Origin of the sequence: Paracoccus sp. J39, assembly GCF_000518925.1 — a bacterium.
Classification (GTDB): domain Bacteria; phylum Pseudomonadota; class Alphaproteobacteria; order Rhodobacterales; family Rhodobacteraceae; genus Paracoccus.
In genome coordinates this window covers 53546-109829 of sequence record NZ_JAEN01000015.1, presented here as the reverse complement: position 1 = coordinate 109829, position 56284 = coordinate 53546, and the positions used below count along the sequence as shown (strand labels likewise).

Genomic DNA, 56284 nt, shown 5'->3' with positions numbered 1-56284 from the left:
CGGGTCAGGGCCAATACCCGCATCGAGGCCGGGCAGGAGGTGCGCGTGCCGCCTTTGCCCGAGGGCGCCGCCCCCGCGCCGGCGGCGAAGCCGCGCGTCAAGCTGTCGGATGCCGAGATGATCCAGTCCTGCGTGTTGTGGCGGGACGAGCACGTCATCGCACTGAACAAGCCGCCGGGCCTGCCCTCGCAGGGCGGCTCGGGGCAGGGCGACCGGCATGTGGACGGGCTGACCGAGGCGCTGATGTTCGGCTACAAGGACCGGCCGAAGCTGGTGCACCGGCTGGACAAGGACACGTCGGGGGTGCTGCTGCTGGCGCGCACCGACCGCATCGCCCGCGCGCTGTCCGAGGCGTTCCGGCACCGGCTGACCCGCAAGATCTACTGGGCCGCCGTGGCGGGCGTGCCGCATCCGCGCATGGGCTCGATCAAATACGGGCTGGTGAAGGCGCCGGGCCGCGGCCGGGGCGGCGAGGGCGAGAAGATGATGGCCGTGCATCCCTCGGATGTCGCGGCGACCGAGGGCGCCAAGCGCGCCCATACCGATTACGCGGTGCTGGACGCGCTGGGCGGCCGGGTCGCCTGGGTGGCCATGGTGCCCGTCACCGGCCGCACCCACCAGCTGCGTGCCCATATGGCCGAGATCGGCCATCCCATCGTCGGCGACGGCAAATATGGCGGCTCGGGGCAGGAGAACCTGGGCGACGGCTGGGGCGCCCAGCTGGGCGGAGAGATCAGCCGCAAGCTGCATCTGCACGCCCGCATGATCCGCTTCGAGCATCCGATCACCAAGAAGCTGATCACCGTCACCGCGCCCTTGCCCGAGCATATGGCGCGCACCTGGAAGACTTTGGGCTGGGCCGAGCAGGACGTGCCCGAAGACCCCTTTGCCGATCCCGCATAGGCCGCCATGAGACTGGTCATCTTCGACATCGACGGCACGCTGGTGGACAGCCAGCAGGAAATCACCCAGGCGATGAATCACGGCATGAGCGCCGCCGGCCTGCCCGAGATGGAGCCCGCGCGCATCCTGTCCATCGTCGGCCTGTCGCTGCCGGTCGCGGTCGAGCGGCTGCTGCCCGGCGCAGGCCCCGATCTGCACGAGCGCGTGGTGGCCGGCTATCGCGAATCCTTCATCGCCGCGCGCGCGGCCGGGGCGCTGCCGCCGCTTTATCCCGGCGCGCTGGACTGCCTTGATGCGCTGGCCTCGCTGGACCGTGTGGCGCTGGGCATCGCCACCGGCAAGCCGGCGCGGGGGCTGGCGGCGATTCTGGATGCGCATGGGCTGACCGCGCGTTTCGTCACCCGGCAATCGGCCGACGGCCATCCCTCGAAGCCGCATCCGGCGATGCTGGAAAGCGCGCTGTCGGAAACCGGCGTGGGCGCCGGGCGGGCGGTGATGGTCGGCGATTCCACCTTCGACATGGAAATGGCGCGGGCGGCTGGCATGGCCGGTTTCGGCGTCGGCTGGGGCTTCTGCCCGGCCGAGGCCCTGCAGGCGGCCGGGGCGCGGCTGGTCGCGCCGGATTATCCCGCGCTGACCCGGGCATTGCTGGAGTGGGCCGATGAGTGAATGGAAGGCGCGGCGCTTCTGGGCCTCGGTCGCGATCCACAAGGAAGAGGGCGCCTGGGCCGTGCTGCTGGACGAGCGCCCCTTGCGCACCCCGGGCAAGCAGCCGCTGCGCCTGCCGACCGAGGCGCTGGCGCTGGCCGTCGCCGGGGAATGGCAGGCGGTGCACGAGGTGATCGACCCCAACCGCATGCCGCTGACCCGCGCCGCCAATTCGGCCATCGAGAAGGTCGTGCCGCAGTTCCACGAGGTTGCGGCGATGCTGGGCGATTACGGCGGCACCGACCTTCTGTCCTATCGCGCCGAGGCGCCCGAGGCGCTGGTGCGCGCCCAGGCCGCGGGCTGGGACCCGCTGATCGACTGGGCGGCGACCGAGCTCAGGGCGCCCCTGCGCATCACCCATGGCGTGATCCCGGTGCCGCAGGACCCGGCGGTGCTGCTGAAACTTCAGGCAGAAGTCGCGGCGCTGGACCCGTTCGGGCTGACGGCACTGCACGATCTCGTGACCCTGCCCGGCTCGCTGATCCTGGGGCTGGCGGTGATCCGCGGCCGGATCGATGCCGAGACGGCCCATGCCCTGTCCCGGATCGACGAGGAATTTCAGGCACAACGCTGGGGCCGCGACGCCGAGGCCGACGAGGCCGCCGCCGCCCGCCTGGCCGCCATGCGCGATTCTGAGCGGTTCTGGCGTCTCAGCCGCGGCTGAAACGGTTCGTTTGGGTTCTTTCTTGACGCATCGCCCTCCATCGGCACAATGCCGCTTATGGGGGCATAAACGCTCCTTGCTCAAACGGGCTCGCCAACGGGCCTCGCATCGGCTCATTCCTGGGCGAGACCGGGAACAACAGTGGGGAAATCAATGAAGAAATCAGTATTCTTCGGCTCGGTAACGGCGGTCGCCCTGGCGGCCTCGGGTGCTCTGGCCGCGGAAGGCGACACGCTGAGGGAGGTCAAGGCCCGCGACGTGCTGAACTGCGGCGTGAACACCGGCCTGATCGGCTTTGCCGCCCCGGACGCGAACGGCAACTGGTCCGGCTTCGACGTCGCCTTCTGCAAGGCCATGGCCGCCGCGGTGCTGGGCGACGCGACCAAGGTGAAATACGTGCCGACGACCGGGCAGACCCGCTTCACCGCGCTCTCCTCGGGCGAGGTGGACCTGCTGGCCCGCAACTCGACCTGGACCTTCCAGCGCGACACCGACCTCAAGCTCGACTTCATCGGCGTGAACTATTACGACGGCCAGGGCTTCATGGTCCGCAAGGACCTGGGCGTTTCCTCGGCCAAGGAGCTGAACGGCGCCACGATCTGCATCCAGACCGGCACCACGACCGAGCTGAACCTGGCCGACTATTTCAAGGCCAACAACATGGAATACCGGCCGGTCAACATCGACAGCAACGCCGAGGGCGAACAGCAATACATGGCCGGCGCCTGCGACGCCTATACCACTGACGCCTCGGGCCTGGCCGCGACCCGCGCCAGCTTCGCGGACCCGGAAAACCACATCATCCTGCCCGAGATCATCTCGAAGGAGCCGCTGGGCCCGGCGGTGCGCCACGGCGACAACAACTGGGGCGACATCGCGCGCTGGACGCTTTACGCGCTGATCGCGGCCGAGGAATACGGCGTCACCTCGGCCAATATCGACGAGCTGGCGAAATCCTCGCAGAATCCCGAGGTGCAGCGCCTGCTGGGCACCACCGACGAGCTGGGCAAGATGATCGGGCTGGACGCCGAATGGGCGAAGCGCGCCATCAAGGCCGGCGGAAACTATGGCGAGATCTTCGCCGCCACCATCGGCGAACAGACCCCCATCGGCCTGGCGCGCGGCCTGAACGCGCAATGGACCCAGGGCGGCCTGATGTATGCGATGCCGTTCCGGTAAGCGCATCCGACAAGGGCGGGCGGGGGCGCATCCCCCGCCCGCACATGACAAGCCGGCAAGCCAGAGGCCAAAGGCCCGAATTCAGCCGGATACAGGGGGTTAATACATGGTCACCTACACGGGGGCGGACACTCCGCCGTTCCGGTTGTCGATGCTGATCTATGATCGGCGCTATCGCTCGCTGACCCTGCAAGCCATCGTCTTCATCCTGGTGATGCTGGCGGCGAGCTGGCTGATCGACAACACGCTGCGCAACCTGTCCGCCATGGGCAAGACGCTCAGCTTCGATTTCCTTTTCCGCCGCGCGGGATATGACATTCCCCAGCAGCTGATCCCGTACAATTCCGACGATACCCATCTGCGCGCCACCGTGATCGGGCTGCTGAACACGCTGCTGGTCTCGATCCTGGGCTGCATCGCGGCGACGATCCTGGGCGTGATCGTGGGTGTGCTGCGCCTGTCCTCGAACTGGCTGATCGCGCGGCTGATGACGATCTATGTCGAGGTCTTCCGCAACATTCCCCTGCTTCTGTGGATCCTGGTCTGCCTTGCGATCTTTACCGAGGTCATGCCGCCGCCCAACGCCTATCGGGGCGAGAACCCGGCCGCGGACATGATCCTGTTCGACATGATCGCGCCGACCAACCGCTATACCGCCATCCCCTCGATCGGCATGACCAACCCGCCCGGCACCCTGTCGCTGGGGCGCGAGGGGATCAGCTGGGCCTTCATCGCCTTTGCCGTGGTCATCGCCGCCGCCTGGACCGGCTGGCGCGTGCTGCGGCGCTGGGCGCAGCGGGTGCAGGACCGGACCGGCAAGCGGCCGCGGACCTGGTGGATCAGCCTGGCGATGTTCGCCGTGCCGGTGCTGTTCCTGACCTGGTATTTCGGCCTGCACCTGATCCCGCCGGTGCTGCGCGGCTTCAACTTCGCCGACGGCATCAACCTCGACAACGCCTTCGTGGTGCTGTGGCTGGCGCTGACGCTCTATACCGGCGCCTTCATCGCCGAGATCGTGCGCGCCGGCATCCTGGCGGTCAGCAAGGGCCAGACCGAGGCGGCCTTTGCCCTGGGCCTGCGGCCGCGCCGCACCATGTCGCTGGTGGTTCTGCCGCAGGCGCTGCGGGTGATCGTGCCGCCGCTGATCTCGCAATACCTGAACCTGACCAAGAACAGCTCGCTGGCCATCGCCGTCGGCTACATGGACCTGCGCGGCACGCTGGGCGGCACCACGCTGAACCAGACCGGGCGCGAGATGGAATGCATGGTGCTGATGATGGGCATCTATCTGGCGCTCAGCCTGATCATCTCGGCCGGGATGAACATCTTCAACGCCCGCGTCAAGCTGAAGGAGCGGTGAGATGAGCGAGACGCATTCCGAAACCGTCGCCTATGTGCGCGAGACCATGCTGCCGCCCGAGCCGCCGCCGCTGGCCGAATCCGGCGCGATCAAATGGCTGCGCGAGAACCTGTTCTCGGGGCCGCTGAACATCGCGCTGACCTTTGTCGGGCTGGGCATCGTCTGGCTGGTGGTCGGCACCGTCGGCCCCTGGCTCTCGCATTCGGTCTGGAACGCCGGCAGCATGGCCGAATGCCGGCAGATCATCGCCGAGACCTGGGGGCAGGGCGCCTCGGGCGCCTGCTTCGCGCTGATCAAGCATCGCTGGAACCAGTTCCTGTTCGGCTTCTACCCGCAGGCGCTTTACTGGCGCCCGGTGCTGGCCTTCGGCCTGCTGTTCCTGGCGCTGGCGCCGGTGCTGTTTGCCGACAGCGCCCGGGCGCGGCGCGTGGTGCTGGGCCTGTCGGTGGTGCTGACCTTCGTCATCGCCGCGCTGCTGGGCGCCGGCACCGGGGCGCTGCTGGGAATGGCGGCGCTGATGCTGCTCTGGTCGGCGCTGATCGAGACCCGGCCGCAATGGTCGCTGCTGGCCAGCCTGGTCTATCCCTTCATCGCCGTCTGGCTGCTCTGGGGCGGATCGCTGTGGAGCGAGGCGATGGTGCTGGCCGGCTTCGGCATCGGCTTCGCGGTCTGGCGTCTGCTGGCCTCGCGTTTCGGCCTGCTGGCCTTTGCGCTGGGGGTGGTGGCGGCCGCGGCCTGGTGGCTGCTGCTGGCCGGGCCGCTGGCTTCGGCGCTGGCGGGGATGCTGCCGCTGCGGCTGCGCCCGGTCTCCTCGGACCAGTTCGGCGGCTTTGTGCTGTCGATCACCATCGGCGTCGCCGGCATCGCGCTGTCCCTGCCGCTGGGGGTGATCCTGGCCTTGGCGCGGCGCTCGGACCTGCCGGTGATCAAGATGCTGGCGGTGATGTTCATCGAGTTCATCCGCGGCGTGCCGCTGATCACGCTCTTGTTCGTGGCCTCGCTGCTTCTGAACTATTTCCTGCCGCCGGGCACGAATTTCGACATCATCCTGCGGGTCATCATCATGGTGACGCTGTTCGCCGCCGCCTATATGGCCGAGGTGATCCGCGGCGGGCTGGCCGCCCTGCCCAAGGGCCAATACGAGGCCGCCGACGCGCTGGGACTGGACTACTGGAAGGCGCAGCGGCTGATCATCCTGCCGCAGGCGCTGAAGATCTCGATCCCCGGCATCGTCTCGACCTTCATCGGCATGTTCAAGGACACGACGCTGGTCGTCTTCGTCGGGCTCTTCGACCCGCTGAAGGCCATGGCCGACACCATCCGCGCAAGCTTCGAATGGAAAGGCGCCTATTGGGAGCCCTACATCTTCGTCGGCGCGATCTTCTTCATCCTCTGCTTCGGCATGTCGCGCTATTCCATGTATCTGGAACGCCGGCTGAAGCGCGACCACCGCTGAGGAGACCTGCATGACCACCGGAACCGCACCCGCCCCCGCCCTGAGCGACGAGACCGCGATCGAGATCGTCAAGCTCAACAAATGGTATGGCACCTTCCACGTGCTGCGCGACATCGACCTGGTGGTCAGCCGGGGCGAGCGCATCGTCATCGCCGGGCCCTCGGGCTCGGGCAAGTCCACGCTGATCCGCTGCATCAACCGGCTGGAGGAGCACCAGTCCGGCAAGATCATCGTGGACGGGACCGAGCTGACCAACGACCTGAAGAACATCGACAAGGTGCGCTCCGAGGTCGGCATGGTGTTCCAGCATTTCAACCTGTTCCCGCATCTGACCATCCTCGAGAACTGCACGCTGGCGCCGATCTGGGTGCGCAAGATCCCCAAGCGCGAGGCCGAGGAGACGGCCATGCATTTCCTGACCAAGGTCAAGATCCCCGAGCAGGCCCATAAATATCCCGGCCAGCTGTCGGGCGGCCAGCAGCAGCGCGTCGCCATCGCCCGGGCGCTGTGCATGCGGCCGCGGATCATGCTGTTCGACGAGCCGACCTCGGCGCTGGATCCCGAGATGATCAAGGAGGTGCTGGACACCATGATCGAGCTGGCCGAGGACGGCATGACCATGCTGTGCGTCACCCATGAGATGGGCTTCGCCCAGGCGGTGGCGCATCGGGTGATCTTCATGGACCAGGGCCAGATCGTCGAGCAGAACACCCCGAAGGAGTTCTTCAACAACCCCCGCTCCGAACGCACCAAGCTGTTCCTGTCCCAGATCCTGGGGCACTGACCGGCGGCGGCGCCGCAGGGGGACTTCGCGTCCCCCGTCCGCCGCGGGCGCGGCGGACTCCCTCTGCGGGATATTTGCCCAAGAAAGAACCCGGGCGTGTTCCGGCGGTTGCCGGGCGGGGCGGGGCCGGTCTATCTTGCCGGCGACCGCTTTGGAGACTTCGTGATGAACCAGACCATTTTCCTGATGCTGGGCTTGCTGGGCCTTGTCGGTATCGGCTCGCTGGTATCCGGCAATGACGACGACCATCCGCCGGAAGGGCCCGCCGACGATCCCCGGCTGCATGGCGATGCGCTGATCGAGGGCGACGAGGAGGACAATGTCCTGACCGGCACCGACGGCGATGACGGCATCCTGGGCTATGACGGCGACGACCTGATCGATGGCGGTTCGGGCAACGACCTGATCGGCGCGGGCTATGGCGACGATACGGTCCTGGCGGGCAGCGGCGACGACGAGATCTATCTGGGCAGCGGGGACGACCTTTACGGCGCGCTGGACCTGGGCGCCGACGAGGGCAGCGATACCATCGACGGCGGGCTGGGCAATGACACGATCATCACCAATCTGGGCCATCACTCGATCACCGGCGGCGAGGGCGACGACCGGATCGAGGATCACGGCGGTTCGGTCTATATCGACGGCGAGGAGGGCGACGACCTGATCCTGTCGCCCGATGCCTCGGACCCCGAGCGGCCGGATACGCTGCTGGGCGGCGAGGGCAACGACACGATCCATGCCGGGGCGGGCGACATCGTCGATGGCGGCGACGGCGCGGATCTGATCATGCTGCGCAGCGATGCGGGCGGCGCGGCGGATATCGCCTATGGCGGTGCGGACAACATCACCATCACCCTGGCCGAGGATTATGCCGGCGACGAGGAATACGAGCTGGTGCAGGACGGCGACGATGTGCGCGTGGTGCTGAACGGCGAGGACATCGCCATCCTGCGCGACACGCTGGCCCGCGACGTGCGCGCGATCAGCCTGGTGCGCGAGACCGCCGCGACCTGATCCCCGGGGGAGGGAACGCGAAGGGGCGCGCGGGCTGTCCCGCGCGCCCCTTGGGTTTCCGCTGGTCGCGGCTCAGACCGCCGTCTTCAGCGATTCCTCCAGATAGAGTTCGCGCAGGCGGGTCGCCACCGGGCCGGGCGTGCCCTGGCCCAGCTTCACGCCGTCGATCTCGACCACCGGCAGCACGAAGGCCGAGGCCGAGGTGAAGAAGGCCTCGTCCGCGGCCTGCGCCTCTTCGATGGTGAAGGGGCGTTCCTCGATCTGCATCTGCGCCTCGGCGGCATAGCGCAGCAGCGAGGCGCGGGTGATGCCGTGCAGGATGTCGTTCGACAGCGGGCGGGTGACGATCTTGCCGTCCTTGACGATATAGGTGTTGTTCGAGGTGCCCTCGGTCACGAAGCCGTCCTCGACCAGCCAGGCGTCGTCGGCGCCCCTGGCCTTGGCCTCCATCTTGGCCATCGAGGGATAGAGCAGCTGCACCGTCTTGATGTCGCGCCGGTGCCAGCGCAGGTCGGGGATCGAGATCACCCGGAGGCCGGTTCTCGCCTGCGGATTGGCGGCGAGGCCGGGCTTGGACTGGGTGAACATCACAACGGTCTGCGGCGTGTCCTCGGGCGGATAGGCGAAGTCGCGGTCGCCGGGATTGCCGCGCGTCACCTGCAGATAGACCATGCCCTCGGTCACGTCGTTCAGCGTCACCAGCTGGCGATGCGCGTGAAGCCATTCCTCGTCCGTCAGCGGGTTGCCCATGCCCAGCTCGGCCAGCGAGCGGGTCAGGCGCTTCATGTGGCCGGCGAAATCCAGCAGCTTGCCGTCCAGCACGCTGGTCACCTCGTAGACGCCGTCGCCCATCACGAAGCCGCGGTCGAAGATCGATACCCTGGCCTCGGTTTCCGGCAGGTAGTCGCCATTCAGATAGACGGTGCGGGTCATGTCGTTTCTCCTGTCCCAGAGGCTTGCAACGCGGTCCTGCGCCGAAAGCGGCAGGGCGTCAAGATGCGGGCGTTTTCGCAGGCGCAAAATCAGCTTGATGCAGATGCAGCAACTATCTATCAGTTTTGCAGCAACGTTTGAAACATCCTTACCCGAAAGGCACGCCATGTCCTTCCGCACGCAACCCGCCCCGCCCGCCCGCCTGAACCGCTGCCAGCTTTTCGGACCCGGCTCGCGCGAGGCGCTGTTTGCCAAGATGGCCGGCTCGGCCGCCGATGTCATCAACCTGGATCTGGAGGATTCGGTGGCGCCGGACGACAAGGAGCAGGCGCGGCGCAACATCATCCAGGCCATCGGCGACATCGACTGGGGAACCAAGACGCTGTCGGTCCGCATCAACGGGCTGGACACGCCCTGGTGGTATCGCGACGTGGTGGACCTGCTGGAGCAGGCCGGCGAGCGGCTGGACCTGATCATGATCCCCAAGGTCGGCAATGCCGCCGACATCTATGCCGTGGACGCGCTGGTGACCGCCATCGAGGCCGCCAAGGGCCGGCAGAAGCGCATCGGGCTGGAGGTGATCATCGAATCCGCCGCCGGCATCGCCCATGTCGAGGAGATCGCCGCCGCGAGCCCGCGGCTGCAGGCGATGAGCCTGGGCGCGGCGGATTTCGCCGCCAGCATGGGCATGGCCACCACCGGCATCGGCGGCACCCAGGAAAACTACTACATGCTGCATGAGGGCGCGAAATACTGGTCGGACCCCTGGCATTGGGCGCAGACCGCCATCGTCGCCGCCTGCCGCACCCATGGCGTGCTGCCGGTCGACGGCCCCTTCGGCGATTTCAGCGACGACGAGGGTTTCCGGGCGCAGGCCCGTCGCTCGGCCACGCTGGGCATGGTGGGCAAATGGGCGATCCATCCCAAGCAGGTGGCGCTGGCGAACGAGGTGTTCTCGCCCAGCGAAAAGGCGGTGACCGAGGCGCGCGAGATCCTGGCGGCGATGGAAGAGGCCAAACGGACCGGCGCCGGCGCGACCGTATACAAAGGTAGACTGGTTGACATAGCGTCCATCCGTCAGGCACAAGTGATCGTGCGTCAGGCGGAATTGATCAACGCCTGATCAGAAGGATACCTGGGCGGCTACGCGGGGAGGCTGGCCGCCATGACAGGGGAGGAGCAACAGGCCCTGCGGCTGCGCGGGGCCTGTTGTCGTTACGGCCGGGCCTGCCGGACCGCTGCCATGAAGGTCATGGAAATTCAGCAAGTTGCAAGCCCTGCCGTCGGGCGTGGCTTTGGCTTTTCCCCGGATTGCGATTTTCGGCGCCGCAGGTGTCCGGGCGTGCGGGGCCTTCGGTCCGCGGATCGGGCGTGCGGTTGCGCGGCGCCCAGTCGGGAATCGGCGATTCGGGCATCGCTGGCAAGGGGCCGCCGCCCAGGCCGCCCCGGCCGGGTCTTGCCGCTGGCGGGCGGGATTTTCGGCCCATGGCCGGGCCCTGGCCGTGATCTGTGCGTGTCATCTTCGGGTCTGCGTTCAACAAGCCCGCAGCACCTATGGTTCGGGCGAAGAAAGTGCAACCCCGCTGACCTGTTCGTGAGCCTGCCATTCTGGCGGGATCCTCGGCGTCGCGGCCAGCAGGCTTTGGGTATAGGCGTGCTGCGGCGCCTGCATCACCGCGTGGGTCGGGCCGCTTTCGACGATGCGGCCTTTCTCCATGATCAGCACCCGGTCGGTGATCTGGCGCACCACCGCCAGGTCGTGGCTGATGAACAGGTAGGACAGGCCATGGCTGACCCGCAGCCGCGCCAGCAGGTCCAGCACCTGCGCCCGCACCCGCACGTCCAGGGCGCTGACCGCCTCGTCCAGCACGATCAGCCGCGGCTTGATGATCAGCGCCCGGGCGATGGCGATGCGCTGGCGCTGGCCGCCGCTGAATTCGTGGATGCGCCGGCGCATGGCCTCGGCGCCGGTGATTCCGACCTCGAACAGCGCCTCGGCCACCTGTTCGCGCCAGTCGCGGGGCAGGCCGGTCAGGTGGAAGGGTTCGGCCACCAGCCGCTCGACCCGCCAGCGCGGATCGAAGCTGCCGAACGGGTCCTGGAACACCACCTGCATCCTGGCGCGCAGATCGGCCGGCATGGCACGGCCGGCGCGGATTTCCTGCCCGTCCAGCAGGATGCGGCCGCCCTGCAGCGGATCGAGGCCCAGGATCGCCCGCGTCAGCGTCGATTTCCCGCAGCCGGATTCGCCGACCAGTCCGACCGATTCCCCGGCCTCGATGCGAAAGCTGACCCCGTCCACCGCCCGCAGGCTGCCGCGCGGCGCGGTCAGGCCGCGGCGGGGCAGGGGGTATTCGCGCACCGCCCCGTCCACCTGCAGCAGCGGCCGGGGTTTCGTGGCGGGCAGCACCAGCCGCGGCTGATGGGTCGAGGCGGCGAACAGCGCCCGGGTATAGGGGTGGCTTTGCTGGCGGAACACCGTCTCGGTCGGACCCTCCTCGACGATGCGGCCCTGCTGCATGACCGCCACGCGGTCGGCGATGCCCGAGACCACCGCAAGGTCGTGGGTGATGAGCAGCAGCGCCATCCCCTCGTCCCGCACCAGCCCGCGCAGCAGGTCGAGGATGCGGGCCTGCGTGGTCACGTCCAGCGCGGTCGTCGGCTCGTCGGCGATCAGCAGGTCGGGGCGCAGCGCGATGGCCAGCGCGATGGCGACGCGCTGGCGCTGGCCGCCCGAAAGCTGGTGCGGGTAAAGCGTCAGCGGAAAGCGCGGCGCGGTCAGGCCGACGCGGTCCAGCCGGTCGCGGGCACGTTCCAGCGCCGCCTTGCGGTCCAGGCGCTGATGGATACGCAGCACCTCGGCCACCTGGTCGCCGATGGTCATCAGCGGGTTCAACGCCGTCATCGGCTCCTGAAAGATCATGCCGATGCGTTTGCCGCGGATGCGGCACAGCTCCCGCTCGGGCAGTTCCAGCAGGTTCAGGCCGTCCAGGTTAACCCGGCCCTCGGCCCGCATGCCCTCGGGCAGAAGGCCCATGATCGCCAGCGCCGCCATGGACTTGCCCGAGCCGCTTTCGCCGACCAGCCCGGTGATCCGGCCGGGCGGCAATTGCAGGTCGAGGTCGCGCAGGATCTCATGCGCGCCGATCTCGACCGAGAGATTGGCGAGTTCGATCATGGCGACCTGCGCAATCTGAGGTCCAGCGCGTCGCGCAAGCCGTCGCCCAGCAGGTTGAGGCCCAGCACGGTGACGACGATGGCCAGGCCGGGGATAATGGCGACATGCGGGGCCAGCGCCACCATGGTCTGCGCCTCGGCCAGCATCCGGCCCCAGCTGGGCGTGGGCGGCTGCGCGCCAAGGCCGACATAGGAAAGGCCCGCCTCGGCCAGGATGCCGAGGCTGAACTGGATGGTGCCCTGCACGATCAGCAGGTTGGCGATGTTCGGCAGGATGTGCTGGACGCTGATGCGGGACGCGCCCTTGCCGGCGACCTGCGCGGCGCGGATATAGTCCAAGGTCCAGATCGGCAGCGCCGCGCCCCGGGTGACGCGGGCAAAGACCGGGATGTTGAAGATGCCGATGGCGATGATCGCGTTCAGCGCCGAAGGCCCCAGCGCCGCGGTGATGAGGATGGCGATGACCAGGCTGGGGAAGGCGAAGACCAGGTCGTTGCCGCGCATCACGATCTCGTCGATCCAGCCGCCGCGCGCCGCGGCGAGCAGGCCCAGCGGCACGCCGAAACCCATGCCGATGCCCACCGCGACCAGCGCCACCGCGATCGAGGTGCGCGCGCCGACCATGATCATCGACAGCATGTCGCGGCCGAAATGGTCGGTGCCCAGCCAATGCTGGCCCGAGGGCGGCAGCAGCTTCTGCGCGACGGCAAGCTGGGTGACGTCCGCCGGCGTCCACAGGAACGAAGCCAGCGCCGCGACCAGCGCCAGCCCGGAAAGCAGGGTGCCGAGGATCAGCGAGGCCCTCATCTGCGCAGCCTCGGGTCGACCAGCGCATAGGACAGGTCGACAAGGAAGGTGACCAGGATCACCGCCGCCACCAGCACCAGCACCGCGCTTTGCACCACGATCAGGTCGCGCTGGGTGATGGCCTGAAAGATCAGCCGGCCGAGGCCCGGCAGGTAGAAGACATTCTCGATGATGATCGCCCCGGCCAGCAGGAAGGAAAACTGCATCCCCAGGATGGTCAGCACCGGGATCAGCGCATTGCGCAGCGCATGGCGCGACAATGCCTGCCCGGCGCTCAGCCCCTTGGCGCGGGCGGTGCGGATGTAGTCCTGTCCCAGCGTCTCGACCAGGGCCGAGCGCAGCACGCGCGCCAGGATCGCCGCCTGCGGCAGGGCCAGCGCGAAAGCCGGCAGGATCAGGGATTTCAGCGCCGCGCCGGGATGGTCCCAGCCCGGAAAGCCGCCGGCCGGCAGCAGCCGCAGATTCACCGCGAAGACCAGCACCAGCAGCATGGCGAACCAGAAATTCGGCAGCGCGATGCCGATCTGCGTCGCCCCCATCACCACCGTGTCGCCCGCCCTGCCGCGGCGCGCGGCGGCGAACATGCCGATGGGCAGGGCGATCAGCGCCGCCAGCGCCAGCGCCATCAGCGCCAGCGGCAGCGAGACCTGCATGCGGTCGAGGATCATCCCGGCCACCGGCGTCTTGTAGGTGAAGCTGTGGCCCAGATCGCCGGTCAGCACGCCGCCCAGCCAGTGCAGGTAGCGCAGCGGCAAGGGCAGGTCCAGGCCCATCTGCTGGCGCAGCGCCGCCACCGTCTCGGGCTGGGCGCCGGTGCCCAGCATGAAGGCGGCCGGGTCGCCCGGCACCAGCTCGACCACCGAAAAGATCAGCGCCGAGGCCACGAGCAGGCTCAGGCCAAGCGAGATCAGGCGGCGGATCACATAGCGCAGCATGGGGAAACGCTAGTGCGGCTTTCCGTGCCGGTAAAGCCTTTGCGGTCAGGGCACCTCGAGCTTGCCGACCAGCGGCACGTCGTCGTCCAGGCTGACGGTGTGGCGTTCGATCATGCGGTGGACGACCGGCGGCTCCTTGCCGCGGTGCAGCTTGTTGATGTCCTGATAGGTCTCGAAATCGGCCTTGGTGCGGCGCAGGTTGTGGCGGACATATTCGTCCCAGGTGGCGATGTGATAGCTTTCGGTCCAGCGTTCGGGATGTTCCAGATCGCGCAGCAGCGCCCAGTTGCGCGCCCCGTCGCGGCGGCGGATGTTGCGGCGCAAGGCCATCAGCCGCAGGAATTCCGGCACGTCCAGCTGATCGATCTCGTAATCCACCATCACCATGATCGGGCCCGAGCGGCCGCGCAGGTCAAGCGCCAGCTCGGGCTCGCGGAAGCGGTTCACCGGGTCCAGGTCCAGCGTGCCGAATTCCGGGATGCGCAGCCAGTGCCCCAGCACCGCGCCCAGAAACAGCGGCACCGAGGCGGCGATCAGCGCCGTCTCCAGGTCGTAATTGTTGGCGACCGAGCCCCAGGCCCAGCTGCCCGCCGCCATGCCGCCGAAGACCGAGGTCTGGTAGAGCGCCAGCGCCCGCGCCACCACCCAGCGCGGCGTCGAAAGCTGCACCGTGACGTTGAACAGCGACAGTGCCAGCACCCAGCTTGCCCCCGCCGGCAGCATGGCCAGCGCGTGCAGCCAGGTGCTTTCGGTCAGCGCCAGCAGCAGGGCCGAGGCGCCGAAGGCGGCGAAGGCGACGCGGACCACGTTCTCGTTGTCCAGTCGCTCGCGCACATGCGGGTTGATCAGCGCGCCGCAGATCGCGCCCAGGCCGAAGCAGCCCAGGAGCAGGCCGAAGAGCAGCGAGCCGCCCGAGGGGTTCTGCTTGGCCACCAGCGGCAGCAGCGCCATGACGACGATGGCCGAAAAGCCGAACAGCGCCCCGCGCGTCAGCACCCGCATCAGGTTCGGCGACAGCGCCACATAGCGCAGCCCGGCGCCCACGGCGGCGACGAAGGGCTCGGGCGTGGTGACGCGCGGCGGCGTCACCGGATGCCAGCGCATCAGCGCGCCGAGCAGCGGGATGTAGCTGACCGCATTGACCGCGAAGGCCGCCGCCGCACCGAAGGCGGCGGTGATGATGCCGCCCACCGCCGGGCCGACCGAGCGCATCAGGTTGAAGCCGACCGAGTTCAGCGACACCGCCGCCGGCAGGTCGTCGCGCGGCACCAGGTCCTGCATGCTGGCTTGCCAGGGCGGGTTGTAGATCGCCTGCCCGACCCCGATCAGGAAGGTCAGCGACAAGAGCAGCAGGGGCGTCATCCAGCCCTGCCAGGTCAGCACCGCCAGCAGGACCGAGACCAGCGCCATGAACATCTGCGCCCCCAGCAGCAGGGTGCGGCGGTCGAGGATGTCGGCCAGCGCCCCGGACAGCAGCGCGAAAAGCATGATCGGCAAGGTGTTCGAGGCCTGCACCAGCGCGATCAGCGTCGCCGAATCGGTCAGCTGCGTCATCATCCAGGCCGCGCCGACCGCCTGCACCAGCCCGCCGAAATTCGAGATCAGCGTCGCCGACCAGAGCAGGCGGAAATCGCGATGGCGGAACGGGGCGAAGGGGCTCTTGCGGGCAGGGGCTGGCATGATCCGGGAAACCTGGGACATTGCGCCAAGCTTAGGCACAGCCCCGCCGGGCTGCAATCGGGCAGGCCGATTCTTGCCGCGCCTGCCTGATCTTTCGCGAATGGCAGGGATGATCGAAGAAAATTCGACATATTGTCGATATCTTCGGATAAATTTGACGAGGAACCGCAATCCAGCGGCGGAATCGGGAATTCATTTCCGCACGGGCTGCTATTCTTGCCCTCAACTTGGATTTGGGGGGTGCGCGACGATGAAGGTCATTATTCTTGGAGCGGGCGTGCTGGGTGTCACCTCGGCCTGGTATCTGGCCAAGGCCGGGCATGAGGTCACGGTGATCGACCGGCAGGACGGCCCGGCGCTGGAAACCAGCTTCGCCAATGCCGGCGAGATCTCGCCCGGCTATTCCTCGCCCTGGGCAGCGCCGGGCGTGCCGCTGAAGGCGCTGAAATGGATGTTCCAGCGCCATGCGCCGCTGGTGGTCCAGCCCCGGCTGGACTGGCAGCGCGTCTCCTGGATGGCGCGGATGCTGGCGAACTGCACCTCCTCGGCCTATGCCGTCAACAAGAGCCGCATGGTCCGTCTGGCCGAATACAGCCGCGACTGCCTGGGCGAGCTGCGCGCCGAAACCGGCATCCGCTATGACGAGCGCACGCAGGGCACCTTGCAGGTGTTCCGCAAGCAGCAGCAGCTGGACGCCGCCGGCAAGGACATCGAGGTGCTCAGGGCCGATGGCGTGCCCTTCGAGGTTCTGGACCGCGACGGCTGCGTCGCCGCCGAGCCGGGGCTGGCCGGTTCGGCCGAGCGGATCGTCGGCGGGCTGCGCCTGCCGGGCGACGAGACCGGCGATTGTTTCCTCTTTACCAACCGTCTGGCCGAGATGGCGGCGGCGGCCGGCGTGACCTTCCGCTGGGGCGTCAGCATCGAGGCGCTGGAGGCCGAGGGCGGCCGCATCAGCGCGGTGCGCACCGACAAGGGCCGGCTGACCGCCGACCGCTATGTGCTGGCCATGGGTTCCTATTCGCCGCGCATAGTGCGGCATCTGGGGCTGAAGCTGCCGGTCTATCCGCTCAAGGGCTATTCGCTGACCATCGACATCCAGGACGAAAGCCGCGCGCCGGTTTCGACGGTGATGGACGAGACCTACAAGGTCGCGATCACCCGCCTGGGCGACCGCATCCGCGTCGGCGGGCTGGCCGAGATCGCCGGCTACGACCTGAGCCTGAACCCGCGGCGCAAGGAAACGCTGGCGAAATCGGTGGGCGAGCTGTTCGGCGGGGCGGGCGATGCGGACAAGGCGCTGTTCTGGACCGGGCTGCGCCCGATGACCCCGGACGGCACGCCCATCGTCGGCGCGACGCCGATCCCGAACCTTTACCTGAACACCGGGCACGGCACGCTGGGCTGGACCATGTCGGCGGGCTCGGGGCGGCTGATCGCCGACCTGATCTCGGGCCGCAGGCCGGATATCGCCGCCGAGGACCTGGGCTATGGCCGTTACCTGCGCGGCGCGAAGACGGCCGGGCGCCCGGCGCTGCAGCCCGCCCGCGCCTGACCCGGCGGCCGGGCCATGCAAAAGGGGGCCGCTTGCGGCCCCCTTTTCGTTTCCGATCAGGCCTGCTTGATCAGGCGCAGCACCACCAGCAGGATCACCGCGCCGATGGTGGCGAAGATGATCGTGCCGAGGATCGGGGCCGATGCGCCCATGCCGAGCCCGAGCATGGGGAACAGCCAGCCGGCGATGACGGCGCCCAGGATGCCGACGACGATATTCATCAGCAGTCCCTGGCCGTGGCCTTTGACGATCAGCCCGGCCAGCCAGCCGGCGATCGCGCCGATGATAAGGGTGATAAGCAGGGCAGTCAGGGTCATGAAACGCTTCCTTTTCAAGCTTCCGGCCCGAATACCGGTCTGGCGGGGTAACGATTTCCGGCGCGGCCGGGTTCCCCGGCGCGGCCCCTGACGAGGCGTCCGGATCCGGTTACGGCCGGGCGGACACGGAAAACCGCGCGATTCGGCAACAGTTTGGTAACGATTGCGCCGGTCTGCGGGGCGCGGCCTTGACGGCGGAGGCCCGGGAAGGCTGATAAAAGGGCAGAAACCGTGCCCGTCCTCTGCTCGGACGGTGCCTGTGATCTGACGCAATGTCACTGCTGCCACGGCCGCGTCTCCCTGGGCGCGGCACGTTACGAAGGGAAACACCGATGCGCCTTGCACCGCTCATGCTGGCGATGGGCCTTGGCCTTGCCGCCTGCGCGCCCACGCCCCAGACCCCGGCCCAGCCGCCCGCCGCCGATCAGGGCGTCTACGGCGCCCGGACCGATTCCGGTCCGAATGGCGAGCCGATCGAGATCCACGCCGTCCGCCCCGCCTATCTGACCGAGCGCAACCGCCGCCAGCGCGTCGCCTATAACGGTCCCGAGGCGCCGGGCACCATCGTGGTCGACCCCTATGCCCGCTTCCTCTACCATGTGCTGGGCAACGGCGAGGCGATGCGCTTCGGCGTGGCGGTCGGCCAGGCCGGCAAGAACTTCCAGGGCACCGCCACCATCGGCCGCAAGCATGCCTGGCCCAGCTGGACGCCGACGGCGAACATGGTCCGCACCCAGCCCGAGCTTTACGGCCCGCTGAAGGGCGGCCTGCGCGGCGGGGTGGACAACCCGCTGGGCTCGCGCGCGCTCTATCTCTACAAGGGCGGGCGCGACACCATGTATCGCATCCACGGCACCATGGACCCGTCCTCGATCGGCAAGGCGACCTCGGCCGGCTGCATCCGCCTGTTCAACCAGGACATCATGGACCTGTTCGACGAGATCCCCAGCGGCACCGCGGTCAAGGTCCGCACCCGCGCCGAAAGCCTGGCGCTGGAGGGGCCGCTGGTCGAACTGCCGAACGGCTATCTTGCCCCGGCGCATGAGATGCAGACCGCCGAGGCCGGCCCGGCGCAGTAATTCGCGCCCGGATTTCCCCCGTCTTGCGCCCCGGTCCTGCAGGCCGGGGCGTTCTTTCTCTGGCCAGCGCCGCCGCGGCATGGCAGATTCCGCGCGCAATGCGCCCGAAAGGAGAAGCCTCCATGGCCAAGTCCGCCGATCAGACCCCCACCCCCTCGCGCGATCTGGACGCGCTTGCCGAGCAGACCCAGACCGCGGCGCTTCGCCTGCTGGATCTGGCGGCACTGACGGCGCTGCAGCGCGACCTGCGCGCGATGAAGGAAAGCGAGCAGGACGAGGCAGTGCGCAAGACCCTGGCCCAGGCCATGCGCCGGGCCGCCGCCGAAAAGCGCCGCCGCAAGGAACAGGGCGAATCGCCGGAGCCGGCCGCTGCCGCACCCGCCGCGCCGCCGCCCGCACCGGCCCCCGCCGAGGCGGCGAAGCCCGCCCGTCCCGTCCTGCCCAAGCCCGACAAGGCCGAGAGGAAGCGCATCAAGGAGGCCGAGAAGGCCGAGAAGAAGCGCGTGAAGGAAGCCGAGAAGGCCGAGCGCAAGGCCGCGAAACAGGCGGCGAAGGCGGCCGAGAAAGAGGCCGCCAAGGCCGAGCGCCGGGCGGCCAGGGCGGCGGGCGGCCCCGCCGCCGGGACGGAAAAGCCGGCCGGCAAGGCCAAGCCCGGCAAGGGCAGGAAAGCCGATTGAACGCGGGCGCGGTTCCCAAGCCGCGCCCGGCCTGCTATCTGAAGCCTGCCCGATCCATCCGAGTCTTGCATGCGCCGTCTGGTCCTGGCCCTTGTCGCTGTTCTGGCTGCAACCGCCGCGCCCGCCTATGAGGCGGTGGACGCGCTGCTGGGCCTGCGCGCGCCGCGCCCCTCCGAGAAGCTGCGCTGCACCGAGGACGGGCTCCAGTGCATCTCGCTGGCGAGCTATGTGCCGGATGTCTGCACCGCCATCGAGCGGGCGGCGGGCAGGAACGGGCTCGACCCGCATTTCTTCGCCCGGCTCCTGTGGAAGGAAAGCCTGTTCGAGCCGGGCGCGATCAGCCCGGTCGGCGCCATGGGCATCGCGCAATTCATGCCCGGCACGGCCGAGATGGTCGGGCTGGACGATCCCTTCAACCCGGCCAAGGCCATCGAGGCTTCGGCGCGCTATCTGGCCACGCTGACCGCGAGCTTCGGCAATGTCGGCCTTGCCGCCGTCGCCTATAACGGCGGCGAGAACCGGGCCGCGCGCTTCGTCGCGCAGGGCGGCAGCCTGCCCTGGGAGACGCAGGACTATGTGCAGGCGATCACCGGCCAGACGGCCTGGATCTGGCGCGACACGCCTCCGGCGCGGCTGGACGTGCGGCTGGACAAGGAGCGGCCCTTCCGCGAGGCCTGCATCGAGCTGGCCGGCAAGCGCAAGCTGCGCGAGTTCCAGACCCCCGAACATCCCTGGCCCTGGGGCGTGATCGTCGCCACCCATCCCAGCCAGTCCGGGGTCAGCCAGCAGGTCTCGCGGCTGAACCGGCAATTGCGGCCGATCCTGGGCGGCAAGCGGGTCAGCTATGTGCACCGCAAGATCTCGGGCGGGCCGCGCAAGCTTTATACCGCGCAGATCGGCTATTCCTCGAAGACCGAGGCCCATGCCTTCTGCAACCGGCTGCGCAGCCTGGGCGGGCGCTGCCTGGTGCTGCGGAACTGAAGCGCCGCACGGGCGGCGGCGTTTCCTGAGTATTTGGGAAACGGTGAAAGGCGGTGCCCCCTATTCCTTCCAATGCACCTTGGTCAGGTCGTTGGCCGGCATGGGGGTGTTTTCCCAGAGCCCCTCGATCTCCGCCTTGGCGACGCCGGTCTTCGCCATCTGGAACAGGAAGGCGTTGGCGTAGTCGTCGGCCAGGATCTCCTGCGCCCGTTTCAGCAGCGCCGAGCGTTCGGCCGGGTCGGTGGTGGCGTCGAGCTTCGCCATGACCTCGTCGAAGGCGGGGTTCCGGTAGTTGAAATAGTAATTCTCGCGGCCGTAGATATCGATGTCCATCGGCTCGACATGGCTGATGATGGTCAGGTCGTAATCGGCGTTCTTGAACACCTGCTCCAGCCACTGCGCCCATTCCATGTTGGTGATCTGCGTCTGGATACCCACGGCGCGCAGCTTGGCGGCGACGATCTCGCCGCCGCGGCGGGCATAGGGCGTCGGCGGCAGGGCGAGGCGCAGGGTCAGGTTCTCGGCCCCCGCCTCGGCCAGCAGCTTTTTCGACAGGTCCGGATCGTATTGCGATTTCGCGGTCAGATCGACGTAATCGGGATGATGCGGCGCGAAATGCGTGCCGATGGGCGTGCCATAGCCGAACATCGCGCCGTCGATGATTTCCTGGCGGTCGATGGCATGGGCAATGGCCGCGCGCACCTTCACCTCGGCCAGCGCCGGGTGCTTGTGGTTCATGGCCAGGATCGTCTCGCCCTCGGTGGTGCCGACCAGCACCTTGAAGCGCGGATCGGCCTGCAGCTGGGCCAGCGTCTCCGGGGCGGGATAGATCGGGAAGGCGTCGATGTCGCCCGCCATCATCGCCGCGAAGGCGGCGCTGGGATCGCCGATGAAGCGGAAGGTGGCGGTTTTCAGCGCCGGCCTCTCGCCCCAGTAGCCGTCGAAGGCGTCGAGCCGGATATGGTCGCCCTGTCGCCATGCGCCGAACCTGAACGGGCCGGTGCCGACGGGCCTGGTGGCGATGTCCTTGATGCTGGACTGGTCGACCATCACCGCGTCGCCCCAGGCCATCTTGAAGGGGAAGCCGCCGTCCGGGGCCTTCAGCGTGACGCGGACGGTCAGCGGGTCCAGCGCCTCGACCGTCTCGATGCCCTCGAACAGGGCCTTCTGGGCGTTGGTGCTGTCGGGCGCCCGGGCCCGGTCGAGCGAGAAGATCACGTCCTGCGCGTCGAAGGCGCTGCCGTCGTGGAAGGTCACGCCGGGCCGCAGGTGGAAGACATAGGTCTTGCCGTCCGCGCTTTCCCAGCTTTCGGCCAGGCCGGGCTGCACGCTGCCGTCGGGCGCGACGCGGGTCAGCCCCTCGAAGACATTGGCATAGACCACCTCGTCGATGGCGGCGGCGGCGCCCCCTGTCGGGTCCAGGTTCGGCGGTTCGAGAACCATGGCCAGCGTGATCGAATCCGGCGCCGCCAGCGCCGGCGCTGCCAGCATGGCCGCCGCAGCGGCCGCCTGCATGAATTTCGCGAACATCCCTGTCCCCCTGGCTTATCCCAGGGGCACATTCCCGGCAAAACGCCCGGCGATCAACCCCGTCTCTCGGTCAGTTGCTGGGCAAGGCCCGCGAAGATCAGCCAGAGCGAGCTGAGCAGAAGTCCCCAGCGGGCAAAGCTTTCGGGATGGAAATCGACCAGCACCGCCCAGACCGAAAAGCCGACCCAGGCCACGGTCACCGGCAGCGAGACCGACCGCCAGCGTTCGGTCCGCATCGGGTGGATGAATTTCACATTGGTGAACATGGTGATCGCCAGCGTCACCACGATGGCGAGCGTCAGCCAGAAATCCGGCTTGATCGCGAACAGCACCAGCACCACCATGTTCCAGCAGGCGGGGAAGCCGGCAAAGGAATTGTCGCGGGTCTTCATGCGGGTGTCGGCGAAATAGATCACGCTGCCATAGGTGATGGCGATGATGGCGATCCAGCCGGTCCAGCCCGGCAGCAGCCCCGACATGAACAGCGCATAGGCGGGAATGAAGACATAGGTCAGGTAGTCGATGATCAGGTCCATCAACACGCCGTCATAGGTCGGCCAGTTGGTCTTGACGTGATAGCGCCGCGCCAGCGGCCCGTCGATGCCGTCCACGATCAGGGCGACGACCAGCCAGAAGAACATCTGCGACCATTCCGCCCGGGCGGCGGCCAGCAGGGCAAGCATGGACAGCACCGCTCCGGTCGCGGTCAGCAGATGCACGGCAAGGGCTTTGAGGCGCGGATTCATCCCCTGCTTCTGTCACCGAACGGTCATGACCGCAAGTTCACGCCGGGTTGCACGCTGCGCTTTGCCGCGGGGTGATGCGGGGATGCCCGCATGGCTATTCTGCGAATTCCTCGGCCGCGTAGCCTTGCAGATAGAGCAGGGCGGTCAGGTCGCCGTGGTTGATTCGCAGGCTGACCTGCGCCGCGACCACGGGTTTCGCATGCAGCGCGACGCCCATGCCGGCCAGCTGCAGCATGCCCAGGTCGTTGGCGCCGTCGCCCACCGCCAGCACGTCGGCGGGCGAGAGGCCGCGCCTGGCGGCGATGTCGGTCAGCGCCTCGACCTTGGCCTCGCGGCCCAGGATCGGCAGGGCGACATGGCCGGTCAGCACGCCCTCCTCGGCCAGCAGCGTGTTGGCGCGGTGCTCGTCGAAGCCGAGCGCCGCGGCGACCGGGCCGGTGAAATCGGTGAAGCCGCCCGAGACCAGCGCCGCATAGGCGCCCTGCGCCCGCATCGTGGCGACCAGCTGCCGGCCGCCGGGAGCCAGCGTGATGCGGCTGTCCAGCACCTGTCCGATCGCGGTTTCGGGCAGGCCGGCCAGCAGGCCGACGCGGGCCAGCAGCGCCTCGTGGAAGTTCAGCTCTCCGTTCATGGCGCGGGCGGTGATGGCGGCGACGCGCTCGCCCACGCCGGCGACATCCGCGAGCTCGTCGATGCATTCCTGCTGGATCATGGTCGAATCCATGTCGGCGAGCAGCACCGCCTTGCGCCGGCCCGCGGTCGGCTGGATCGCGAGGTCGAACCCCTCGGCCTGCAGCCTGTCCCAGACCTGCCAGAAATCCTGCGGCTCGGCGGCGAGGGGAAATTCGGCGGCGATGCCCGGGGCCAGCCAGAGCGGTCGGCCACCGTTCCAGGCGCCGCGGAGTTCCTCGACCAGCGCGGCGGACAGGTCCGCGCGGCCGGGCGCGGCGAGGATGGTGACGGTGAACATGAAGGCCCCTTGGCGGTTGTTTGCGGCAGCACTAGCCAAAGCGGTGCCGCGGATCAATCGGTCGGATTCATGCCGCGAATCTGTCGCAAACGTCGCTTGCAAATTTTTCTTGCGGGAATCCCTCGCCGGCGCTAAGGCGGTCAGCGGGACACGCCGCCCCAACGCGGCGCTTATAGCTGGAAGGCTAACATCATGGGCAAGACTGCTCCGGCCGCGCGGCCGGCCAATCCGCGCTTTTCCTCGGGGCCCTGCGCCAAGATCCCCAATTTCTCGCTGGACATGCTTGCCGACGCGCCGCTGGGCCGTTCGCATCGCGCCGCCGTGGGCAAGGCCAAGCTGGCCGAGGCCATCGACCTGACCCGCGAGGTGCTGGGCGTGCCGGCGGATTACCGCATCGGCATCGTTCCCGCCTCGGATACCGGCGCCGTCGAGATGGCGCTGTGGTCGCTTCTGGGCGCGCGCAAGGTCGAGATGCTGGCCTGGGAGAGCTTCGGCGAGGGCTGGGTCACCGACGTGGTGAAGCAGCTGAAGCTGGACGCCACGGTCCGCAAGGCCGATTACGGCAAGATCGTGGATTTCGCCCAGGTCGATTTCGACAATGACGTGGTCTTCACCTGGAACGGCACCACCTCGGGCGTGCGGGTTCCGAACGGCGACGCCATTCCGGCCGACCGTGCCGGGCTGACCATCTGCGACGCCACCTCGGCCGCCTTCGCGATGGATCTGCCCTTCGACAAGCTGGATGTGGTGACGTTCAGCTGGCAGAAGGTGCTGGGCGGCGAGGGTGCGCATGGCGTGCTGATCCTGTCGCCGCGCGCCGTCGAGCGGCTGGAGGGTTACACTCCCGCCTGGCCGCTGCCGAAGATCTTCCGCATGACCAAGGGCGGCAAGCTGATCGAGGGCATTTTCAAGGGCGAGACCATCAACACGCCCTCGATGCTTTGCGTCGAGGATTACCTGGTGGCGCTGAAATGGGCGCAAGCCTTGGGCGGCCGCAAGGCGCTGGTCGCCCGGGCCGAGGCCAATGCCAAGGCGGTGCGCGACTTCATCGCCACCCGCGACTGGATCGCCGACCTGGCCGAGGATCCGGCCACCGCCTCGACCACCTCGGTCTGCCTGAAATTCACCGATGCGCGCATCAAGGACGGCGCCGCCTTCGCCAAGGCCGTCGCCAAGCGGCTGGAGAAGGAAGGCGTGGCGCTGGATGCCGGCGCCTATCGCGATGCGCCCCCGGGCCTGCGGATCTGGTGCGGCTCGACCGTCGAGACCGGTGATGTCGCGGCGCTGATGCCCTGGATCGAATATGCCTTCGAGGCCGAGATCGAGGCGCAGGCGGAAGTCGCCTGACGGTGAACGGGGGGCGCTGCCCCCCGCNCCCCCCGGAGTATTTGTGAAACGGTGAAAGCCGGATGGGCCATGTCGCCCGCCGCCGGCCCCCGCATATCCAGAGGATAGAGAAATGCCCAAGGTTCTTGTTTCGGACAAGCTTTCGGAAACCGCCGTTCAGATCTTTCGTGATCGCGGCGTCGAGGTGGATTATTTGCCGGATGTCGGCAAGGACAAGGAAAAGCTCGCGGAGATCATCGGCCAGTATGACGGGCTGGCCATCCGCTCGGCCACCAAGGTGACGGCGAAGCTGCTGGAGGCCGCGACCAATCTGAAGGTGATCGGCCGCGCCGGGATCGGCGTTGACAATGTCGACATTCCGGCCGCCTCGAAGAAGGGCGTCATCGTGATGAACACGCCTTTCGGCAACTCGGTGACGACCGCCGAACACGCCATCGCGCTGATGTTCGCCGTGGCCCGGCAATTGCCCGAGGCCAGCGTCTCGACCCATGAGGGCAAGTGGGAGAAGAACCGCTTCATGGGCGTCGAGGTCTTCAACAAGGTGCTGGGCGTCATCGGGGCGGGGAATATCGGTTCCATCGTCATCGACCGGGCGCTGGGGCTGAAGATGAAGGTGCTGGCCTATGACCCCTTCCTGTCCGAGGATCGGGCCAAGGAACTGGGGGTGAAGAAGGTCGAGCTGGACGAGTTGCTGGCCAAGGCCGATTTCATCACCCTGCATGTGCCGCTGACCGAGAAGACCCGCAACATCCTGTCGCGCGAGAACCTGGCCAAGACCAGGAAGGGCGTGCGCATCGTCAATGCCGCGCGCGGCGGGCTGATCGACGAGGAGGCCTTGGCCGAGCTGCTGAAATCCGGCCACGTCGCCGGGGCGGCGCTCGACGTCTTCGCCACCGAGCCTGCGACCGAAAGCCCGCTGTTCGGCCTGCCGAACGTGGTGGTGACGCCGCATCTGGGCGCCTCCACCACCGAGGCGCAGGAGAACGTGGCCCTGCAGGTTGCCGAGCAGATGTCGGACTATCTGCTGACCGGCGCGGTGCAGAACGCGCTGAACATGCCCTCGGTCACGGCCGAGGAAGCGGCGGTGATGGGGCCCTGGCTGAAGCTGGCCGGCCATCTGGGCGCCTTCATCGGCCAGATGACCGACGAGCCGATCCAGGCGATCAACGTGCTTTACGACGGCGTCGCCTCCGAGATGAACCTCAAGGCGCTGAACGCCGCGGTGATCGCGGGCGTGATGCAGGCAACCAACCCGGACGTGAACATGGTCTCGGCCCCGGTCATGGCCGCCGAGCGGGGCGTGCAGGTGGCGACCACGACGCAGGGCAAGTCGGGGGTCTTCGACGGCTATATCAAGGCCACCGTGGTCACCGACACGCGCGAGCGGTCCATCGCCGGCACGGTGTTCAGCGACGGCAAGCCGCGCTTCATCCAGATCCGCGGCATCAATGTCGATGCCGAGATCGGCGCGCATATGCTCTATACCCGCAACAGGGACGTGCCGGGCGTCATCGGCGCGCTGGGCATGACCCTGGGCGATCTGGGCGTGAACATCGCCAATTTCACCCTGGGCCGTACCAAGACCGGCGACGATGCCATCGCTATCCTCTATCTTGACGAGCCGCTGAAGCCCGAGGCGCTGGAGGCCCTGCGCGCCACCGGCAAGTTCCTGCAGGTGCGGCCGCTGCAATTCGAGGTTTGAACCTTGCGGACCCCCGGACTAGGCTCCGGGGGTCTTCATTTGCGGGGGCGGCATGCGGACCTATGCCATCGGCGACATTCACGGCCATCTGGACCTGCTCACGGCGGCGCATGAGCTGATCGCGCGCGACGATGCGGCGCGGGGCGGCGGCGGCACGCTGGTCCATGTCGGCGATCTGCTGGACCGCGGCCCGGATTCGCGCGGCGTGGTCGATTACCTGATGCGCGGCCAGGCCGAGGGCCGGCCCTGGATCGTGCTGAAGGGCAATCACGACCGTTTCCTGCCGCGGCTCGTGCTGCAGCCGGACTGGATCGATCCCGGTCTGGCCTCGGGGCGGCACTGGCTGGACCATGGCTCGCTGGGCGCGGCCGAGACGCTGGCCTCTTACGGGGTCGAGATCCGCGACCATGCCCGCACCCGTGCCGAAGTGCTGCGCGCGGTGCCCCAGGCGCATCTGCGCTGGCTGGACGCGCTGCCGCTGTGGCATCTGGCGCCGCAGGCGCTGTTCGTGCATGCCGGCATCCGGCCCGGGGTCGATCTGGCCCGGCAGACCGAGCATGACCTGGTCTGGATCCGCAAGGGCTTTCTGGACGATGCCGGCGATCACGGGGTGCTGGTGGTGCATGGCCACAGCCCGGTCGAGCGGGTGACGCATTTCGGCAACCGCCTGGCCATCGATACCGGCGCCGCCTATGGCGGGCCGCTGAGCGTCGTCGTCCTGGACGAGACCGGGCCGCATCTGCTGACCGAGGCCGGGCGCGCGCCGATCCTGCCCCCGGAGCCGCGCCGGCCGCCTGCCGATGTGGCAGGGGCGCAAGGGCCTCGGCGGGAAATGCCTCAAATCCCCGCCATCCATTGACCCTTGCGGGCGAGGGGCCAAATATCGGGGGAAGGCATGCGCCGTCCGCCGTTCCGGCCCGGCGCCAGGAGGTGAAGCGCCGTGCAGTCCTTGTCCGTCATGTTCCAGCTGGCCGGTGCCGTGGCGCTGCTGCTCTTCGGGCTGGCGCTGGTGCGCGACGGGATGGTGCGCGCCTTCGGGGTCAGGCTCAAGATGGTGCTGGGGCGCGGCACGCGCACCGGGCCGCGGGCCTTCGTCTCGGGTCTGGTGGCGACGCTGGGGCTGCAAAGCTCGACCGCGACGGCGCTGATGACCGCCTCTTTCGTGGATCGCGGCATGATCCGGCCCCGCATGGCGCAGATCGCGCTGCTGGGCGCCAATCTGGGCACGGCCCTGACCGCCTGGATCGTCGCCTCGGGGATCGAGGCGCTGGTGCCGGTGCTGTTGCTGGTCGGCTATGTGCTGCGCCGGCAGGACCGCCGCGGCTGGTCGGGGGGCGGGGTGGCGCTGATCGGCATTGCGCTGATGCTGCTGTCGCTGGCCCTGCTGGGCCAGGCGACCGAGCCGTTGCGGGATTCCGCGGCCATGGCGGCCTTCCTGGCCATGCTGGGCAATGCCTGGCCGGTGGCGCTGGCCTTCGCGGCCGGGCTGGCGGTGCTGTGCTCGTCCTCGCTGGCGGTGGTGATGCTGGTGCTGTCGCTGGGCATGGACCCGGCGCTGACCGTGGTGCTGGTGCTGGGCGCCAATCTGGGCGGGGCGATTCCGCCGGTCCTGGCCACCGCCGGGCAGGGGATCGCCGCCCGCCGCGTCGCCTTGGGCAACCTGGTCGTGCGCGGCGTCGGCTGCCTGCTGGTGCTGCCGCTGGCCGGGCGGGCGGCGCAGCTGCTGACCGCCGTGCCGCTGCCCGAGACCGGGCTGGCGGTCGAGGCGCATCTGGCCTTCAACCTGTTGCTGGCGGCGGCGATCTGGCCCTTTTCGGGCCTGGTCACCCGTCTGACCGCCGCGATCCTGCGCGAGGAGGAGCAGCCCCCGCCGATCGAGGCGCAGCTGCTGGACGGCACGGCACTGGACACGCCCGCCGTCGCCTTGGCCCGCGCCAGCCGCGCCGCGCTGGCCATCGGCGACGTGGTCGAGCGGATGCTGCAGCAGGCCCGCACCGCCTTCGCCCGCGGTGATGACGCGCCGCTGGCCGAGGTCGAGGTGCTGGAGCAGCGCGTGGACCGCATGCAGCAGGAGGTCAAGAGCTTCCTCTCCCGCCTCGGCCGCGAGGCCGGCGAGGCCGAGCGGCGCCAGGCCATCACCATCCTGGATTACGTCATCAACCTGGAACATGTCGGCGACATCATCGACAAGGGCCTCGGCCCCGAGATCCGCAAGAAGGCGGCGCTGTCGCTGCGCTTTTCGGAAGAGGGCTATAGCGAACTCGACGGGTTGTTCCTGATGACCATCGAGAACCTGCGCATCGCCCAGACCGTCTTCATGACCCGCGACCGCGAACTGGCGCGCCAGCTGATGGAGGAGAAGGTCGAGATCCGGCGCCTGGAACGCCTGTCCTCGCAGCGCCATCTGATGCGGCTGCGCGAGGGGCGGCCCGACAGCCAGCAGACCTCTTCGCTGCATCTGGACATCTTGCGCGACCTGAAGCGGGTGAACGCGCATATCGTCTCGGTCGCGCATCCGATCCTGGACGAGGCCGATCTGCTGATCGAAAGCCGGCTGAAGACCGGCTAGGCTGTCGTCTTGCTCGGGTTCGGACAGGAGTCGCGCAGCGGTCTGGGTGCTGGTCGGTTCCTTTTCGCGGAATGCGGGAAGGCTGGGCCGAGCCCTCAGAGATGAGTCCGCCGGCGGGATCGGGTATGCGCGCACGCAAGGGACGCGGAATGCGGTCCGGTCCTGCCGCGCTTTCCCGGCAGACAAGCGGCGGTCGGCCTTGGCGAAGCTTTCGCCCGACCGTCGAGCAGGCGCGTGGCCGTGGATCGGACGGGGCCGCGCGTGCCACTGGCCGACCGTGGCCTTCGCCGCTTGCCTATTCCGCCCGCGGGCGCTTGGCCGGCAATCCGCAAGAGCCGGCAGCCCGGGCGGCCGGACAACCGCTTCCCTGTGGCGCGGGCTGCTCGCCTTCTTCGCCAAGGTGCGGCGATCCGCAAGAGCCGGCTCTCCAGCCGGCGCCGCGACCATCCCCGCCCGTCAGCTGCATGGCGATAATCTTTTCCGGGCGCCTGCCTGCCGCCATGCGCGTTGCGGATGCCGGACGGGCGGCGGAATCTGCGGCACGCAACCCGCACAGTCCCGCCGGTCTGCGCCCGGACGGTGGACAGCGGCGCCCGGGAGTTGTATGAGCCGCGCCAAACAGGAACGGTGAGATGCGGATTCCGTCCAAGACCGCGAAATACAATCTGGGCCAGGTGGTCCGCCATCGCGAACATCCGTTCCGCGGTGTGGTCTTCGACGTGGACCCGGAATTCGCCAATACCGAGGAATGGTACGAATCCATCCCCGAGGAATCGCGCCCGGCCCGCAACCAGCCCTTCTATCACCTCTATGCCGAAACCGAGGCGACCTTTTACGTCGCCTATGTCTCGGAACAGAACCTGGTGCCGGACCATTCGGGCGAGCCGCTGGAACATCCCGAGGTGATGGAGATGTTCGGCGAATTCCAGGACGGCCATTATCCCCTGCAGATCGGGCTGAACTGAACGGCTTCAGGCCTCAGGCGTCGCCGGGGCCGGATTCGGCTTGCCGGGCAGCAGCGGCTCGGTCACCGGGACGATGAAGGCCAGGAAGTTCCGCCGCCCCTCGCGGAAATAGCTGAGCGAGGCGGTCAGTTCTTGGATCAGGAACCAGCCGAACCCGCCTTCGGGCAGCATCACGACGGCCTCGGCGTCGCGGGGCCCGGGGCCGCTATAGGGCAGGCCGCGCGGATCGAGGCAAGAGGGCGGCAGCGGCCGGCCGTCATCGGTCACCGCGCAGGCGATCCCGCCGACATGGCGCGCCACGCAAAGATGGATCAGCGGTGCATGGGACCGGCCGCCAAGGCGCATCGCCTCGTTGCGGGTGCCGTGTTCGCAGATGTTGTTCAGCACCTCGGCCAGCGCGAGTTCGAGCTTGGCGATCACCTCCTCGCCGGCGGTGCCGTCGAACCGCTCGCGCAGGAACAGCAGCGCGGCGCGCACGGTGGCGGGATCGGCGCGGAAGATGCGGTGGAACATGGGCCGCCGCCCCGGCGGGGGCTGGCGCAGCCGTTTTTCGGCCCGGTCCGGCAAGGCGCTCATCTTTCGGGTCTCTCCTCTCGGGCGGCGGGCATGTCGGAAGCCTTGCGGATGGTCAGCACCGTGTCCATCCTGGTCAGGCGAAACACCCGCTCGACGCTGGGCGTCAGCCCGGTCAGCGTCAGCTGCCGTCCCGCGGGCATGGCCTTGAAGATCGCGATGACCGCGCCCAGGCCGGAGCTGTCCATGAATTCGACCCCGCCCAGATCCAGCGTCACCTGCGGCCCGCCGACCGAGATCATGCTGCGCACGCGGTCCTTGAATGCGGTGGCAATGGCGGCGTCGAGGCGGCGTTCATCGACGCGGATCGTCAGCCCGTCCGGCTGGGGCAGCAATGTCAGTTGCATGTTCGTTTCCGGTATTCCCATCTGTTCTGCCCCCTTTCTAGGACGCAATCCTTACCGGGCGGTAAGCATCGCGCGGATTTCCGCCCGCCCGGCGGCGAAAGTGCGCGGGATTTTCAGGAAATTTCCGCCGCATTCCCGCCGCATTCCCGCCAGACGGCCGAAAGCCCGCCTCGGAGCACGTTGATGCGCTTTGCGGCGCGGGCTAGGGTCGGGGGATTGCCGACGGCTTCCGGATGAAGAATGACCCCATGCGCCTTGCCCTGCTGCCCGCGGCCTTGCTTGCGGCCTGCGCCATGACCGGCGCCCCCCTGGCCGGGCCGGTGGCGCTGACCTGTCCCGCGGGGGAGGATGCCGAGGCGGCGCGGCTTTGCGCCGCGCTCGACCAGGCGCTGCGCCAGTCCGGGCACCGGATCTCTGGGGCCGGGGCTTCGCTGCGCCTGGTCCTGGACGCGCAAAGCCCGCGCCCCGGTCTTCTGCGGGCAAGGCTGACGGTCGAGGACGGCGCCGGCCGGCACGAGGGCGAAGAGGTCGAGCTCTCGGTGACGGACCGCGCCTCGATCCCCGACAGCTCGATCCGCGCGCTGGCCCGGTCGCTGCTGGAAACGGCGCTGCCGCACCCCTTCCGCAACTGATTCTGCACAAGGAATTCCCATGACGCCTGCCTTCTGGAACCCCGCCGCAACCGGCCTTGCAGGCCCGTCGCTGCGCGGCAAAGAGCCGCAGCGCGCCCTTCGGGTCGAAGGCAGCGATGCCCCGGCCTCGACCGCCACCGGCTATGCGATGAGCGTGGGCGACACGTTCAACGGCGTGCTGGGCGCGGGCGACCGGGACTGGGTGCGGGTGCAGCTGCAGCCGGGCAGCTATGTCATCACGCTGGATTCGCGGGGCGCGGCCGGGGTTCACGACCCCTATCTGCGGGTGATGAACGGCAACGGTGCGCTGATCGCCCAGAACGACGACGGCAACGGGCTGAACTCGCGGCTGGTGCTGAACGTGGCCGCCCCGGCCACCTATTACCTTGAGGCGGGCAGCTATGCCGGCGCCTATAGCGGCGCCTACAGCCTGGGGGTCGCCGCGGTCGCGCCGCTGCGCAACTTCACCATGGCCGAGATCGCCCAGCAGCTGACCGACGGCTACTGGCAGGCCAGCGGCGGTGCACGCCGGGCGTTCGAGCCGGGCCCGGGCGGGGTCCTGAACGTCGACCTGTCCGGCCTGACCCCGGCGGGGCGGCAGCTGGCCAGCATGGCGCTGTCGGCATGGGAGCAGGCGACCGGCCTGACCTTCAACCGCAACCCCGGCCCGAACGCCGCCATCCACATCACCTTCGACGACAACCAGCCGGGGGCCTGGTCCTCGTCGATCATCAGCGGCGGCAGGATCATCAGCTCGGAGGTGAATGTGGGGCTGGACTGGCTGAGCAGCTACGGCACCGGCTACAACACCTATAGCTACCAGACCTATATCCACGAGATCGGCCACGCCCTGGGACTGGGCCATGCCGGCAATTACAACGGCGGTGCCACCTATGGCGTGGACAACCACTATCTGAACGACAGCTGGCAGGCCTCGGTCATGTCCTATTTCGACCAGCGCCAGAACAGCTCGGTGAATGCCAGCTATGCCTATGCCGTCTCGGCGATGATGGCCGACATCCTGGCGATGCAGCGGCTTTACGGCGTCTCGGGCATCCGCACCGGCAACAACACCTATGGCGAAACCACCAACGCCGGTCCCAGCTATGCCACCATCGCGGGCCTGCTGCGCAATGCCAGCACGCGCGACGACATCACCTTCGCCATCTTCGACCAGGGCGGCGTGGACATGCTGGACCTGGCCACCGATACGCATAATCAGCGCATCTCGCTGGCACCGGGAACGGTCTCGAACGCCTATGGGCTGGTCGGCAACATCTCGATCGCGCCGGGCACGCTGATCGAGAACGTGCAGGCCGGGCGCGGCAACGACGTGGTGATCGGCAACTGGACCAACAACCTGCTGCGCGGCGGGCCGGGCAATGACACGCTGCGCGGCAATGACGGAAACGACACGCTGAACGGCCAGGGCGGCGCCGATCTGCTGGAAGGCGGCCGCGGCAACGACACCTATGTCGTGGATGCGGCCGACCGCATCGTCGAGGCGGCGGATGCCGGCATCGACACGGTGCGGTCGCATGCGAGCCTGCAGCTGGGTGCCAATCTGGAAAACCTGGTGCTGATTTCGGACGCGGCGCAGAACGGCACCGGTAACGGGCTGGCGAACCGGATCACCGGCAATGCCCATGCCAACCGGCTGAGCGGGCTGCAGGGGTTCGACACGCTGCTGGGGCTGGGCGGCAACGACACGCTGGGGGGCGGCAACGGCAATGACTGGCTGGACGGCGGCGCCGGGGCCGACCTGCTGGAGGGCGGGCCAGGCAACGACACCTATGTCACCGACGGGCTGGACCGGATCGTCGAGGCGGCGGGGGCGGGCATCGACGTGGTGCGCTCGACCGCGAGCCTGCAGCTGGGCGCCAATCTGGAAAACCTGGTGCTGATTTCGGGCGCGGCGCAGAACGGCGGCGGCAATGCGCTGGCGAACCGGATCACCGGCAATGCCCATGCCAACCGGCTGAGCGGCTTTCAGGGCAACGATACGCTGCTGGGCCTGGGCGGCAATGACACGCTGGACGGCGGCAACGGCCATGACTGGCTGGAAGGCGGCGCCGGGGCCGACCTGCTGATCGGCGGCTATGGCAACGACACGCTGCTGGGCGGTGCGGGGGCCGATCACTTCGCCTTTCACGGCGGGCGGGACGTGGTGCGCGATTTTCAGGACAATATCGACACGCTGCGCATCGACGACGCGCTTTGGGGCGGCGGGACGCGCAGCGTGGCGCAGGTGCTGCAATATGCCCGGGCCGTGGACGGCAATACCGTCTTCGACTTCGGCAATGGCAATGTGCTGACGCTGAACGGCTTCGCCAATATCGCCGCGCTGCAGGACGACCTGATCATCGTCTGAGCCGCTGCCCGCGCAACGGGCAAGGGCATCGCGGCCCTTTTTGCCGGGCTTTTCCCGCGATTCGCCGTTGTCGCGGAGGGTGCGGCCGGTCCTTTGCCTATTCTGCAGGCAGAAAGCGCCCCGGCCTCGTCAAACCCGGATTTCCTTTTGCCCGCAGGGCGCGGCGCTGTGGACAGCGCCGGTCCAGATGCGAAGATCAGGGCCAGAGGTGAGGGTTGCAGTGATGACGATCTATTACAATGAAATGGTCGATGGCGGCCGGGTGCGCGAGCCCTATGCCATGCTCTCGGACTGGATCGAGACCATGCCCGCCGAGATCCGCCAGATGAAGCAGGCCGAGGCCGAGGCACTGTTCCGCCGCATTGGCATCACCTTCGCGGTCTATGGCGAGGGCGGCGACCCGGACCGGCTGATCCCCTTCGACATGATGCCGCGGGTGTTCCTGCAAAGCGAATGGCGGCGGCTGGAACGCGGCATCAAGCAGCGGGCGCGGGCGCTGAACGCCTTCCTGCGCGACGTCTACGGTCGGGGCGAGATCGTGCGCGCCGGCCGCATCCCGGCGCGGCTGGTCTATCAGAACGATGCCTATGAAAAGGCGGTGGTCGGCTTCGTGCCGCCGCGCGGGGTGTTCTCGCATATCGTCGGCATCGACATCGTGCGCACCGGCCGGGACGAGTTCTACGTGCTCGAGGACAATTGCCGCACCCCCTCGGGCGTCAGCTACATGCTGGAAAACCGCGAGATCATGATGCGCATGTTCCCGGCGCTGTTCCGCAACAACCGCATCGAGCCGGTGGACCAGTATCCCGAGCTGCTGCGCCGCACGCTCGCCTCGGTGGCGCCGGCGAAATGCGAGGGCACGCCGACCGTGGTGATCCTGACGCCGGGCCATTACAACAGCGCCTATTACGAGCACAGTTTCCTTGCCAACCTGATGGGGGTGGAACTGGTCGAGGGCAGCGACCTGTTCGTCGATGGCGGTTTCGTCTACATGCGCACCACGCAGGGGCCGAAGCGGGTGGACGTGATCTATCGCCGCATCGACGACCCCTTCCTTGACCCGCTGTGCTTCCGGCGCGATTCCATGCTGGGCGTGCCGGGGCTGATGGATGTCTATCGCTCGGGCGGGGTTTCCATTGCCTCGGCGCCGGGGGCAGGGGTGGCCGACGACAAGGCGGTCTATACCTTCGTGCCCGAGATGGTCCGCTTCTATCTGGGCGAAGAGCCGATCCTGCGCAACGTCCAGACCTGGACGCTGTGGAAGGACGAGGATTACCGCTACGTCATGGCCAACCTGAAGGACCTGGTGGTCAAGGAGGTGCATGGCTCGGGCGGCTACGGCATGCTGATCGGCCCCTGCGCCAGCCAGGCCGAGATCGCCTCCTTCGCCGAGCGCATCAAGGCCGATCCCGGCAATTACATCGCCCAGCCGACGCTGGCGCTGTCCACCAGCCCGACCTTCGTGGAGGAGGGGGTGGCGCCGCGCCATGTCGACCTGCGCCCCTTCTGCCTTTGCGGCGACCGGGTCGAGCTGGTGCCGGGCGGGCTGACCCGCGTGGCGCTGCGCGAGGGCTCGCTGGTGGTGAACTCGTCGCAGGGCGGGGGCGTCAAGGACACCTGGGTCCTGTCGGAATAGGAAAGGGCCAGCCATGCTCAGCCGCACCGCCGCCAACCTGTTCTGGATGGGCCGTCACCTGGAACGCGCCGAAACCGCCGCCCGCCTGCTGGACGTGGGCGCGCGCATCACCCTGCTGCCGAACACCGCCGAGGGCTATCGCAACGAATGGGAATCGCTTCTGCGCGCCTCGGGGGCGCAGGCCGCCTTTGCCGGGCATTACGGCGACGAGATCACGCAGGAGAATATCGAAAGCTGGCTGTTCTTCGACCACGCCAATCCGTCCTCGGTCGCCTCCTGCATCGAAAGGGCGCGCGAGGGCGGGCGGATCGTGCGCACGGCGCTGACCAGCCAGGTCTGGGACGCGCTGAACACCGCCTATCAGGAGCTGCGGGCGCTGCAGCGCCGGCCGCGCGGCCAGCTCGACACCGCGCTGCTGACCGATTTCACCACCCGGCACGGCTCGACCGTGCGCGGCGCCATGAACGCCACGCAATTGCGCAACGACGGCTGGCATTTCATCAACCTGGGCTATTCGCTGGAGCGCGCCGACGCCACCGCCCGGCTGCTGGACGTGAAGTATTTCGTGCTGCTGCCGCGGGTCGAGTTCGTGGGCTCGGGCCTCGACAATTACCAGTGGCAGGTGATCCTGCGCGCGCTTTCGGCGCATCGGGCCTTCCACTGGGCCTATGGCGGCGAGGTGACGGCCAGCAAGGTCGCGGATTTCCTGATCCTGAACGGCGAAAGCCCGCGTTCGCTGCTGACCTCGCTTTACGAGGCGGTCTGGCATCTGGACGGGCTGGTGCGCCGCTATGGCGCCGATGTGCCGGCCAGCGCCTCGGCCCGGGCGCATCAGACGCTGGAGCAGCTGATGGCCCGCGACATCGAGGCGATCTTCGACGAGGGGCTGCACGAATTCCTGTCCTGGTTCATCAACGAGCTGGCCAGCATCTCGAACGCCGTGCATGACGATTACCTGAGCGGACGGATGTAGGGGGCGGACGATGCGGCTGAAGATCACCCACGAGACCAGCTATTTCTACGACCCGCCGGCGCAGGGACTGGTGCAGAGCCTGCGGCTGACGCCCTCGGTCCACGAGGGGCAGCGGGTGGCGGACTGGACGATTTCGGTCAGCGGCGGCCAGCGCGGCGTCGCCTTCCGCGACGGCGCCGGCGACTGGATCGAGGGCTGGACCGTGCGCGGGCCGGTGCAGGAGGTCGTGGTCTCGATCGCCGGCCAGGTCGAGACCCGCGACACCGCCGGCGTGCTGCGCGGCCATCGCGAGACGGTGAATCCGCTGGTCTATCTGCGCCCGACGCCGGCGACCCGGCTTGATGCGGCGCTGCGCGAGCTGGCCGGTTGCGAACAGGGCGAGGACGGGCTGGACCTTGCGCACCGGCTGGCCGCGGCGGTGTCGCGCGCCATCGCCTACGAGCCGGGCGTGACCGAGGCGCATACCACCGCCGCCGAGGCGCTGGCGCTGGGGCAGGGGGTCTGCCAGGACCATGCCCATGCGCTGATCGCCTGCGCCCGCGAACGCGGCCTGCCGGCGCGCTATGTCTCGGGCTATCTGCATTCCAATGCCGGGGGCGAGCCGCATGACGCCGCCCATGCCTGGGCCGAGATCCATGTCGGCACCCTGGGCTGGGTCGGCTTCGACGCCGCCAATGCCTGCTGTCCGGACGACCGCTATGTCCGGTTGGGCTCGGGGCTGGATGCGCAGGACGCCGCGCCGGTGCGCGGCACCACCTTCGGCTCGGGCCGGGAAAGCCTGGACGTGCGGGTGCAGGTCGAGGAAATGGAACAGTAACCCCCTGTTGCGCCGGGCGCGGGGCGGTCGTATCCCTCGGGGGAATGCGTGCCATGGAACGGACATGACCTATTGCGTCGGCTTGAAGCTCAACGAGGGGCTGGTTCTGCTCTCGGACACCCGGACCAATGCCGGGCTGGACAATATCTCGACCTATCGCAAGATGTTCTTCTTCGAGCAGCCGGGCGAGCGGGTCGTCGCCGTCCTGACCGCCGGCAGCCTGTCCCTGACCCAGACCACCATCGCGCGGCTGCAAGAGGCCGTCGACCTGCCCGATGCCGATGAGGAGACCTCGATCCTGCGCGCGCCCAGCATGCTGCAGGTGGCGACGATCATCGGCCGGACGCTGAGCCGCACCCGGCGCGAGATCGTCGAGCAGTGCCGCGACCTGAACCAGCAGGCCAGCGCCAGCATGATCGTCGGCGGCCAACGCGCGGGCGGCGAGATGCGGCTGTTCCTGATCTATCCCGAGGGCAATTTCATCGAGGCGACCGAGGACACCCCCTTCCTGCAGATCGGCGAGCACAAATACGGCAAGCCGATCCTCGACCGGGTGGTGCGCCCCGACACCTCGCTGGCCGATGCGCAGAAGGCGGTGCTCTTGTCGATGGATTCGACGCTGCGCTCGAACCTGTCGGTGGGCATGCCGCTGGACCTGGCGGTGATTCGCAGGGACGACTGCCGGGTCAGCCACAAGCGCCGCATCGACGAGGGCGACCCGGCCTTCATGGCCATGTCCGCCGCCTGGTCCGCCGCGCTGCGCGACAGCTTCGTCAAGGTCACGATCTAGCGCCGCATATCCGTCGCATCCCCGAGGGTTTTCCATGTCCGTCGAACTTCAGCGCCCGCCCATGGCGGTGTTCCATTTCCCCGGCATCCACCCCGGCATGTCCTATCTGGCGCCGCGCCCCGGCTGGGTGCTGCGCCAGGTGGAGGGCGCCGCCGTGCGCCTGTTCGCGGAAAGCGACGAGCCGACGGTCCGCGACATGCAGCGCTCCGCCATCGAAAGGCAGGAGCGCCGGCTGCTGACCACGGTCATGGAAATCAACGCCTCGCCCGTGGTGCTGGAGAATGCGCAGTTCCGCAACGCCTTCGGGATGATCGACGGGCGCATCTGGCTGAACGGGGCCGCCGGCAACCGGATGCGCAACAAGTTCGACCAGCAGAACACCGAGGAGTGGCGGCAGGGCCGGCTGGTCAGCGCATTCCGCCGCGGCCGGAAAGAGGCGGCGCTGCCCCTGCCGGTCTGGAAGGACCGCGCCGCCGACCTGCCGGTCGCCATCGAGCTGAAGAACGGTTTCAACTATTATCACTTCACCACCGAGACCCTGGGTTGCCTGGCGTCCTTCGTCCAGGACGACGGCGATCAGCCGATCAATCTGCACCTGCCGCAGGACAATCTGCGCGGCTTCCTGACGGGCTTCATCGAGGCGGTCTTTCCCCGCTCGGCGCCGCGCGTGCGGTTCGTCAGCTCGGCTTGCCGCTATGACCGGGTGCGGGCGCTCTACAGCCACCAGCATTATCTTTACCAGGTCGAGGATCCCCGCGTGCAAGCGGCCGTCAACCAGCCCGGCGTCGATCCGCGCTGGAACACCCTTCGCTCCGAGGCGCCCTATCGCAAGGCCGTCGCCATGGCCTCCTATGACAGCAGCCTGCGGCTGTTGCGCGAACATGCGCTGCGGCGGGTGCCGCGCAAGCTGGTCGAGAAGATGCCCCGGCTGGTCTGGATGGGCCGCGACGAAGGCGGCGCCGCGCGTCTGCGCGGCCTGTCCGGCCAGGCCCGGCTGATGGCCGGCCTGGGCGAACGCGGCTTTCATTGCGTGGCCTTCGAGCATCTGTCGCCGCTGGAGCAGATCGCCCAGATGCAGGCCGCCGATATCCTGGTGGCGCCGCATGGCGCGGGCCTGGCCAATATGACCTATGCCAAGCCCGGCGCCCTAGTCATCGAGATCGGCACCCGCCAGACCCAGATGCACAGATGGGGCGATTTCCTGCCTTGCGCCCATGTTTCGCGTTGCCGCTACGACACGGTCTTTGCCGATATCGCCGGCGTGTCCCGCGCCGGCGAGGTGCCGCCGATGTCCGAAGGGCATATGGGCATCCACATCGGCAAGCGGGCGACGCGGCGCATCCTGGCGCTGGTGGATGATGCGCTGGCTGGCCTGCCGGCCCAGGCTTCAGCCGTCTGACTCCAGCAGGCCGCGCAGCTCGTAGACCAGGTCCAGCGCCTCGCGGGCGCTGATCGTGTCGGGGTTCAGGCCGCGCAGCCGCTCCTCGACCGCCGAGGGTTTCGCCATGGTCGCCGGTGCGGGCGCCGGGGCGGCGCGGAACAGCGGCAGGTCGTCCAGCATCGCGGCGGGTTTGCCGGTGCCCTGTCGCTCGCCGCTTTCCAGCTGGTGCAGGATGTCGCGGGCGCGATCCACCACCGAGGGCGGCAGCCCCGCCAGCCGCGCCACCTGCACGCCATAGGAACGGTCGGCGGCGCCTTTGCGAACCTCGTGCAGGAAGATCACCTCGCCCTCCCATTCGCGCACGGCGACGGTGGCGTTCTCGACGCCGGGCAGGCGGGCCGACAGGCTGGTCATCTCGTGGTAATGGGTGGCGAACAGCGCCCGGCAGCGGTTCTTGCCGTGCAGATGCTCCATCACCGCCCAGGCGATGGAAAGCCCGTCCCAAGTCGCGGTGCCGCGGCCGATCTCGTCCAGGATCACCAGCGCGTGGTCGTCGGCCTGGTTCAGGATCGCCGCCGTCTCGACCATCTCGACCATGAAGGTGGACCGGCCGCGCGCCAGGTCGTCCGCCGCGCCGACGCGGCTGAAAAGCTGGCTGACAATGCCGACATGAGCGCGGCGGGCGGGGACGAAACCCCCGGCCTGGGCCAGCACGGCGATCAGCGCGTTCTGGCGCAGAAAGGTCGATTTGCCCGCCATGTTCGGGCCGGTCAGCAGCCAGATCGCGGGGGTCTCGCCCTCGGTCAGGGCGCAGTCGTTGGCGACGAAAGCCTCGCCCTTGCGCTTGAGCGCGCGTTCCACCACCGGATGCCGGCCGCCCTCGATCACGAAGGCGCGGCTGGCATCGACCTCGGGGCGCACCCAGCCCTCGCCCGAGGCGAGGTCGGCGAAGGCCGCGGTGAGGTCGATTTCCGCCAGCGCGCGGGCCGCCTGGCCGATGGGGCCGGCGCGGTCCAGCACCGCGCGGGTCAGGCGGGCAAAGATCTCGCGCTCGATCTCCAGCGCCCGGTCGCGGGCGTTGAGGATGCGGGTTTCCAGTTCCGACAGTTCCACGGTGGTGAAGCGGATCTGGTTCGCGGTGGTCTGGCGGTGGATGAAACGCTCGTTCAGCGGCAGGGCCAGCATCTTCTCGGCATGGGTCGAGGTGGTCTCGATAAAGTAGCCCAAGACATTGTTATGCTTGATCTTCAGGCTCTGCACTCCGGTCTCGGCGATGTAATCGGCCTGCATCCGGGCGATGACGCCGCGGCCCTCGTCGCGCAACCGGCGGGTTTCGTCCAGGTCCTCGTCATAGCCGGGCGCGACGAAGCCGCCGTCGCGGGCCAGCAAGGGCGGCTCGGCCACCAGCGCCTCGTCCAAGAGGTCGATCAGCGCATCATGCCCGGTCAGGTCGCGCGCCGCCTCGGCCAGCACGGCGATCTCGTCATCGCCCAGCATGGCGGCGATGGCCGCGCCCTGCGTCAGCCCGGCGCGGATCGCGGCCAGGTCGCGCGGCCCGCCCCGCTCCAGCGCCAGCCGCGACAGCGCCCGGTCCATGTCGGGCGCGCGCGCCAGCGCCTCGCGCAGGTCGGCGGTCAGGCGCGGGTCGTCCACCAGATGCGCGACGGCGGCCTGCCGGGCATGGATCTCGGCCAGGTCGCGCGAGGGGGCGCTGATGCGGCGCTCCAGCAGGCGCGCGCCGCCCGCCGTCACCGTGCGGTCGATGGCGGAGAGCAGCGAGCCCTCGCGCCCGCCCGACAGCGCCTGCGTCAATTCCAGGTTGCGGCGGGTGGCGGCGTCGATCTGCATGGCGCCGCCAAGCGCCTCGCGCACCGGCGGGCGGATCAGCGGCATCCGGCCCTTCTGCGTCAGCTCCAGGTAATCGGCGATGGCGCCCATGGCGGCGAGTTCGGCGCGGGAAAACTGGCCGAAACCGTCCAGCGTCTCGACCGAGAACAGCGCGCAAAGCCGGCGCGTGGCGGCGCTGCTGTCGAAGCTGCCGGCGGGCAGTTCGGTCAGGGCCGCGCCGGCCTCGGCGGCGATCTCGTCCAGCTGCGCGCCCTCGGCGGCCAGCAATTCGCGCGGGGCGTGGCGGGCGAGTTCGGGGGCCAGCCGTGCCGGCGGGCAGGGCATGACGCGGAAGGCGCCGGTCGAGATGTCGACCCAGGCCAGCGCCGAATCCTCGCGCACCGTGGCGAAGCTGGCCAGGAAATTGTGCCGCCGCGCCTCCAAGAGCGATTCCTCGGTCAGCGTGCCGGGCGTCACCAGCCGCACCACGTCGCGGGCCACGACCGATTTCGAGCCGCGCTTCCTGGCCTCGGCCGGGTCCTCCATCTGCTCGGCGATGGCGACGCGGAACCCCTTGCGGATCAGCGTCAGCAGATAGCTTTCAGCCGCATGGACCGGCACGCCGCACATCGGGATCGGTTCGCCCAGATGCGTGCCGCGCTTGGTCAGCGCGATGTCCAGCGCGGCGGCTGCGGCGACCGCGTCCTCGAAGAACATCTCGTAGAAATCGCCCATGCGATAGAACAGCAGCGCGCCGGGATTGGCCTCGCGGATCGCGAGATACTGCGCCATCATCGGGGTGGGTTGATCGCTCATGTCCAGCCTTGTCGCCTGCGGTCCCGTTCTTCTAGGGGATGCGCGGGCCGATGCAAACAGCATGCGGCCAAGTTGCCGCAGGGGCGCAAGAATCCCGGTGACAGCGGTCCCGTGTTGCGGCATCGTCGGCCGGGAATGCATTCGTGAGGCCGGGCGATGAAATCGTTGATTCTGGGGGCAATCCTGCTGCCGTTCGCGGGCGTGGCCGTGGCGGCCTGCCCGGACGTCTCATTGATGCAGAATGCCGCGCGCGGCTGGATCGCCGGCCAGCGCCTGCCCGACCCGCTGGTGCGCACGGTCGAGGACGGGGCCTGCGCCTATGCCAGTTTCCGCAGCGTGCTGGAGGCCGAGCTGGGCGCGCCGGTGGGGGTGAAGGTCGGCTTCACCTCGAAACCGGCGCAGGAACGGTTCGGCGTGACCGAGCCGGTGGCCGGCGCGCTGTTTGCGCCGATGCTGGTGCCGGACGGCAGCCGGCTCAGCCTCAAGGGCAGCCGCGAGCCGTTTTTCGAGGCCGATCTGGTGGTGACGGTGGGCAGTTCCGCGATCATGCAGGCCCGGACCCGCGAAGAGGTGGCGGCGGCGCTGAAGGACGTGCGCCCCTTTATCGAACTGCCCGACCTGGCGCTGCAAAAGGACGTGGTGCCGACCGGGCCGCTGATGGTCGCCTATGGCGTGATGCCCTGGCGCGGCGTGCTGGGACGGGGCATCCCGATCTCTGACCTGCGCGATCCGGTCGCCGATCTGGAGGCGCTGACGGTGAACCTGAAGATGGACGGCAAGAGCGTCGGCACCGGCTCGGGCGAGATGCTGCTGGGGCATCCGCTGGACGTGGTGCTGTGGCTGGTCGAGCAGGGCCGCTACGAGTTGAAGCCGGGCTCGGTCATCTCGCTGGGCTCGCTGGGCAAGCTGCATCCGGCGCTGCCGGGCCACCGGGTCGAGGCCGATTACCGCATCGGCGGCAAGTCCATGAAGGTCGGGCTGGTGCTGGTGCCCTGAGCCCGCGCCGGGACCGCAGGCTTCCCCCAGGTCAGCGCGGGAAAAAACCTTTGCCAACAGGGGTCTTGTGTCGCAAGACTGTCACGGGGGGCCGCTAGGTGGCAGCCAGCCGCCTATGGGGCGCGTTCTGGAACGGAGTTGACCAATGACCATTCAATCGACCGCGGCGGGGCTGGCCGCCGTGACGCTGCTGGCGACCGCGGGGGCCGCCTCGGCGCAGGACCTGGCGGCGCTCGAGGAGGCGGCCAAGGCCGAGGGCATGCTGACCACCATCGCGCTGCCGCATGACTGGTGCGGCTATGGCGAGGTGATCGCCGGCTTCAAGGCCAAATACCCGGAAATCAGGGTCAACGAGCTGAACCCCGATGCCGGCTCGGCCGACGAGCTGGAGGCGATCCGCGCCAACAGGGACAACAAGGGCCCGCAGGCGCCCGATGTGATCGACGTGGGCCTGTCCTTCGGTCCGCAGGCCAAGGCCGAAGGGCTGATCCAGCCCTACAAGGTCGCCACCTGGGACACGATCCCCGACGACGCCAAGGATGCCGAGGGCTATTGGTATGGCGATTATTACGGCGTGATGGCCTTTGGCGTGAACACCGACCTGATCGACGAGGCGCCGAAAAGCTGGAAGGACCTGACCAAGCCGGAATATGCCAATGCCTTCGCGCTGGCCGGCGATCCGCGCGCCTCGGCCCAGGCGATCATCTCGGTCATGGCGGCAGGCATCGCCAATGGCGGCGAGCCGGGCGAGGCATCCGGCCAGAAGGGCATGGAGCTGATGGCCGAGGTGCACAAGGCCGGCAATTTCGTCCCGGTTATCGGCAAGTCGGCGACCATCGCCCAGGGCGCGACGCCGATCGTCACCGCCTGGGACTACAACCTGCTCAGCTGGCGCGACAGCCTGAACGGCAATCCGCCGGTCGAGGTGATCATCCCCGAGGACGGCGTGGTCGCGGGCGTCTATGTGCAGGCGATCTCGGCCTATGCGCCGCATCCGAACGCGGCCAAGCTGTGGATGGAATATCTTTACTCGGACGAGGGCCAGCTGGGCTGGCTGAAAGGCTATTGCCACCCGATCCGCTTCAACGACCTCGTCCAGAACGGCAAGGTCCCGCAGGAGCTGCTGGACGCGCTGCCCGAGGCCTCGGCCTATGAAAAGGCGATCTTCCCGACGCTGGAGCAGCAGGAGGCCAACAAGAAGGTCGTGACCGAGGGCTGGGACAGCGTCGTCGGCGCGGCGGTTCAGGAATAAGGCGCGGCGGCCCCGCCCGGCTGGCGGGGCCCCCCGGAACGGGCGAGGCGGAATGAGACAGATCGGCTGGAACTGGCTGGGCGTCGTGCCCTTTTTCGCCTTTGCCCTGCTGTTTCTGGTGCTGCCGACGATGAACATCGTCATCGGCGCCTTCCAGAACCCGCAGGGAGAGTTCACGCTGGCCAATCTGGCTGGGCTGGCCTCGCCGCGGATCGTGTCGAGCTTTGCCATCTCGATCAAGATCTCGCTGGCCTCGGCGCTTTTGGGCTGCCTGATCGGCTTTGCCATGGCGGCGGCGGTGGTCATGGGCGGCGTGCCGCGCTGGATCAAGGGGCCGCTGATGACCTTTTCCGGCGTCGCCTCGAACTTCGCCGGGGTGCCGCTGGCCTTCGCCTTCATCGCCACGCTGGGGCGGGTGGGGCTGGTCACGATGCTGCTGCGGCAATGGTTCGGCATCAACATCTATGCCATGGGCTTCAACCTGCTGTCGTTCTGGGGTCTGACGCTGACCTATCTGTTCTTCCAGATCCCGCTGATGATCCTGATCATCACCCCGGCGCTGGAGGGGTTGAAGCGCGAATGGCGCGAGGCGGCAGAGGTGCTGGGCGCCAGCACGGGGCAATACTGGCGCATGGTGGCGCTGCCGATCCTGTTCCCGTCGCTTTTGGGCACCTTCGCGCTGCTGTTTGCCAACAGTTTCGGGGCGGTGGCGACGGCCTATGCGCTGACCGGCTCGTCGTTGTCCATCGTGCCGATCATGCTGTTCGCGCAGATCCGCGGCGACGTGCTGCAGGACCCGCATCTGGGCTATGCCATGGCCTTCGGCATGATCGTTGTCACCGGCCTGGCGAACCTCGCCTATGTCGTCATGCGCACCCGCGCTGAAAGGTGGATGCGATGAAACGGGTCTGGTCCTGGGCGGCGCTGATCGTCGGCGGGCTGTATTTCCTGCTGCCGCTGATCGGCACCATCGAGTTCTCGCTGCGGATGCGGCGCGGGGAATATTCGCTGGACGCCTATCGCTCGGTGCTGTCGGACGCGGCCTTCCGGCAGACCTTCAGCTATTCGGTGGTCATGGCGCTGCTGACCATCGTGCTGGGGGTGCTGATCGTGGTGCCGACCGCCTATTGGGTGCGGCTGCGCCTGCCGCGGCTGCGCCCGGTGATCGAGTTCATCACCCTGCTGCCGCTGGTCATTCCCGCCATCGTCGTGGTCTTCGGCTATATCCGGCTTTACAATACCAGCTCGATCCTGCCGCTGACCGGCACCGCATCCGGCACCAACCTGCTGCTCTTGTGCGGCTATGCCACGCTGGCGCTGCCCTATATGTATCGCGCGGTGGATACCGGGCTTTCCACGCTGGACGTGCGCAGCCTGACCGAGGCCGCGCAATCGCTGGGCGCCGGCTGGGTGCGGATCATCGGCCGGCTGATCCTGCCCAACGTGCTGGGCGCGGTGATGTCGGGCGCCTTCCTGTCCTTCGCCATCGTCATCGGCGAATTCACCATGGCGGCGCTGCTGAACCGCCCGGCCTTCGGGCCCTACATGCAGCTGCTGGGCGCCAACCGTGCCTATGAGCCGGCGGCGCTGGCGGTGATCGCCTTCGCCGTCACCTGGGGCTGCATGGGGGTGATGCAGCTGATCTCCCGCCTGTTCGGCACACGGATTCAACCGACATGAGCTTCCTGACCCTCGACCACCTGCAGAAATCCTTCGGCCCGACCCGCGTCGTCCACGACTTCGACCTGTCGGTGGAAAAGGGCGAGTTCGTGTCCTTCCTGGGGCCGTCCGGCTGTGGCAAGACCACGGTGCTGCGCATGGTCGCGGGGTTCGAGACGCCGACGGCGGGTCGCATCACCATCGACGGCCAGGACGTGACCCGGTCGCGGCCGAATCAGCGCCGCATCGGCATGGTGTTCCAGTCCTATGCGCTGTTCCCGAACCTGACCGTGGCCGAGAATGTCGGCTTCGGCCTGAAGGTCGCCGGCATCGCGCGGGCCGAGCGTGCCGGCCGCGTGGCCGAGATGCTGGCGCTGATCGGCCTGCCGGACCTGGGCGGGCGCTATCCCTGGCAGCTGTCGGGCGGCCAGCAGCAGCGGGTGGCGCTGGCCCGGGCGCTGGCGCCGCGGCCGCGCGTGCTGCTGCTGGACGAGCCGCTGTCGGCGCTGGACGCCAAGATCCGCGTCTCTCTGCGCAACCAGATCCGCGAGATCCAGCAGCAGCTGGCCATCACCACCATCTTCGTCACCCATGACCAGGAGGAGGCGCTGTCGATTTCCGACCGCATCGTGGTCATGCACAAGGGCGTCGCCGACCAGACCGGCACGCCCGCGCAGATCTACAACCAGCCCGCCACCGATTTCGTCGCCGGATTCGTCGGCACGCTGAACCGGTTCGAGGCCGAGGTGCTGGACGCCGCCCGCGGCCTTGTCCGCGTCGAGGGGGCCGAGATCGCGCTGGACCGCCCGCTGCCCACCGGGCGCATCACGCTCGCGGCGCGGCCGGAAAGCCTGCGCATCGCGCCCGAGGGCATCCCGGCCGAGATCGCCGGCGTCGAATTCCTCGGGTCCGTCCAACGGCTGCGGGCGCGGGTGGCGGGTCGCGAGGTGGTGCTGGACCGCTTCAACGAGCCCGGCGCCGGCCTGCCGCAACCGGGCGAGCAGGTGCGGCTGGCCGCCGCCCCGGCTGGCTGGCTGGTGCTTGCCGCCATGTCCGATGCCAGCAACTTTTGACTTACGGGGCACGGCATTGTGGTGCCTGACGGCAGGCGTCCGCTTTGCGGGACGTTGCAGACATTCCGTATGGCGGCGAATCTACGGCCTTGAGAGTAGCAGGCGGATGCCCGCATACCCGAAGATTGCTGCTAGCATCCCCTCTATCCAGCGGCGCGCTCTTTGGTAGGCGCGTCCCATGATGGGGGTCGAGAAGATCAGGGCATAGCCAACATTGACGATCATCGCCAACACAGCACAACCCGTCATCATGATCGGGATCGTGTAGGACGGCGCATCAGGACGCAGCCCTATGGACATGATCGCGATCCATCCCAGCACAGCCTTCGGATTGGATAGATGAAGCACCATGCCCTTGCGATAGAGTGCCCGCTTCCCCGCCAGCGGGATTAAAGCCGTCTGACCAGCCTTACCCGCCAACGCCGAACGCGCGGATTTCCACGCCAGATAGAGCAGATATAGGCCACCAGCGATCTTGAGGGCAAAAATGGCCCCAGCGTAAGCCGTGAGCGCCGACAAATCCCGTCAGGGGGAGGGTTCCACATGGGTCAATTCTCAGTGACATTTTCTATCGTGGCTGGGTCAGTTCTCAGTGACATCCAACAAACATGGATACAAGCAGTACCGGGGATGTCTTGGCGGCACGCCTCCCGGACTTGTGCCTGCCCCCATGCGGGGCGGCCGGCGATTTCGATTTAGTATGGCTTCTCGCCGATTCAAGACCTGCGCGGCGTTCGCGACTGTATGTCTGCCGATGTCCGCGTCTCGCGTTTCGCCTCGCCACTGCTTCATAGCGTGGCCAGGATCACCAGCATCAGGAGAAGTGCTCCGCTTATCGACCATCGCGACAACAGGCGCTCCGCCCGCGACGCCCATTCACCCGCCACGCGGTCGAGCATGAGACGCTTTTCGGGAAGCCTGAGCGCGGCGATCCAATGCGGCCGTGCCGGAATCATCGACAGAAGGCGTGCACCGGTGTCAGTGGTCGGAATGAGCAGGTCGCCTTCGGGAATACCTGGAGCACCCAGCCGTGCGACCGCCACCAAGGCGCCAACGACACCGGCCGCCGCCGCCGGCCAGAAGGCGGACAGAAGGCTGTCCGGCGCGAGCGGATAGGCGACCGGCAGGCCGGTGACGCCTGTGAACAGCAACCATGGCACGATCAGGCCCGCCGCCACGGTCGCCAGCCATGGAACGAGCAGGCCGGCTGCCGGTCGCGCGTCAGGCTCGTGGCTGCCGGTCGCGGCGACCTTGAGCATGAAGCGAAGCATCAGCATTGCGGTGCCGACGGCAGAGAGCGTGAACAGGAGTTCCGCCGCGCCGCCGCCGAGAGGTGGCTTTGCGCCGAGCTTGGCCAGCGCCCCGCCGGTGAGCGGCAGACCGGCGAGCGACAGCGCGGGTAGGGTGAGCGTCGCCAGCACCGGCACGAGCGACCGCTTCCCGCTCGCGCCCACGACGCCGACGCCCATGAACAGCGCGCCCTTGGCGAGACCGTGATGAAGGGCGTAGAAGCTCGCCGAGGCGAGCGCGATTTCTGGCGAGCCCTGTTGGAGTGCCGTCGCCAGCACGGCAACCACGAGACCCATCTGGCTGACGGTCGAATAGGCGAGCACGGTCTTTGGGTTCTGTTGCGTCAGCCCGATCGCTACGCCGTAGAAGGCGGTGGCGAGTCCGGCCCACAACAGCGCCTCGTGCCAGAAGCGTAGGTCGACCCCGAACGGCAGGAACTGGATAAGCCCGAATATCCCGGCCTTGACGATCGCGCCCGACAGAACGGCCGACGCAGGTGTCGGGGCCGCAGGATGAGCGAGAGGCAGCCAAACATGTAGCGGCACAAGGCCCGCCTTGATGCCGAAGCCGGCGACAAGAAGCGTAAGGACCGCCCCCTGCCACGGCGAGTCGACCATCGATTCGCGCATGTCCGCGATCAGCAGCGTCTCCGCGCTGGACGCGGCCAGCATGAAGCCGAGTAGCAGAGCGGTCTCGCCGGCCAGCGCCAGCACAATGTAGACGAGGCCCGCACGCATCGCCTTTGCTGAGCGCGTATGGACGACTAGCGGATAGGCGGCGAGCGAAACGCAGGCGAAGCTCACATAGAAGGTTGCGACGTCGGCTGCGAGGAACACGCCGAGATTGCCAGCAAGCGTAAGGCACCACAGTGCTGCGAAGCCGCCGGCCCGCTCGTCGCCGCGCATGTAAGTGCGCGCGAAGATGCCGGCGGCGCTCCACAGGAATGCCGCGAAGCCGAGGAACAGCCGGGCATTGCCTTCGAGCGCAAGCTGCGCGCCGAGCAGCAGGTCGGGGGCTTCGAATGCGCTCCCCTCGGGCGCGAACAGCGCCGTAGCGAGGGCCGGCAGCGGCGCCAGCGGCAATAGCGACAGGCTATACGGCCGCATAGCCGGCAGGTGGGCGGCCACCGCCAGCGTCAGCGGCAAGGAGAGGACAGGAATTAGCCAGAGCGCACCATACGAAAGAATCATGGCAGATAGACCCTTTCCACGATCAGCGTCGACCAGCCAAGCGGGCTAAGCGCGAAGGCGGCGAGCAAACCCGCGCCAAGCGACGCGAGCGCCGTCACTGCACCGGGCAGGATGAGCGCTGCCGATGCTTCGATGATGCCTTGGCTTGGCGGGTTGCCGGCAGGAGGACGGAACCACGCGCGATAGACCAGCGGCAGGAAATAGGCGGCGTTGAGCAGGCTGGAGGTGGCCAGCACGGGGATCACCCAGGGCTGGCCCGCTTGTAGGCCGCCGATGCCGAGATACCATTTGGATACGAAGCCGGCGACCGGCGGCACGCCGATCATGCCGAGCGCGCCGACGGTAAAGGCGAGCATCGTCACCGGCATGCGCCGTCCTGCACCGTCGAGTTGGTCAATGGAGGTGATGCCGAGCCGCTCAGCGAGCGCACCTGCCGTAAAGAACAGCGTGATCTTCATCAGGCCCTGATGGACGAGGTGGACAAGCCCGCCGATAGTGGCGAAAGGACTGGCCAGGCTCGCGCCGAGGATGATGTAAGCGACCTGGCTGACGGTAGAGAAGGCGAGCCGGCGCTTGATGTCCGTCTGCTGGAGTGCGCGGACCGAGCCGTAAACAATGGTCAGCGAGGCGAGCGCCGCCAGCGTCAGCCCCAGCGAAAGCTCGGCCACGCGTTCGATGCCGTAGACGTCGTAGATGAAGCGTACGATGCCGAACGCGCCGGCCTTCACGACAGCCACGGCGTGGAGCAGCGCGCTCACCGGCGCCGGCGCGGCCATCGCCTGCGGGAGCCATCCGTGGAACGGCACTAGCGCCGCCTTCACTCCCAGCCCGCCGACGCACAGCAAGAAGATCACGCGCAAGGTCCAGTCGTCGATGTTCGCGAGCGCACCGGGACGCGCGAACTCGACCGGGCCGGTCATGCCTTCCAGCCACACGATGCCGAACAGCAGCGCAGCACTTCCGGCCATGGTGTAGGCGAGATAGGAACGCCCGGCGGCCATGGATTTCTCGTCCCCCTTGTGGACGACCAGAGGCCAGGTCGCGAGGGTGAGCAGCTCGTAGAACAGGAAGAAGGTGATGAGCGAGCCGGACAGCGCGATCCCGGTGGTCGCCGTCACGCACAGGTTGAAGAAGGCAAAGAAGCGCGACAGGTTCGGCTTCCCACCGAAATAGGCGATCGCATAGACGGTGGTGACGAGCCACAGGAAGGCGGACAGCGTCACGAACAGCAGCGCCAGCGCGTCGACCCGCAACAGCAGATAGAGGCCGGGAACGAATTGCAGCCGCGTCTCGTAGACCATGCCGCGCGCCACGCCCTCGAGCAGGAAGGCGATCAGCACCAGCTTCAGGAGCGCGCTGGCGATGTTGATTGAGTTGCGCAGCCGCGTGCGCTCCTCCGCGAGGAAGAAGCAGATGAAGGACGGCGCGAAGGCGCAGGCCATCAGGGCGATGGGAAGTGCCTGTGTCATTCCGTCCCTCCTTCCAACACTTCGGGCAGGCCGATCTGAAGGAACTGATAGGGAATACTCGATGCCAGGCCGATGATCGTCGCGATCAGCGCCAGCGCCAGCGGGATCGTCTGCCGCGCCTTGGAGACAGGCGCGATTTCGGGCGCATGACTGCCCGCAAAGGCCGCATTGAGCGGCCGGAACAGGTAGACCGCCGCCAGGAGTCCGCCGGCGATCATCACCAGCGCGTAGAAGATCTGGCCGCCGGCGAGCGCGGAGGTCAGCATCAGATACTTGGCCATAAAGCCGCCGGACGGCGGCAGGCCCATGATCGAGAGCGCCGCGAGACCGAAGGCGGCCATCGTCATCGGCAGGGCGCGGGCGATGCCCTTCATGTCGGCGATCCGGTCATGCCCGAGCGCCTCGATGATCAGGCCGGCCGCGAGGAACAGGGCGGCCTTGGCGAAAGCGTGCGAGAGCGCATGGAAGATGCCGCCGGTCCACGCGCCGGCCGCCCAGGGCAGCGCGAAGGCCGAGCCGTCCGCGAGCGGAAAGATGAAGAACAGATAGCCGATCTGAGCCACGGTCGAATAGGCGATCACGAGCTTGAGCCGGCCCTGGCGGATGGCGAGCAGCGAGCCATAGATGACCGCACATGCGCCTAGGAGGCCCAGCGTCTGCACGAGCCACGGGCTTTGCGCGTCCGGCATCACGTGGAACCAGATGCGCACGATGATGAAGAACGACGCCTTCACCACCAGCGCCGAGAGCAGCGCGCTCGCCGGCGCTGGCGCATTGCCGTGCGCGGGCGGCAGCCAGGCATGAAGCGGGAACAGCGCAGTCTTCGCCAGAAGCCCGGCCGTCATCAGCCCGCCGGCGAGGACGACGGCGCGGTCGGGCTCGATGGCTTCGTAAAGCAGGCCGATGTCAAGCGTGGCGGCCGAGGCGTAGAGCAGAGCGACGCCAGTCATATAGGCGAGCGAGCCCATCAGGGCGAAGATCAAGTAGCGCAGTGCGGCCGCGGTGCCGCCATAGGCGACCATAGCCACTGCGGTGAGGGTCAAAAGCTCCAAAGCGACATAGAAGTTGAACAGGTCGCGCCCGACGAAGATCGCGTTGAGCGCTGCCCACATGGCGAAAAACAGCGGCCAGAAGGTGAAGCTCTGCGTCGTCTCGGCTGGATCGGAGCCGAAGGCGCGGCGCGCAAAGAGCGCTGCGGCGGGCATGATGATCGCGCCAGTCATCACGAAGACGGCCGAAAGCCCGTCCGCGCCGAGCGCGATGCCGAGCGGCACGGCCCAGCCGCCGACAGCCACCTCCAGCGGTCCGTGACTGCCAACCGCAAGGCAAAGCAGCACCGCGAGCGCAAGCATTGCTGGACCAATCCCGAGGACGAGACCGGACGAGAACCTGCCCGACACAATGGCAAGCAGGGTCGCGGCCAGCGGCAGGCCGACGGTGAGTTCCAGAAGCGGCAGCGTAAGGAGAGCACCCATCACGTCTCCTCCCGGTCCTCTTCCGGCAGCACAGCGCGGCCGGCCTCCTCCGCGTGCTTCAGCACCAGCGCTACCGCGAGCGCGGTCAGCGACAGAGCCACAACGATCCCCGTGATGATGAGAGCGTGGGGCACGGGATCAGCCCCGGCTTGCGGAGCGCGGTAGCCGAGCGCGCCGAGAAAGAGGAAGACGCCGCTGCCGATGACGTTGAAGGCCAGCACCCGCCGCAGGAGATGGGCACGCACGATGAAGCCGTAGACGCCGATGCCAATCATCGCGGCGCCGCAAAGGGCGTAGAGGGTAGCGGTCGACAGCATCATCTCACGTTCCCTCCCTCGGCGTGCCGGCGACGAGAAGGGCGAGCGTGACGGCAATGGAAAAGGTCAGCGCGAACTCGATTGCCAGGATCAGCGCCTTGGCGAAATCGACGGGCAGGCCCAGGAAGCTGCCGAAAGCCGCGCCGACGAGGCCGACGCCGAGGAACACGGCCGGCCCGACGACGAGGGCGAGGCGCAGGAGCCGACTCGACATGCGCGGCTCTTCGGCAATGCCGGCCATGACGACCAGCAGCCAGACGGCGGCGAGGATGGTGCCGGCCTGGAACGCGCCGCCGGGCATTTCGCTGCCCGCCCAGACTACATAGACGGCGACCACGAGGCCGAGTGGCGGCAGCAAGCGGCCGAAGGTCGCGAGCACGCCGTCCGGGCGCGCATGCTGGCGCAGGCCTGGCACGCCGCCCCAAAGCTCCTTCGGCGTGAGCGCCCAGACCGCGACCAGCGCGATCAGCAGCACGATGCTTTCCATCAGTGTGTCATACGCGCGGAAGTTGAGGAGCACCGCCGTAACGGGATTTCCGACGCCGGATTCAGAGATGTTCTCAGTGACGAGAGGAACGAGGCCCGGCGCCCCTACCGGGAGCGCGAGCACGGCCAGCGCGAGCATTCCCGTCACCGTTACGGACACAGCGGCGGCGGCGAGCTTCGGCAACACCGGCATGGCGGGATCATTGCCGCCGTCGCCGCAGCGCCGCTGGAGCATCGACCACGCTCCGATCAGCAGCATGCCGGTAAGGCCGGCTCCGATCGCGACCTCCGCCAGCGCCACGTCGACGGCCCCGAGCCGCAGCCAGGCGAGCCCGATCAGAATGCCGTAAGTGACGAAGAAGGCAATCGAGGCGAAGAGATCGCGCCCGGCCACCGCCGAGACGGCAGTTCCTACTAACAGGAGGCCCAGCATGGCGTCTAAGACAAAGGCAGCAGTCACTGGGCGCCTCCCTTCTCGTCAAGGTCTGGCAGGCGGTCGAGCGCGGCGCGGGCAACCAGTTGCGCGACGGTCGCGGCCGCTAAGACGGCGAGCAGCCAGACGAGGCCGAGCTTGGCGACGCCCCAGACATCGGGCATCCGGAAGGCGAGACCGAAGGCGATCAGCCCGAGGCCGAGATTGTCGGCCTTGGTCAGCGCGTGAAGCCGCGTGTGCGTGTCGGGAAAACGCAGCAGGCCGACAGTGCCGGCCACGAAGAAGAAGATGCCGGCGACGACGAACAGAATCGTGAAGGCCTCTGCGAGGTTCATCTGTCGTCCTCCTCCGGATCACCGGCCCCGTCCGGGCTCGATGCCTTGACGAAGGCGACTGCCGCGAAGGCAGCCAGCAGTGCCAGCACCAGCGCCACGTCGATCATCGCGCCGTTTCCTTCGGCGCCGGCTAAAAGCAGCACCGTGCCGACGCCGCTCGTGCCGATCAATTGCGCGCTCATCATGCGCTCGGCGCGCGTCGGGCCGATATGGATGCGTATAAGGCTCGCCGCCACGGTCAGCAGAAGAATGAGGCCGGCAAGGTAGAGAAAACTGGTCATGGCCCCCGCTCCTCTCGTCTGTCCCCCTCGGTAAGCGTGGAGGCGATCCTTTCCTCTTCGTCGCGCAGGCTCCTTTCCACGTCCTGGCCCCTGTCGAGGCAGTGGACGTAGAGCACGTCGCCGCGTCCGCCAGCCACCAGCGAGCCTGGTAGAAGACTCGTCTCGCTGCCGAACGAGACCCTAGGCAGGCCCCTAGGCAGCTTCGTGCGATAGGCGATCCAGCCTGCGTCGAGTGGCATACGCGGGTGAAGCGCGCGGCGGGCGACGTCGATCCCGCCAAGAAGCGAGCTGCGCAAAAATCCGGGAGCGAGCCGGATCATCCCCGCGATACTCACGCGATGCGAGCCGGGCGGTAGCAGGATGAGGCTAACCCATGTCGAGCCTGCCGCAACCACGATACCGAAGGCGAAGCCCGAAACGTCGGCGCGGGTCAGCACGAGCCAGATCAGAGCGAAAAGAACGAGCCGCTTTGCCACCATCAGCTTCATCGCACACCCATGTATTTACTCGCATGGACGGGAGCCCGAACCCGCAGCGCCCACGCGGCCAATTCGATCTCTATGTTCCCGCTCAAGACCGGGGGTCTCGGCAAGATGAGGAAATTGATGGAGCATCCCGAGATGGGACGGAGAATTTTCCGATTGATAGGTATTTGTCAACGGCGGAGTAAAGGCCGGCCACTGGGCGGAGCAAGAGTCGGCCACAGCTTGCCCGCGCCTGCGACCGCCGGGAGGACGTGGCCCGAGCGGGGGTCGCAGGCGCGGGCGGCGATTTTCGAGGAGGGTTTCTGCCGGCCTTTCGGGCGCGGCTTTGAGCGAGACGGTAGCTGTCGCCGTTCATCTCGAGAATGTTGACGTGGTGGGTGATGCGGTTGAGCAGAGCACCGGTCAGTCGCTCGGATCCCAGCGTTTCCGTCCATTCGTCGAAGGGTAGATTTCTGGTGATCAGGGTGGCACCGCGCTCATAGCGTTGCGAGATCAGCTCGAACAGCAACTCCGCACCGGTCTTTGAGAGCGGCACGAAGCCCAGCTCGTCGATGATCAGCAGCTTGTAGGCAGCCATCTGCTTCTGGATCCCAGAGCGTTCGCGCTTGCGAGCACCTTGAGGCACATGGCCGTGGATGACATGGCAACGGCCCCGCCGATGAGGATTGCGGGGACGGGCGCGAGATCGAAGATCAGAATTGTTATCAAAGACACCGTTATCGTCGTGACTGCAACCTGCACGGCTCCAAGACCGAAGACATGCTTCCTGAGCCTTACGAGCTTCTCGAACGAGAATTCCAGGCCAAGCGCGAACAGCAGGAGCACAACTCCGATCTCGCCAATGCTGGTCAGGGCAGCGTTTTCGGCAAGCAGGCCGAGGCCGGCAGGTCCAATGGCTGTACCGGCAAGAATGTAACCGACAATGCTGGGCACGCCGATCCGCGAACATATCGTCACGAGCACGAACGCGGCAAAGACCAACAAGGCCGCACTCTCGACAAATCCGGTCACGCCATGCATGTTCTTCTCCTGATGGCATGGCGCAGGGAAGGCCAATACCTGTAAACTCTAGACGTGCGAGCGCGCCCACAGCGCTATCTGCGCGGTAGGCATCGCACCGCTCGTCCTCGCAATTTCCTTCCCGCTCCTGAACAGGATCATGGTGGGAATGCCGCGGATCCCGTGGCGGCCGGCGATCTGCTGTTCGGCTTCCGTATCGAGCTTAGCAAGGCGGAAATTTGGTTCGAGCGACTGCGCCGCCGCCTCGAATTGGGGCGCCATCATCTTGCATGGCCCGCACCACTCGGCCCAGAAATCGACCAGCAATGGCAGTTCGGCATTCGCA

At 67.9% G+C, this 56284-nt stretch carries 53 protein-coding genes and 1 pseudogene (2 of these 54 cut by a window edge); 30 read left to right on the top strand and 24 right to left on the bottom strand.

The annotated features are described in order from the left end of the window. The 8 genes from L632_RS0115430 to L632_RS0115395 all read left to right on the top strand — a co-directional run. A protein-coding gene (locus tag L632_RS0115430) for an RluA family pseudouridine synthase (RefSeq protein ID WP_028717094.1) crosses the window boundary here: on the top strand, nucleotides 1–903 show its 3' portion. It extends 144 nt beyond the left edge of the window; 903 of the gene's 1047 nt are visible here — the last part of the coding sequence; its start codon lies beyond the left edge, outside the window; its stop codon occupies nucleotides 901–903. 6 nt (nucleotides 904–909) lie between these two features. Then, the gene (locus tag L632_RS0115425) at nucleotides 910–1572 is read left to right on the top strand and encodes an HAD family hydrolase (protein WP_028717093.1); all 663 of its coding nucleotides are present in this window, start codon (nucleotides 910–912) and stop codon (nucleotides 1570–1572) included. Then, nucleotides 1565–2275 (top strand): ATP12 family chaperone protein, encoded by a 711-nt coding sequence (locus L632_RS0115420; RefSeq protein WP_028717092.1) that lies wholly within the window; start codon nucleotides 1565–1567, stop codon nucleotides 2273–2275. Before L632_RS0115425 ends, L632_RS0115420 begins: the two co-directional genes overlap by 8 nt. Before the next feature lie 153 nt (nucleotides 2276–2428). After that, a complete protein-coding gene (locus tag L632_RS0115415) occupies nucleotides 2429–3454 on the top strand; it encodes an amino acid ABC transporter substrate-binding protein (protein ID WP_028713543.1) in 1026 nt (341 codons plus the stop codon). Nucleotides 3455–3560: 106 nt separating this feature from the next. Next, nucleotides 3561–4814: an amino acid ABC transporter permease gene (locus tag L632_RS0115410; RefSeq protein ID WP_028717091.1), complete on the top strand. Its 1254-nt coding sequence runs from the start codon at nucleotides 3561–3563 to the stop codon at nucleotides 4812–4814. 1 nt (nucleotide 4815) lies between these two features. Next, entirely contained in the window at nucleotides 4816–6270 is a 1455-nt protein-coding gene (locus L632_RS0115405) for an amino acid ABC transporter permease (protein ID WP_028713541.1), read from the top strand. A gap of 10 nt (nucleotides 6271–6280) precedes the next feature. Next, nucleotides 6281–7054 (top strand): amino acid ABC transporter ATP-binding protein, encoded by a 774-nt coding sequence (locus tag L632_RS0115400; protein ID WP_028713540.1) that lies wholly within the window; start codon nucleotides 6281–6283, stop codon nucleotides 7052–7054. Between the two features lie 165 nt (nucleotides 7055–7219). Next, a complete protein-coding gene (locus tag L632_RS0115395) occupies nucleotides 7220–8068 on the top strand; it encodes a calcium-binding protein (protein ID WP_232215710.1) in 849 nt (282 codons plus the stop codon). A gap of 72 nt (nucleotides 8069–8140) precedes the next feature. Here L632_RS0115395 and L632_RS0115390 read toward each other — a convergent pair whose 3' ends face one another. Beyond that, a complete protein-coding gene (locus tag L632_RS0115390) occupies nucleotides 8141–9001 on the bottom strand; it encodes a D-amino-acid transaminase (protein WP_028713538.1) in 861 nt (286 codons plus the stop codon). Nucleotides 9002–9167: 166 nt separating this feature from the next. Here L632_RS0115390 and L632_RS0115385 point away from each other — a divergent pair, with 166 nt between their 5' ends. Further along, nucleotides 9168–10124: an L-malyl-CoA/beta-methylmalyl-CoA lyase gene (locus tag L632_RS0115385; protein ID WP_028713537.1), complete on the top strand. Its 957-nt coding sequence runs from the start codon at nucleotides 9168–9170 to the stop codon at nucleotides 10122–10124. Nucleotides 10125–10553: 429 nt separating this feature from the next. Here the strand turns inward: L632_RS0115385 and L632_RS0115380 are convergent, their stop codons facing one another. From L632_RS0115380 to L632_RS0115365, 4 genes are read right to left on the bottom strand one after another with little or no spacing between them, the layout of a single operon-like run. Beyond that, a complete protein-coding gene (locus L632_RS0115380) occupies nucleotides 10554–12179 on the bottom strand; it encodes an ABC transporter ATP-binding protein (protein ID WP_028713536.1) in 1626 nt (541 codons plus the stop codon). After that, a complete protein-coding gene (locus L632_RS0115375) occupies nucleotides 12176–12985 on the bottom strand; it encodes an ABC transporter permease (protein WP_028713535.1) in 810 nt (269 codons plus the stop codon). The genes L632_RS0115380 and L632_RS0115375 overlap by 4 nt, the downstream gene beginning before the upstream one ends. Further along, on the bottom strand, nucleotides 12982–13920 hold the full coding sequence (locus L632_RS0115370; RefSeq protein WP_028713534.1) for an ABC transporter permease: 939 nt from the start codon (nucleotides 13918–13920) through the stop codon (nucleotides 12982–12984). The genes L632_RS0115375 and L632_RS0115370 overlap by 4 nt, the downstream gene beginning before the upstream one ends. Nucleotides 13921–13965: 45 nt before the next feature. Further along, nucleotides 13966–15600, bottom strand: a complete 1635-nt coding sequence (locus tag L632_RS0115365; protein ID WP_028713533.1) for an MFS transporter — start codon at nucleotides 15598–15600, stop codon at nucleotides 13966–13968. Nucleotides 15601–15850: 250 nt separating this feature from the next. Between L632_RS0115365 and L632_RS0115360 the strand changes: the two genes are divergently transcribed. Next, entirely contained in the window at nucleotides 15851–17152 is a 1302-nt protein-coding gene (locus tag L632_RS0115360; protein WP_028713532.1) for a D-amino acid dehydrogenase, read from the top strand. A gap of 56 nt (nucleotides 17153–17208) precedes the next feature. On the opposite strand, the gene L632_RS0115355 is transcribed toward L632_RS0115360, so the two are convergent. Next, a complete protein-coding gene (locus L632_RS0115355; protein ID WP_028713531.1) occupies nucleotides 17209–17469 on the bottom strand; it encodes a GlsB/YeaQ/YmgE family stress response membrane protein in 261 nt (86 codons plus the stop codon). A gap of 332 nt (nucleotides 17470–17801) precedes the next feature. Here L632_RS0115355 and L632_RS0115350 point away from each other — a divergent pair, with 332 nt between their 5' ends. From L632_RS0115350 to L632_RS0115340, 3 genes are all read left to right on the top strand, one after another. Beyond that, on the top strand, nucleotides 17802–18548 hold the full coding sequence (locus L632_RS0115350; protein ID WP_028713530.1) for a L,D-transpeptidase: 747 nt from the start codon (nucleotides 17802–17804) through the stop codon (nucleotides 18546–18548). A gap of 122 nt (nucleotides 18549–18670) precedes the next feature. Further along, nucleotides 18671–19225 (top strand): hypothetical protein, encoded by a 555-nt coding sequence (locus L632_RS0115345; RefSeq protein ID WP_028713529.1) that lies wholly within the window; start codon nucleotides 18671–18673, stop codon nucleotides 19223–19225. 69 nt (nucleotides 19226–19294) lie between these two features. Beyond that, complete coding sequence (locus tag L632_RS0115340) at nucleotides 19295–20206, top strand: lytic transglycosylase domain-containing protein (protein WP_028717090.1); 912 nt, start codon at nucleotides 19295–19297, stop codon at nucleotides 20204–20206. 60 nt (nucleotides 20207–20266) lie between these two features. On the opposite strand, the gene L632_RS0115335 is transcribed toward L632_RS0115340, so the two are convergent. The 3 genes from L632_RS0115335 to serB all read right to left on the bottom strand — a co-directional run bounded on the left by L632_RS0115335 (nucleotide 20267) and on the right by serB (nucleotide 23452). Next, complete coding sequence (locus tag L632_RS0115335) at nucleotides 20267–21736, bottom strand: ABC transporter substrate-binding protein (RefSeq protein WP_028717089.1); 1470 nt, start codon at nucleotides 21734–21736, stop codon at nucleotides 20267–20269. Between the two features lie 53 nt (nucleotides 21737–21789). Further along, nucleotides 21790–22482, bottom strand: coding sequence for a phosphatidylcholine/phosphatidylserine synthase (locus L632_RS0115330; protein WP_028713526.1), 693 nt, complete (start codon nucleotides 22480–22482; stop codon nucleotides 21790–21792). Nucleotides 22483–22576: 94 nt separating this feature from the next. Next, nucleotides 22577–23452: a phosphoserine phosphatase SerB gene (gene serB, locus L632_RS0115325; RefSeq protein WP_028713525.1), complete on the bottom strand. Its 876-nt coding sequence runs from the start codon at nucleotides 23450–23452 to the stop codon at nucleotides 22577–22579. A gap of 192 nt (nucleotides 23453–23644) precedes the next feature. Between serB and L632_RS0115320 the strand changes: the two genes are divergently transcribed. The 5 genes from L632_RS0115320 (at nucleotide 23645) to hspQ (ending at nucleotide 30035) form a co-directional block, all read left to right on the top strand. Further along, entirely contained in the window at nucleotides 23645–24799 is a 1155-nt protein-coding gene (locus L632_RS0115320; RefSeq protein WP_028713524.1) for a phosphoserine transaminase, read from the top strand. A gap of 112 nt (nucleotides 24800–24911) precedes the next feature. Beyond that, on the top strand, nucleotides 24912–26501 hold the full coding sequence (serA, locus tag L632_RS0115315) for a phosphoglycerate dehydrogenase (protein ID WP_028713523.1): 1590 nt from the start codon (nucleotides 24912–24914) through the stop codon (nucleotides 26499–26501). 52 nt (nucleotides 26502–26553) lie between these two features. Then, a complete protein-coding gene (locus tag L632_RS22825; RefSeq protein ID WP_156929491.1) occupies nucleotides 26554–27360 on the top strand; it encodes a metallophosphoesterase in 807 nt (268 codons plus the stop codon). A gap of 81 nt (nucleotides 27361–27441) precedes the next feature. After that, nucleotides 27442–29070, top strand: a complete 1629-nt coding sequence (locus tag L632_RS0115305; RefSeq protein ID WP_028713522.1) for a Na/Pi cotransporter family protein — start codon at nucleotides 27442–27444, stop codon at nucleotides 29068–29070. Between the two features lie 632 nt (nucleotides 29071–29702). Continuing rightward, entirely contained in the window at nucleotides 29703–30035 is a 333-nt protein-coding gene (gene hspQ / locus L632_RS0115300) for a heat shock protein HspQ (RefSeq protein ID WP_028713521.1), read from the top strand. A 6-nt stretch (nucleotides 30036–30041) separates the two neighbouring features. On the opposite strand, the gene L632_RS0115295 is transcribed toward hspQ, so the two are convergent. Then, on the bottom strand, nucleotides 30042–30611 hold the full coding sequence (locus L632_RS0115295; protein WP_028713520.1) for an ATP-binding protein: 570 nt from the start codon (nucleotides 30609–30611) through the stop codon (nucleotides 30042–30044). Beyond that, a complete protein-coding gene (locus L632_RS0115290; protein WP_028713519.1) occupies nucleotides 30608–30955 on the bottom strand; it encodes an STAS domain-containing protein in 348 nt (115 codons plus the stop codon). Before L632_RS0115290 ends, L632_RS0115295 begins: the two co-directional genes overlap by 4 nt. Nucleotides 30956–31203: 248 nt before the next feature. On the opposite strand from L632_RS0115290, the gene L632_RS0115280 reads away from it, so the two are divergent. The 7 genes from L632_RS0115280 (at nucleotide 31204) to L632_RS0115250 (ending at nucleotide 39573) form a co-directional block, all read left to right on the top strand. Then, nucleotides 31204–31587: a hypothetical protein gene (locus L632_RS0115280; protein ID WP_028713518.1), complete on the top strand. Its 384-nt coding sequence runs from the start codon at nucleotides 31204–31206 to the stop codon at nucleotides 31585–31587. Nucleotides 31588–31606: 19 nt separating this feature from the next. Continuing rightward, nucleotides 31607–33958: a M10 family metallopeptidase gene (locus L632_RS25125; protein WP_084648118.1), complete on the top strand. Its 2352-nt coding sequence runs from the start codon at nucleotides 31607–31609 to the stop codon at nucleotides 33956–33958. A 223-nt stretch (nucleotides 33959–34181) separates the two neighbouring features. Further along, nucleotides 34182–35594 (top strand): circularly permuted type 2 ATP-grasp protein, encoded by a 1413-nt coding sequence (locus L632_RS0115270; RefSeq protein WP_028717087.1) that lies wholly within the window; start codon nucleotides 34182–34184, stop codon nucleotides 35592–35594. A 13-nt stretch (nucleotides 35595–35607) separates the two neighbouring features. Continuing rightward, nucleotides 35608–36567 carry an alpha-E domain-containing protein gene (locus L632_RS0115265; protein WP_028713516.1) on the top strand — a complete coding sequence of 320 codons (960 nt, stop codon included), beginning with the start codon at nucleotides 35608–35610 and terminating at the stop codon, nucleotides 36565–36567. Between the two features lie 10 nt (nucleotides 36568–36577). After that, the gene (locus L632_RS0115260) at nucleotides 36578–37384 is read left to right on the top strand and encodes a transglutaminase family protein (RefSeq protein WP_028713515.1); all 807 of its coding nucleotides are present in this window, start codon (nucleotides 36578–36580) and stop codon (nucleotides 37382–37384) included. A gap of 64 nt (nucleotides 37385–37448) precedes the next feature. Continuing rightward, complete coding sequence (locus L632_RS0115255; RefSeq protein WP_028713514.1) at nucleotides 37449–38174, top strand: proteasome-type protease; 726 nt, start codon at nucleotides 37449–37451, stop codon at nucleotides 38172–38174. Nucleotides 38175–38208: 34 nt separating this feature from the next. Next, the gene (locus L632_RS0115250; RefSeq protein WP_028717086.1) at nucleotides 38209–39573 is read left to right on the top strand and encodes a glycosyltransferase 61 family protein; all 1365 of its coding nucleotides are present in this window, start codon (nucleotides 38209–38211) and stop codon (nucleotides 39571–39573) included. On the opposite strand, the gene mutS is transcribed toward L632_RS0115250, so the two are convergent. Next, nucleotides 39562–42198: a DNA mismatch repair protein MutS gene (gene mutS / locus L632_RS0115245; RefSeq protein WP_028717085.1), complete on the bottom strand. Its 2637-nt coding sequence runs from the start codon at nucleotides 42196–42198 to the stop codon at nucleotides 39562–39564. The genes L632_RS0115250 and mutS overlap by 12 nt on opposite strands. A 156-nt stretch (nucleotides 42199–42354) precedes the next feature. Here mutS and L632_RS0115240 point away from each other — a divergent pair, with 156 nt between their 5' ends. The 5 genes from L632_RS0115240 (at nucleotide 42355) to L632_RS0115220 (ending at nucleotide 47178) form a co-directional block, all read left to right on the top strand. Further along, nucleotides 42355–43194, top strand: coding sequence for a 2-keto-4-pentenoate hydratase (locus L632_RS0115240; RefSeq protein WP_028713511.1), 840 nt, complete (start codon nucleotides 42355–42357; stop codon nucleotides 43192–43194). Nucleotides 43195–43339: 145 nt separating this feature from the next. Further along, on the top strand, nucleotides 43340–44446 hold the full coding sequence (locus tag L632_RS0115235) for an ABC transporter substrate-binding protein (protein ID WP_028713510.1): 1107 nt from the start codon (nucleotides 43340–43342) through the stop codon (nucleotides 44444–44446). Nucleotides 44447–44498: 52 nt separating this feature from the next. After that, on the top strand, nucleotides 44499–45347 hold the full coding sequence (locus tag L632_RS0115230; RefSeq protein ID WP_028713509.1) for an ABC transporter permease subunit: 849 nt from the start codon (nucleotides 44499–44501) through the stop codon (nucleotides 45345–45347). After that, on the top strand, nucleotides 45344–46126 hold the full coding sequence (locus L632_RS0115225) for an ABC transporter permease (RefSeq protein ID WP_028713508.1): 783 nt from the start codon (nucleotides 45344–45346) through the stop codon (nucleotides 46124–46126). The genes L632_RS0115230 and L632_RS0115225 overlap by 4 nt, the downstream gene beginning before the upstream one ends. Continuing rightward, entirely contained in the window at nucleotides 46123–47178 is a 1056-nt protein-coding gene (locus L632_RS0115220) for an ABC transporter ATP-binding protein (protein WP_028713507.1), read from the top strand. The genes L632_RS0115225 and L632_RS0115220 overlap by 4 nt, the downstream gene beginning before the upstream one ends. Before the next feature lie 81 nt (nucleotides 47179–47259). Here the strand turns inward: L632_RS0115220 and L632_RS22815 are convergent, their stop codons facing one another. The 12 genes and pseudogenes from L632_RS22815 to trxC all read right to left on the bottom strand — a co-directional run. Beyond that, nucleotides 47260–47697, bottom strand: a complete 438-nt coding sequence (locus L632_RS22815; protein ID WP_051476464.1) for a LysE family transporter — start codon at nucleotides 47695–47697, stop codon at nucleotides 47260–47262. 269 nt (nucleotides 47698–47966) lie between these two features. Further along, entirely contained in the window at nucleotides 47967–49658 is a 1692-nt protein-coding gene (locus L632_RS22810; protein ID WP_036698458.1) for a complex I subunit 5 family protein, read from the bottom strand. Further along, complete coding sequence (locus tag L632_RS0115205) at nucleotides 49655–51127, bottom strand: proton-conducting transporter membrane subunit (RefSeq protein ID WP_028717084.1); 1473 nt, start codon at nucleotides 51125–51127, stop codon at nucleotides 49655–49657. The genes L632_RS22810 and L632_RS0115205 overlap by 4 nt, the downstream gene beginning before the upstream one ends. Further along, nucleotides 51124–52602: a complex I subunit 5 family protein gene (locus L632_RS22805; RefSeq protein WP_036698456.1), complete on the bottom strand. Its 1479-nt coding sequence runs from the start codon at nucleotides 52600–52602 to the stop codon at nucleotides 51124–51126. The genes L632_RS0115205 and L632_RS22805 overlap by 4 nt, the downstream gene beginning before the upstream one ends. Continuing rightward, nucleotides 52602–52922, bottom strand: coding sequence for a cation:proton antiporter subunit C (locus L632_RS0115195; protein ID WP_198019360.1), 321 nt, complete (start codon nucleotides 52920–52922; stop codon nucleotides 52602–52604). The genes L632_RS22805 and L632_RS0115195 overlap by 1 nt, the downstream gene beginning before the upstream one ends. A 1-nt stretch (nucleotide 52923) precedes the next feature. Beyond that, a complete protein-coding gene (locus L632_RS0115190) occupies nucleotides 52924–53865 on the bottom strand; it encodes a hydrogenase subunit MbhD domain-containing protein (protein ID WP_028717083.1) in 942 nt (313 codons plus the stop codon). Then, on the bottom strand, nucleotides 53862–54173 hold the full coding sequence (locus L632_RS22800; RefSeq protein WP_036698450.1) for a monovalent cation/H(+) antiporter subunit G: 312 nt from the start codon (nucleotides 54171–54173) through the stop codon (nucleotides 53862–53864). The genes L632_RS0115190 and L632_RS22800 overlap by 4 nt, the downstream gene beginning before the upstream one ends. Further along, complete coding sequence (locus tag L632_RS22795) at nucleotides 54170–54454, bottom strand: monovalent cation/H+ antiporter complex subunit F (protein ID WP_036698449.1); 285 nt, start codon at nucleotides 54452–54454, stop codon at nucleotides 54170–54172. The genes L632_RS22800 and L632_RS22795 overlap by 4 nt, the downstream gene beginning before the upstream one ends. Then, on the bottom strand, nucleotides 54451–54942 hold the full coding sequence (locus L632_RS22790; RefSeq protein ID WP_051476463.1) for a Na+/H+ antiporter subunit E: 492 nt from the start codon (nucleotides 54940–54942) through the stop codon (nucleotides 54451–54453). Before L632_RS22790 ends, L632_RS22795 begins: the two co-directional genes overlap by 4 nt. Nucleotides 54943–55243: 301 nt before the next feature. After that, a pseudogene (locus tag L632_RS23935) lies at nucleotides 55244–55525 on the bottom strand (ATP-binding protein); the annotation flags it as partial. After that, nucleotides 55495–55959, bottom strand: a complete 465-nt coding sequence (locus tag L632_RS22785) for a cation:proton antiporter (RefSeq protein ID WP_084637862.1) — start codon at nucleotides 55957–55959, stop codon at nucleotides 55495–55497. The pseudogene L632_RS23935 and the gene L632_RS22785, both read right to left, overlap by 31 nt. A 48-nt stretch (nucleotides 55960–56007) precedes the next feature. Next, nucleotides 56008–56284 carry the 3' portion of a thioredoxin TrxC gene (gene trxC / locus L632_RS0115165; protein WP_028713497.1) on the bottom strand. 146 nt of this gene lie beyond the right edge of the window, so the window shows 277 of its 423 coding nt (coding positions 147–423); its start codon lies beyond the right edge, outside the window; it ends in the stop codon at nucleotides 56008–56010.

Coding starts and splice junctions, on each gene's coding strand:
- L632_RS0115425 (WP_028717093.1), top strand. CDS start 910: ATGAGACTGGTCATCTTCGACATCGACGGCACGCTGGTGGACAGCCAG.
- L632_RS0115420 (WP_028717092.1), top strand. CDS start 1,565: ATGAGTGAATGGAAGGCGCGGCGCTTCTGGGCCTCGGTCGCGATCCAC.
- L632_RS0115415 (WP_028713543.1), top strand. CDS start 2,429: ATGAAGAAATCAGTATTCTTCGGCTCGGTAACGGCGGTCGCCCTGGCG.
- L632_RS0115410 (WP_028717091.1), top strand. CDS start 3,561: ATGGTCACCTACACGGGGGCGGACACTCCGCCGTTCCGGTTGTCGATG.
- L632_RS0115405 (WP_028713541.1), top strand. CDS start 4,816: ATGAGCGAGACGCATTCCGAAACCGTCGCCTATGTGCGCGAGACCATG.
- L632_RS0115400 (WP_028713540.1), top strand. CDS start 6,281: ATGACCACCGGAACCGCACCCGCCCCCGCCCTGAGCGACGAGACCGCG.
- L632_RS0115395 (WP_232215710.1), top strand. CDS start 7,220: ATGAACCAGACCATTTTCCTGATGCTGGGCTTGCTGGGCCTTGTCGGT.
- L632_RS0115390 (WP_028713538.1), bottom strand. CDS start 9,001: ATGACCCGCACCGTCTATCTGAATGGCGACTACCTGCCGGAAACCGAG.
- L632_RS0115385 (WP_028713537.1), top strand. CDS start 9,168: ATGTCCTTCCGCACGCAACCCGCCCCGCCCGCCCGCCTGAACCGCTGC.
- L632_RS0115380 (WP_028713536.1), bottom strand. CDS start 12,179: ATGATCGAACTCGCCAATCTCTCGGTCGAGATCGGCGCGCATGAGATC.
- L632_RS0115375 (WP_028713535.1), bottom strand. CDS start 12,985: ATGAGGGCCTCGCTGATCCTCGGCACCCTGCTTTCCGGGCTGGCGCTG.
- L632_RS0115370 (WP_028713534.1), bottom strand. CDS start 13,920: ATGCTGCGCTATGTGATCCGCCGCCTGATCTCGCTTGGCCTGAGCCTG.
- L632_RS0115365 (WP_028713533.1), bottom strand. CDS start 15,600: ATGCCAGCCCCTGCCCGCAAGAGCCCCTTCGCCCCGTTCCGCCATCGC.
- L632_RS0115360 (WP_028713532.1), top strand. CDS start 15,851: ATGAAGGTCATTATTCTTGGAGCGGGCGTGCTGGGTGTCACCTCGGCC.
- L632_RS0115355 (WP_028713531.1), bottom strand. CDS start 17,469: ATGACCCTGACTGCCCTGCTTATCACCCTTATCATCGGCGCGATCGCC.
- L632_RS0115350 (WP_028713530.1), top strand. CDS start 17,802: ATGCGCCTTGCACCGCTCATGCTGGCGATGGGCCTTGGCCTTGCCGCC.
- L632_RS0115345 (WP_028713529.1), top strand. CDS start 18,671: ATGGCCAAGTCCGCCGATCAGACCCCCACCCCCTCGCGCGATCTGGAC.
- L632_RS0115340 (WP_028717090.1), top strand. CDS start 19,295: ATGCGCCGTCTGGTCCTGGCCCTTGTCGCTGTTCTGGCTGCAACCGCC.
- L632_RS0115335 (WP_028717089.1), bottom strand. CDS start 21,736: ATGTTCGCGAAATTCATGCAGGCGGCCGCTGCGGCGGCCATGCTGGCA.
- L632_RS0115330 (WP_028713526.1), bottom strand. CDS start 22,482: ATGAATCCGCGCCTCAAAGCCCTTGCCGTGCATCTGCTGACCGCGACC.
- serB (WP_028713525.1), bottom strand. CDS start 23,452: ATGTTCACCGTCACCATCCTCGCCGCGCCCGGCCGCGCGGACCTGTCC.
- L632_RS0115320 (WP_028713524.1), top strand. CDS start 23,645: ATGGGCAAGACTGCTCCGGCCGCGCGGCCGGCCAATCCGCGCTTTTCC.
- serA (WP_028713523.1), top strand. CDS start 24,912: ATGCCCAAGGTTCTTGTTTCGGACAAGCTTTCGGAAACCGCCGTTCAG.
- L632_RS22825 (WP_156929491.1), top strand. CDS start 26,554: ATGCGGACCTATGCCATCGGCGACATTCACGGCCATCTGGACCTGCTC.
- hspQ (WP_028713521.1), top strand. CDS start 29,703: ATGCGGATTCCGTCCAAGACCGCGAAATACAATCTGGGCCAGGTGGTC.
- L632_RS0115295 (WP_028713520.1), bottom strand. CDS start 30,611: ATGAGCGCCTTGCCGGACCGGGCCGAAAAACGGCTGCGCCAGCCCCCG.
- L632_RS0115290 (WP_028713519.1), bottom strand. CDS start 30,955: ATGCAACTGACATTGCTGCCCCAGCCGGACGGGCTGACGATCCGCGTC.
- L632_RS0115280 (WP_028713518.1), top strand. CDS start 31,204: ATGCGCCTTGCCCTGCTGCCCGCGGCCTTGCTTGCGGCCTGCGCCATG.
- L632_RS25125 (WP_084648118.1), top strand. CDS start 31,607: ATGACGCCTGCCTTCTGGAACCCCGCCGCAACCGGCCTTGCAGGCCCG.
- L632_RS0115270 (WP_028717087.1), top strand. CDS start 34,182: ATGACGATCTATTACAATGAAATGGTCGATGGCGGCCGGGTGCGCGAG.
- L632_RS0115265 (WP_028713516.1), top strand. CDS start 35,608: ATGCTCAGCCGCACCGCCGCCAACCTGTTCTGGATGGGCCGTCACCTG.
- L632_RS0115260 (WP_028713515.1), top strand. CDS start 36,578: ATGCGGCTGAAGATCACCCACGAGACCAGCTATTTCTACGACCCGCCG.
- L632_RS0115255 (WP_028713514.1), top strand. CDS start 37,449: ATGACCTATTGCGTCGGCTTGAAGCTCAACGAGGGGCTGGTTCTGCTC.
- L632_RS0115250 (WP_028717086.1), top strand. CDS start 38,209: ATGTCCGTCGAACTTCAGCGCCCGCCCATGGCGGTGTTCCATTTCCCC.
- mutS (WP_028717085.1), bottom strand. CDS start 42,198: ATGAGCGATCAACCCACCCCGATGATGGCGCAGTATCTCGCGATCCGC.
- L632_RS0115240 (WP_028713511.1), top strand. CDS start 42,355: ATGAAATCGTTGATTCTGGGGGCAATCCTGCTGCCGTTCGCGGGCGTG.
- L632_RS0115235 (WP_028713510.1), top strand. CDS start 43,340: ATGACCATTCAATCGACCGCGGCGGGGCTGGCCGCCGTGACGCTGCTG.
- L632_RS0115230 (WP_028713509.1), top strand. CDS start 44,499: ATGAGACAGATCGGCTGGAACTGGCTGGGCGTCGTGCCCTTTTTCGCC.
- L632_RS0115225 (WP_028713508.1), top strand. CDS start 45,344: ATGAAACGGGTCTGGTCCTGGGCGGCGCTGATCGTCGGCGGGCTGTAT.
- L632_RS0115220 (WP_028713507.1), top strand. CDS start 46,123: ATGAGCTTCCTGACCCTCGACCACCTGCAGAAATCCTTCGGCCCGACC.
- L632_RS22810 (WP_036698458.1), bottom strand. CDS start 49,658: ATGATTCTTTCGTATGGTGCGCTCTGGCTAATTCCTGTCCTCTCCTTG.
- L632_RS0115205 (WP_028717084.1), bottom strand. CDS start 51,127: ATGACACAGGCACTTCCCATCGCCCTGATGGCCTGCGCCTTCGCGCCG.
- L632_RS22805 (WP_036698456.1), bottom strand. CDS start 52,602: ATGGGTGCTCTCCTTACGCTGCCGCTTCTGGAACTCACCGTCGGCCTG.
- L632_RS0115195 (WP_198019360.1), bottom strand. CDS start 52,922: ATGATGCTGTCGACCGCTACCCTCTACGCCCTTTGCGGCGCCGCGATG.
- L632_RS22800 (WP_036698450.1), bottom strand. CDS start 54,173: ATGAACCTCGCAGAGGCCTTCACGATTCTGTTCGTCGTCGCCGGCATC.
- L632_RS22795 (WP_036698449.1), bottom strand. CDS start 54,454: ATGACCAGTTTTCTCTACCTTGCCGGCCTCATTCTTCTGCTGACCGTG.
- L632_RS22790 (WP_051476463.1), bottom strand. CDS start 54,942: ATGAAGCTGATGGTGGCAAAGCGGCTCGTTCTTTTCGCTCTGATCTGG.
- L632_RS22785 (WP_084637862.1), bottom strand. CDS start 55,959: ATGCATGGCGTGACCGGATTTGTCGAGAGTGCGGCCTTGTTGGTCTTT.